We start from the raw sequence: 56988 nt of genomic DNA on the forward strand, positions 1-56988 counted from the left end.
AAGCGAGGCCAAGAAGCACAGCTCAGCCGAGGCGGAGCATGGGGGGGTGGAGGAGTTCGGCGGGGCCGCGGCGGTAGAGCATGGCCGGTCGGCCGCCGTCGCGGGTGGTCGTGCGCCCGGTCGGCAGCAGGAAGCCGTCGGCCTTGGTGACCTTGCGGTGGAAGTTGCGCGGGTCGAGCGGGCGGCCCCAGACGATTTCGTACACCCGCCGCAGGTCGGCCACGGTGAACTCCGCCGGGCAGAACGCCGCCCCCAGCGAGGTGTACTCCAGTTTGGCGCCCGCGCGCTCGATGCCGTCCAGCATGATGCGCCGGTGGTCGAAGGCCATCTCGGAGAGCGCGGACACCGGCTGCCAGCTCATGTGGGCCTCGGTGGGGGCCGGGAGGTCGGGGGCGAGCCCGAGGTAGGCGACGCTGAGCACGCGCTGGCGCGGGTCACGGTCGGGGTAGCCGTAGGTGCGGAGCTGCTCCAGATGCACCGGCGCCCCGGGGAGCCCCGCGCGTTCGGCGAGCACGCGCGCCGCGGCGGCCGGCAGGTCCTCCTCTAGTTGGATGAACCCTCCGGAGAGCGCCCACCGGCCTTGGTAGGGCGGCCGGTCGCGCCGCCAGACGAGCGCGCTGAGCTGCTGGCAGCGGACGGTGAGCACGACGAGATCCACGCTGACGGGGATGCGCGGGACCATGGGAGGCACGTTACACCGGTCCCCGGGCCGCAAGGACCGTCATGACGACCGGTGGAGGTAGACCGGGGCGTTGCCGCGCCGCCCGTCGGCCGAGGTGACGTCCACGCGCACCCAGGCGTCGCCGGGGATGCTCGACCAGTCGACGGGCACCCAGATCTTGCGCACCGCTCCGGGCAGGCCGGGGATGGGCTCCGGGTCGGCCCAGCCGGCGGCGGCGGAGTCGACGACGCGTGGTTCCTTGCCGCCGAACCAGCTCAGGGTGACCTCGCCCCCGGTGAGGTTGTAGCCGCGAACCTCCAGCCCTTCCTGGATGCCGCGGCTCGCGGTGACGGCCTGGATGGGGATGGGCCGGTCCCAGTCACCGGCGACCTGCTCGGCGAGGGTCGGCGTGCCGCAGGTGAAGAAGCTGCTCCACTTGTAGGAGATGATCTTCGAGACGTACGGGCCGACGAAGGTGACGGCGCTGTCCAGGCGCTTCTTGTCGGTGACGCCGCGCTTGCCGCCCGCCTCGCAGGCGCCGTCGCCGGACGGCTCGAACGCCTCGACGTTGGCCCACAACTGCACATCGACGTCCTCGGTGCGCAGCTCGGCCAGCGCCTCTGCCATGGCCCGGTAGTAGTCGCGGGTGGCGCCGTAGTACGCGTCGCGGTAGGTGGTGTCTCCCACGATGGGCTGGAGACGCTTGTCCACCGGCTGCCCGCTCAAATTGGGCCAGAACAGGCCCACCTTGCCGGTGCCGCGGCTGTCCTGCGGGGCGACGATGCCGACGCCGGTGCGCGCGAGCTCCATGAACCCGGCTTTGACCTGGGCGGGGGTGGAGGTGAACTTCCTGGCCCTGCGCGCGTCGAGGTACGGGCTCACCATGATCGGCTTGTCGGGGAGCTCCTGCTGGACGATCTCGTGCTGCTCGGCGTAGACCTGCAAAGTGGTGACCGCCGAAGGGTCCGGCCAGTCTCTGATCTGCAGTTCGAACGGCTGGTAGACGCCGCCGAGCGCGGCGCGGTCCTTGAACCGGTCGCCGTAGTCCTGCAGGACGCGCCTGGTCAGCGTGGTGAGGGTGCCGATGTGCCGGGGGTCGGCCCGGGTCGGGTCCTCCCGCAGGCGGGGCGCGAGGGGCAGCGCGGGGAAGACCTTCATCGCGAAGCGGTCGGCGAGGTCGAGGATCTCGGTCAGGCTGTCCTTGACGGCGCCGTCCACGAGGATCAGGTGGTAGCCGAGGCCCTTCGAGGTGAAGTCGCAGGTCGGATTGTCCGACCCGTCGTCCGGGGCGATCATCCGGTAGAACACCTCGCCGCCGACCGTGATGGTGTGCTCCATCTGCGGGCAGCGGAACAGGTCGGGCCCGAACGCCTCGTCGGTCCGGTAGACGTAGGTCCAGGTGATGCGGTTGCCGGGGTTGGCGGCCTTCAGCGCCGACTCGGCCGCCTGCACGCAGGTCAGGCCGTTCTCCTGGCACTTCTCGTACCGCGGGTCGGGCTTGTCCCCCTGGGCGGACAGCACGCGCCCCTCCTGGTCCACGGAGCGCGGCTGCAGGCCGAACCCGAGCCGCACGACGGTGTCCCCGCCCACGCGGTGGATGGCCTGGAGCTGGCTGCGCCAGGTGCAGTGGTCGGAGGTCGGCACGAGCCAGTACCCGGTCACCGCGTACGGGGTGGGGCTGGTGGTGTCGAACGTTCCGCAGGGGTCGCTGAACACGCTGGTGGACGGCGTGGGACTCGCCGGGGTGGCCGAACGCGCGGACGGGGACGCCGCGGCCGAGGATCCGCTGGGGGAGTCCCGTGGGGAGACGATGACGATCGCCGCGACAGCGGCCAGGAGGGCCGCACCCAGCAGCAGTGTGAGCCCGCGCACCTTCAGGAGATTACCGTCCTTGAGTTGTGGCCCTGATAAAGATCCACCGTCACCGGGTCACGGCCCTGACGCGCCCTTTCGCAGGGTGCGCGCCGTGCCGGAACCGGCGGATCCGCATCGGGGTCTACTTCTTCACGCCCGCCCAGGCTTCGAGCTGGGTGACGAATCTGCGGGCGGAGTTCGGCCAGTGGTGGTGGGCCCTGGCCGCCGCGTACCCGCGCGCCCCGGCCGCCTTGCGCGCCTGCGGATCGTCGCGCAGGTCGAGCACCGCCCGCATCACGGCCTTCGGGTCGCGCCAGGGCACGACCACGCCGCTCTGGTAGCGCTCGACCAGCTCCACCGCCCGGGGAGAGGGGGTGGTGATCACCGGTATGCCGTGCGCCATGTACTCCACGATCTTGGTGGGCATGGAGTGCCGGTAGTTCGGCTCGTCGTGCAGCAGCGACAGCCCGGCGAGGGCTCCGTCCAGCCGCTTCAGCGCCTCGTCGTTGGGCATGAAGTCCCGCCACTCCAGCACCCCGTCGGCGACGGCCTGGTTGAGCATCGGCCTGCTCTGCGGGTCGGCGTAGCCGATCAGCTCGACCGCGACGCGGTGCGGCTGCAGCAGCCTGCCGACCTCCACCGCCTCGCGCACGCCGCGGGCCTCCGACAGCCACCCGAGGTACACCACCCGGTCGTCGGACGGCTCGCTGACGTGGTCGGGCACCCAGGTCTCGTTCGGCACGACCAGGTGCTCCCGGCGGAACCGGCCGGCGTAGGCGGTCTCGGCCAGCAGCAGGTGCAGGTGGCGTTCGGCCGTGCCCTCCAGCAGCCGCGCGAGGAACCGCGTCGGGGGCCGCAGGAACGAGGGCAGCCACGGCTTCAGCGACAGGGTGGCGGGGGTGTCCTCGTGGACGTCCCACACCACGGGCGGCCGCCGCCGCACCCCGGCCACCGCGAGCAGCAGCTCGGGGTCGTGGATCAGTGCCAGGTCGACCTGGTCGCGCAGGCTCTTGAACAGCCGGCGCGCCGCGCGCACGGCGGTCAGCCGCTTGCGCTCGGCCGCCCTGGGCAGGTCGACGCCGGTCACCCACGACCGGGGCACGACACCGCGTGCGGTGTACGGCGCGGCGTACGTGACGGCATGACCGGCGTCCACGAGCGCGCGGATCTGCCGGTGCAGGATCCGGGCGTCCTCAGGGTGGTGGACCACCGTCATGACAAGCACGTGCACGCGCCGACCCTCCGCCCCTCAGAGCCGCTCGACGCGATCGCCCTCGGTGAGGACGCCCCGGGTGTCGAGAATCAACTGGGCCCGCTCCTGCACCATGTCCAGATCGAACGCCGCGTGCTGTTGCAGCAGCACGGTCACGTCCGCCCGCCGCACGGCCTCTTCCAGGTCGTCCTCGCGCGGCACCTCGACCCCGTCCACCGCCCACCGCTTGACGTGCGGGTCGGCGAACACCAGCTCGGCGCCGAGGTCGAGGAACACGCGGGCGACCGGCACCGCCGGTGTCTCGCGCTCGTCGGCGATGTCCGGCTTGTAGGTGACGCCCATCAGCAGCACGCGCGAGCCGTTCACCGGCTTCCTGGCGCGGTTGAGCAGCCGCTGCACGCGGGCGACGACGTACGCCGGCATCCGCTCGTTGATCTCCTGCGCCAGTTCCACGAAGCGGAACGGGTAGCCGAGCTTGCGCACCGAGTAGGACAGGTAGGAGGGGTCGACCGGGATGCAGTGCCCGCCGACGCCGGGGCCGGGCAGGAACTTCTGGAACCCGAACGGCTTGGTCGCCGCCGCCTCGATCGACTCCCACAGGTTCACGCCGAGCTCTTCGCAGAAGATCGCCATCTCGTTGACCAGCGCGATGTTGACGTGCCTGTAGGTGTTCTCCAGCAGCTTGGCCATCTCGGCCTCGCGGGTGCCGCTGACCGTCACGACCTGCTCGACCAGGCGGCCGTAGAACGCCGCCGCGCGGTCGCGGCACGCCTCGGTGTACCCGCCGACGACCTTCGGGGTGTTGCGCAGGCCGAACTTCGGGTTGCCCGGGTCGATGCGCTCGGGCGAGAAGGCCAGGTGGAAGTCGGTGCCCGCGGTCAGCCCGGAGGCCTCTTCCAGGATCGGGCGGACGACCTCATCGGTGGTGCCGGGGTAGGTCGTCGACTCCAGGACGACGAGCGTGCCCGCCCGCAGGTGACGGCCCACGGTCTCGACGGCGCCGCGCACGGCGGACAGGTCGGGGCGGTGGTCCTCGTCGAGCGGGGTCGGCACGCAGATGACGATCGTGTCGCTGACGCCCAGCACCGACTCGTCCAGCGTGGCGAGGAAGCCCGTCCGGAGCATGGCGTCGAGGTCGGCGTCACTCAGGTCGTCGATGTACGAGCGGCCGGCGGTGAGGGCGTCGACCTTCCGCGGGTCGATGTCGAAACCGGCCACCCGGAGGCCGACACCGGTGGCCTCCTTGGCCAGGGGCATGCCGACGTACCCGAGACCGATGACCGCCAGGTCGTAGGCGCTCACGCGGCGACCCGAGGGAGTCCGAAACAACACTGCATGGTGGGAAAGGCTATCTCAAGTCCGCACTGATCACGTCTAATGCCGTTGAACGGGTAACCAAGTGACGGTTTCACAGCGTTCATAGAGTATCCATCATCCGGCAAGCTGCTGGTAGATCGTCTTGTAGTTCTCCGCGATGCGGCTCCAGGTGCGCTTCGCGGCGACCTCGGCCCGGCCGGCCTCACCCATCTCGGCGCGGCGCGCGGGGTCCTCGCGGAGCGCCGCGAGCGCCTTGGCGAGCGCCGCCGGGTCGCCGGGGGGCACCAGCATCCCGGCGCCGTCCGAACCGACCAGCTCCGACAGTGCGGGCAGGTCGCTCAGCACGACCGGCTTGCCGAGCGCCATCGCCTCGACCGGCTTGAGCGGGGTCACCAGGCGGCACACCCGCAGGTCCTCACGCGGGCAGGCGAAGATGTCGATGGCCGACTGGGCGCTCAGCGCCTCCTCGGGGCCGACCCGTCCCGGCATGACCGCCAGGTCGCCGAGGCCGAGCTTCTCGGCCTGGGCCAGCAGCACGGGGCGCTCGGCGCCGTCGCCGACGATGAGCACCCGCACCGGAGTGCCGCCGTCGCGCAGCAGCGCGGCGGCCGACAGCAGCGTCGCGAAGCCCTCGTAGCCCACGATGCTCGACACCGAGCCCACCACGATCTCGCCCGGCTCGATGCCGTACGCCGCGCGGAACGCCGCGCCGTCGTAGTCGGCGGTCAGCAGGGAGTCGTCCACGGCGTTCGGCGCCAGGAAGATCTTCTCCCGGGGCACGCCGCGCTCGACGATCTCGGCGGCCATCGTCTCGGCCAGCGTCACCACGGCGTTCGCCGAACGCATGATGTGCGCCTCGCGCTCGCGCTGCAGCAGGTGGCGCTCGCTGCCCACCCGGGCGGGGTCGCGGGAGGCCCAGGTCTCCTCCAGGAAGCCGCGCACCTCGTACACCAGCGGCGTGCCGGTGCGCTCACGCACGGCGAGGGCCACCGAGCCGTTGCGGTGGTCGGTGGCGGCGTGCAGGACCTGCGGGCGCAGCGTCCTGACCAGCTCGGTCACCTCGCTCGCGCCGCGGATCATGCGGCCCCGGCTCTCGAACGGCACCTCGCCGCTCGGCAGCAGCCGGTGGTAGGGGACGGCGTCGATCTCCTCGTACGGCTCGGCGTCGGCGTGCCCCTGCAGCATCGGCCAGCCCCAGCTCGTCACCACGTGCGGGTCGAGCCCGGCGGCGCGCTGGGCGGTCACGATGCGGTGGGTGCGCACGGTGTAGCCGGCCTGGGTGTACGGCAGGGCGTTGGTCACGCAGTGCAGCACGCGGCCCTCGACGCGCTCACCGACGATCACCTTGGACTTCGGCGGGATCGGAGACGGCCCGATCGCGGCCTTCTCCCCCTCGTAGTAGGCGATCCGGCGGCGGATGAACGGCCAGCGCGCGTGCGGGCCCAGCACCTCGATGGCCTTGGTCATGCGCCCGCGCTCGAACTCGACCTTGGCCGCCTCCAGCGGGCCGTCGGCCATCCGCCGGGCGATCTTGCGCGCCGTGACCTTGACGACGCGGGCCACCGGCCAGGCGACCCTGCCGACGGCCGGACGCAGACCTGCCGGCATGGCCTCCGCGGCCGCCTGCGCCACCCGCATCGGGTCGGACTTGACCCTGGTGACGAAGACCCTGGAGACGATGACCGGATGCTGGACGAAGCCCTTGAGGAAGCCGCGCAAGCCGGCGCGAGCCGACTTGGGGGAGACCTTCTCGGGCCCTCTGGCCTCGGAAACCACGCGGTGACCGTACCATAGGCAAGGCTTGCCCCAACTGGGCATCATGTGACCGACTCCCGGGCTGAAAGGCAAGGTCAATGAGGGACAATCCCCTCGTCCTGCACGTGCTGGGCGCCCGTCCCAATTTCGTCAAAGCGGCCCCGGTGGTGCGCGCTCTGGAAGAGCTCGGGGTCCGGCAGGGCATCGTCCACACCGGCCAGCACTACGACGCCCTCATGTCGGACGTCTTCTTCGCCGACCTCGGCCTGCCCGAGCCGATCGCCAACCTCGGCGTGGGCTCCGGCAGCCACGCCCGCCAGACGGCCGCGCTGCTGACCGGCCTGGAGGACGTCGTCCTGGAGCACCGGCCCGACCTCGTGGTGGTCTACGGCGACGTCAACTCCACGCTCGCGGCGATCCTGGTCTGTGCCAAGCTGCACGTGCCGACCGCGCACGTCGAGGCGGGCCTGCGGTCCTTCGACCGCGAGATGCCCGAGGAGGTCAACCGGGTCGTCACCGACTCCCTCGCCGACATCCTGCTGGTCACCAGCCCCGACGGGCTGTCCCACCTGGCGAACGAGGGCGTCGCGGCGAGCAGGGCGCACCTGGTCGGCAACCCGATGATCGACAGCCTGTTCTCCGCGCTGCCCAAGCTCGACCCGGCGCCGCTGAAGGCCCGCCTCGGCCTGCCGGAGCGCTACGCCGTGGCGACCCTGCACCGCCCGGCCAACGTCGACGACCCGGAGTCGGCCCGCGAGCTGGTCGAGGCCGTGCTGGCGGTGGGCGAGCAGGTGCCCGTCGTCGTGCCGCTGCACCCGCGTGGACGGCAGCGGCTGGCCGAGGCGGGCCTGGTCACCGGGGACGGGCTGACCATCATCGACCCGCTGGGCTACGTCGACTTCCTGTCCCTGGTGCGCGGCGCCGCGCTGGTCGTCACCGACTCCGGCGGCGTGCAGGAGGAGACGACCATGCTGGGCGTGCCCTGCCTGACCGTCCGGCCCAACACCGAGCGGCCCGTCACGATCACGCACGGCACCAACCGCCTGGTCACCCCGGCGACGCTGCCCGCGGCGGCGTCCAAGGCGCTGGCCGACGGCGCGGCCACGCCGAGCGGCGAGCTGCCGCCGCTGTGGGACGGCAAGGCGGGCCCGCGCATCGCCCGGGTGATCGAGGCGTGGCTGCGCGGCGACAACCTCTCGCCGGCCGCGCAGGGAACGCCGCCGGCCACGCACAGCTGACCTGGACATTTGGGGGAATTGCCGGACTTCACTGGTCCGACGCCGTACGATCGGACATTCCCCGGCCACGCTCACGCGGCGGTGGCGCGCGCGTGGCCCGTGGCAGATCCGGACAACGAGGGAGCAAGTCCGACCATGGCCGATGACCAGAAGAACCCGGACGAGCCGCGTTTCCAGCGTCTCGGCGCCGCGAACTGGCTGCCCGAGGAGCGCAAGGTCGTCGAGCGCTACGAAGACCGCATCCGTGACCTGGAACGGCGGCTGGCCACGGCCGAGGCCAAGGCGGAGTACGCCCAGTGGCAGCTCTCGGCGACCAAGGCACAGCGGCCGTACCGCGTGAGCACCGCGCTGGCCGGCGTCAAGCGCCCGGCCAGGCTGGTGCGGCTGCCGCGCGACCTGTCCCAGGCCATGAAGCCGAAGAAGGCCCCGAAGCCGCCCGCGACGGTCACCGCCAGCGCCGCCGCCATCGACGCCGTGCTCGCGCACGCGCCCGAGGTGAAGATCCCCAACCTGGCCTGGCCGGACGGGCCGGTCAACCGCCCGGACCTCAAGGTCGCGGTCATCCTGGACGACTTCTCCCGCATGGCGTTCAAGTACGAGTGGGATCAGATCGAGTTCGGGCTCAAGGACTGGCAGGAGATCTTCGCCGAGAAGCGTCCCGACCTGCTGTTCTGCGAGTCGGCCTGGCACGGCAACCAGGGACGCTGGCGCTACCAGATGACCGGCACCAACGCCCCCAAGCAGGAGTTGCGCGACCTGGTCGCCTGGTGCCGCGAGCAGGGCATCCCCACGGTCTTCTGGAACAAGGAGGACCCGCCGAACTTCGACTTCTTCATCGACACCGCGAAGCTGTTCGACTACGTGTACACCTGCGACGGCGACATGGTGCCGAAATATCAGGAGATCCTGGGACATGACCGGGTGGGCGTGCTGCAGTTCGCCGCCCAGCCCCGGGTGCACAACCCGATCCAGACCAAGCAGGGCCGGCCGTACGACGTCGTCTTCGCCGGCATGTACTTCCGCGACAAGCACCCCGAGCGGCGCGAGCAGATGGAGACCGTGATCGCCCCCACCCGGGAGCTCGGCCTGCACATCTTCGCCCGCAACGAGAAGGCCGGCGACAAGTACGCCTGGCCCGAGGAGTACCGCCCGCACATCGTCGGCGAGCTGCCCTACGAGCAGATGCTCGCCGCGTACAAGATGTACAAGGTCTTCCTCAACGTGAACTCGGTGATCGACTCGCCCACCATGTGCGCGCGCCGCGTCTTCGAGCTGTCGGCGTGCTCCACCACCGTGCTGTCGGGCTGGTCACGGGCCATCCAGGACACCTTCGGGTCGCTCATCCCGATCGCCCACACCCAGGAAGAGGCCTACAACCAGGCGCTCTACCTGATCAACAGCCCCGAGCTGCGCGCCCGCCAGGCCCACCTGGCCATGCGCGAGGTCTTCGACAAGCACCTGTTCAGCCACCGCGTCGACCAGATCCTCACCGGCCTCGGCCGCCCGGTCGTCCAGCGCACCAAGAACGTCTCGATCGTCCTGCCCACCAACCGGGCCGGCCAGCTCGAACACGCCATCGCCCAGGTCGCCCGGCAGCGCCACCGCGACCTGGAGCTGATCCTCGTCCTGCACGGCCTGGACATCGACACCGAGGTCGTCCGGGACAAGGCCCTCGCCGCCGGCATCCCCGCCGTCAAGGTGCTCACCGCCGACCCCTCGCTCACCCTCGGCGAGGTGCTCAACCTCGGCATCGCCCAGGCCGACGGCGAGTACATCGCCAAGATGGACGACGACAACCTCTACGGACACCACTACCTGTCCGACCTGCTGCGCGCCTTCGACTACGCCGACGCCGAGATGGTCGGCAAGGGCGCCCACTACACCTACTTCCCCGCCACCAACACCACGGTCATGCGCCTGCCCGGCCTGGAACACCGGTACGCCCACCTCGTGCAGGGCGCCACGATCCTCGCCACGGCCGACCTGCTGCGCACGTACGCCTTCGAGGCGGTCAACGCCGGCGAGGACACCCGCCTGGTCCGCCGCTGCAAGGAGGACGGCGTCCGCATCTACTCGGCCGACCGCTTCAATTTCGTCTACATGCGCGGCGCCGACGCCTCGGCCCACACCTGGAAGGCCCAGGACTACAAACTCACCCGCAACGCCCAATTCTGCTTCGTCGGCCACCCCGAAGCCCACGTCATGATCTGACCGGTACCCGGTCTCGCCCTTCCGGCTCTCTGATCCACACCCACCTCTGCCGTCCTCGCCTCTTGTCTCACCGAGATGACGGTGGAAGATTTGCCGTGTACGCAATCGGCAGTTTCCGATCGGAATGGTGCGGATCATGCGGGTGATCGGGGCGGGGTTCGGGCGGACGGGGACGCTGACGCTGAAGACGGCGCTGGAGCGGCTGGGGCTCGGCCCCTGCCACCACATGACCGAGGTGCTCGGCGACCATCGGCAGATCAGGCGCTGGCTGGCCGTGGCCGAGAGCGGGCCGGCCGGGGTCGACTGGGACGACGTCCTCGCGGGCTACCGATCGTGCGTGGACTGGCCGGCCGCCGCGTACTGGCGGGAGCTGGCCACGTACTACCCCGAGGCCAAGGTCGTCCTGACCGTGCGCGACCCGCAGCGGTGGCTCGACAGCATGAACGCCACCATCCTGACGCAGCGGCGGCGGGGCGACACGTGGCAGGGGAAGATGCTGGTGGGGCTGTCATCCCTGCTGGGCACCGATTTCGCCGCCTACACGCGCATGGTCAACAAGATCGTCGACGATCGCGAGTTCGATGGCCGGATGAGCGACCCCGACCACCTCGTCCAGAGGTTCCAGGCGCACATTGAAGAGGTCAAGGCGACGATCCCGCCCGAGCGCCTGCTCGTCTTCGAGGCGCGCGAGGGGTGGGAGCCGCTGTGCGCGTTCCTCGGGGTGCCGGTGCCCGACGAGCCCTTCCCCCGGGTCAACGACGCCGCCGACTTCCACGCGCACGTCCGCTCCCGCGTCGGCCCCCTCCTCCTCCGCCGCGGCTGACCGTTCGAGAAGCCGTTCCCCTGGCCATGCCCCCGGCCGGGGTGCGGCCCCGAGCATGCCATGTGCGATCACCATTGTGATCTCAGCGCCGTGACGGGCCCCGCCGACTCCCGCGTGCCCGCGTAGTCGGCTGAAGCAGGTCATGAACTCCGGTCATTCAGCAGGCCGGCTAAGTACCACTGGAGATAGTATCGCTGGCGATAGTATCTCCAGGGGGACCATGTGACCGAGTTCGTGGGCCGGGATGAGGAGATCGCGGCACTTCGGCGGATGCTCAATCGGGTGACCGGAGCCATCGGGCAGGCTCGGCCTGGGCAGTGCGTGCTCATGCGCGGGCGCAGACGCATCGGCAAGTCCGCCCTCGCGGAGGAGTTCGTGCGCCGCAGCGGCCTGCCATCCCTGTACTTCACCGCCGCCCGGGCGAGCGCCGAACAGGAGTTGGAGCAGCTACTCTCCGACGTCGCGGCCTCCGACCTGGTCGACCGCGAGTTGTTCACCCAGACCGCTCCCGCCAACTGGAGCGGCGCACTCCAGCGACTGGCGGACGCCGTGCCCGACGATGCACCGTCGGTACTGGTGATCGACGAAGTGCCATATCTGATGGAACGGGTCGACGCCTTCGAAGGGCTGCTCCAGCGGGCCTGGGATCGGTTCCTGAGCCGCAAACCCGTCCTGTTGCTCCTCATCGGCTCGGATCTGTCGATGATGGAGGCGCTCAACAGCTACGAGAGGCCGTTCCATCAACGAGGCACCGAGATGGTGGTCAAGCCGCTCAATCCAGCCGATATCCAGCAGATGCTCGACCTGGACGCCAAGGCCGCCTTCGATGCGGCTCTCGTCACGGGTGGGCTTCCGCTGGTATGCGCGGAATGGCCGCGAGGAGCGTCGTTGTGGGAGTACCTCCACGACGCGCTGCTCAACCCCGTGTCGGCGCTGCTCGTCTCGGGGGAACGGACGCTGGCCGCCGAGTTCCCGGTACAGGCCATGCCCCGCGAGGTACTGGAGGCCATCGGCAGCGGCGAGCGGACGTTCGTCAACATCGCTCGGGCGGCGGGCGGCATCTCGCACACGACCCTCACCCGGGCCACGGACACCCTCACGACCAAGGGCATCGTCACCTCGGAACTTCCACTGAGCACCCGCCCTTCCAAAGAACGCCGGTACCGGATCGGCGACCCCTACCTCCGGTTCTGGCTGTACTTCCTGCGCCCGCACATGGCGGAGATCGAGCGGCGCCGTGGTGATCTCACGCTACGGCGGATCGCCGCGGACTGGAGCAGCTGGCGCGGCAGGGCGATCGAACCCCTGGTACGCGAGGCCCTGGCCCGGCTGCTCCCCGATGGCGAGCTTCCGGCAGCGGAGGCGATCGGGGCCTACTGGACGCGGAGCACCGACGTCGAGCTGGACATCGTCGGCGCGGATCGCGCCCCGATCGCCAAGGAGCTGCGCTTCGCCGGATCGATCAAATGGCTGGAGAGCGCGTTCGACGACCATGACCTGCGGAAACTGATCCTGCACCGGGCGGCGCTCACCGATGCGCCGCTCCCCTTGGTCGCCGTGTCACGCAGCGGCGCCTCCTGTGGCGGTCTCGCCGCGTGCTACGGCCCCGAGGAACTCATCGCCGCGTGGCGGCGAAACGGCTGACCGGCGCCGGCTCTCCGAGCAGCACGGACGCCGCCCGGCGTACGTCTTCTGGGCCTTCGCCGGCCGAGGCGGGAGCCGAGGGACGGCCGGGATGTCCGCCGGTGGCCCCGCCGAGGGATCGGTGAGCTTATGCGATGGGTCTACCGGCCACCGACCGTACAAATCTCCCTTAAGGGGAATAGAACCGGCGATGCACTCACTTTGTTACTTCCGTGATGGCACGTGCGCCATCGGCCCGCGCACGTCACCTCGATGCAGTTCCGAGCACAAGGAGGACGCGCCGGCGTGACGACGGTTACCACTTCAACGGGCATCGGTCTCAGGTCGGAGCGCGGTCGGGTACTGGCGGCCATCATGCTCTGTACGAGTCTGGTGGCACTCGACAGCACGATCATCGCCACGGCCGTCCCCTCGGTCGTCAGCGACCTCGGCGGCTTCGCCCAGTTCCCCTGGCTGTTCTCCATCTACCTGCTCACCCAGGCGGTCACCGTCCCGCTGTACGGCAAGTTCGCCGACATCTTCGGCCGCAAACCGGTCATGTTCTTCGGGATCGCCGTCTTCCTCCTCGGCTCGGTGCTGTGCGGCGTGGCCTGGAACATGCCGGCCCTCATCGCCTTCCGCGCCCTGCAGGGCATCGGGGCCGGTGCCGTCCAGCCGATGAGCATCACCATGGTCGGCGACCTGTACTCCGTCGAGGAGCGGGCGCGGGTGCAGGGGTATGTGGCCAGCGTGTGGGGCGTGTCGGCCGTGATCGGCCCGACGCTCGGCGGCCTGTTCTCCGAGTACCTCTCCTGGCGCTGGATCTTCTTCATCAACCTGCCCCTCGGCGCGGTCGCCGCCTGGATGCTGGCCCGCCGCTTCAAGGAGAAGATCACCCGGAGCAGCCACACGATCGACTACCTGGGGGCGGCCCTGCTCACCGTGGGGTCCTCGCTGATCATCCTCGGGCTGCTCGAAGGCGGCGTGGCCTGGGCATGGGCGTCCGCGCCGAGCCTGCTGATCTTCGGTGCCGGCCTGCTGCTGATCGTCGTGTTCGTCCTGGTGGAACGCCGGGCCTCCGAGCCGATCCTGCCGCTGTGGGTGTTCCGCCGCCGGGTCCTGGTCGGCGGCAACCTCGTCGGGCTGAGCGTCGGCGCCCTCATGATCGGCCTGACGTCGTACGTGCCGACCTTCACCGAGGGCGTGCTCGGCACCGGTGCCCTGGTGGCGGGCTTCGCCCTGGCCGCGCTCACCATCGGCTGGCCGCTCGCGGCGACACTGTCCGGCCGCATCTACATGCGCATCGGCTTCCGCGACACCGCGCTCATCGGCGCCGGAGTCGTCCTCGCCGGCGCGGTGATGTGCGCGCTCCTCGGCCGGAACGCGCAGGTCTGGCAGGTCGCGGCGGCGTGCTTCGTCGTCGGCGCCGGGCTCGGCCTGTCCTCCAGCCCCACGATGGTCGCCATCCAGTCGGTCGTCGGCTGGGACCGGCGCGGCGTGGTGACCGCGACCAACATGTTCAGCCGCTCGATCGGCAGCGCCGTCGGCGCGGCCCTGCTCGGTGCGATCTCCAACGCCACCCTGGCCGATCGCTTCACCCACCCGCCGGCGGCCCTGGCCGGCAAGCTGCCGAGCAGCCTGGACGCCACCAGCCTCGTCCTCGGCGCACAGGGCCCTGGCGCCCAGAGCGCGACGGCGACCTTCGTCCGCGGCGCCCTGTACGACGCCAGCCACAACGTCTTCCTGACCGTGCTGGCGATCGCCGTGCTCAGCATCGGCGCCTTCCTGCTCATGCCACGGCGCACCGAGCAGCTCACCTTCGACTGACCGCACTCCGCGCGGGGGCCCGATTCCCGCCGAACGCATGGGCGTCACACCGCTGAAACCGGGTCGAGGGCGGTTTCCCCTCTGTCGTCCGCATGGCCGCCGTGCCGCTGGGAACGGTCACTGTGACAGGCGGGCCGGGTCCCCGGCCGTCCGCCCGTGCGGCGGCCGGTACGCTCGCCGGCTCGCGAGGGAGGGAACACCCCTGCGGGATGGAACAGCCACCATCCCGAGATGGGAGGGACACCACCATGACGATCTCTCTCAACCACACGATCGTCCCCGCGCGCGACAAGCGGGCCTCGGCCGGCTTTCTCGCGGAGATCCTCGGCCTGCCCGTGGGCGAACCGGTGGGCCCGTTCATCCCGGTGCGCATCGGAGAGCTGACCACGCTCGACTTCGCCGACGTGGACTTCGCGACCAGGGGCGTCGGCGACATCGCCCCGCACCACTACGCGTTCGCCGTGAGCGAGGACGAGTTCGACCGGATCTTCGAGCGCATCGTTAAGGCCGGCCTCGACTACTACGCCGAGCCGCACGAGCCCAAGCGCCACGGCGAGATCAACACCTGGCGCGGCGGCCGCGCCGTCTACTTCGACGACCCCGACGGCCACATCATGGAAGTCCTAACCACCCCGGCCGAGTGACCTGCGAGGGGCGGCGACGCGAACGGGAGAACCCCGGCCGCGGACGCGATGGGGGCGCCGCGTGAGGTGGGGTGGCCGAATAGCAGGTATTCGGGCTGGGAGCACGTCAGGATGTAGCCGTGGCACCGACTCAGCGAGCGATCCGGTTTGAAGAAGCCGTTCTCGACAAGCTTGGACGATTTGTAATGGACCATCCCGGCCTGTCGGTGCCCGCCGCGGTGAATATTCTTCTCGCCGAGGCGCTGCGGATGGAAGAGCATCCGGGAATCGCCTTTCGCACCGGCCCTTCGGGACGACGGGCGGTGACGATCAACGGCCCGGATGTATGGGAGATCATCCGGGCGGTCCGGGTCACCCGGGAGGCGGAGAAGAGCGCCTCGCCTAAGGAGATCGCCGAGATGGTGACCGAGTTCTCGGGCGTCACCCCGCAGCAGATCACGGCTGCGATCCGGTACCAGGCGGCGTACCCGGAGGAGATCGACGGGCTGATCGAGGCCGCCGAGGAGGCGGACAGGGCGGTGGTCGCCGCCGGCGGCCCATCGACTGGAGCCGGGGAGGTCGACCGGCCGTGATGAGAAAGGGCCGAGGGACCTTGGGCGGCGGCCCCTCGGCAAGGCCGGGTCGCGGGAGGTCGGTCCGCTGAGTGTGCTGCAGCGGAGGGGGTCGGTCAGGCGGCCGCCGGGGTCTGGACGATCTGCTCCTTGAGCGGGGCCAGGGCGGCGGCGATGGTGCCGATGGTCTCCTCCGGGACGCCGCAGGCCGCGAGGGCGCCGGCCAGGTGGCCGACCACGGTGTCGAAGGCCTCGCCGGTGATGGCCAGGCCGGCGTGCGCCTGGTCCATGGTCTTGCCGCGGTACTCCTGGGGGCCGCCGAGCGCGGCGGCGACGAAGCTGCGCTGGTGCGCCTTGAGCTTGCCCATGTCGACGTTCTCGAAATAGCTCGCCAAAGTGGGGTCGGCGATGACGCGGGTGTAGAACTCGTCGACGACCGCCGCGACCGCTTCCGCGCCCCCGACCTGATCGTAGATCGACGCCATGTGGTCTCCTCCTCAACGTGGTACCGCCGCCGTTTGAGATGAGGATGACCATTGGCCGTTGCACCCCGGAAACAAAGGGGGCCGATTTCTGTAGCCGGTGTATCACCGAGTAGACATGCCGGTAACCCATGGCCGGCGTTATGGGACGATTAACCTCCTCTTTTCGGCAGATGTTGGGATGCCTTAATCAAGCGGAAAGCGGCGTGCCGTCCGCGGATAATGGAGATCACACCGGAAGGCGGGCGACTCCGCCGATGATGGTCGGTTTGCTCAGGTCGATCTCGGCGTCCAGTTCGCTTTCCGGCCGCCAGGCGGACACCGGCACCAGACCGGGTGGGAGCAGTTCCATCCCGTCGAAGTAGCGGGCGATCTCCGCGTGGTCGCGCGGCTTGACCGAACCGGTCGCCGTCTTGGTGTACACGGCGCGGACCTGCTGGTCCGTCCGGCTGCCGATCTCACCGGTGTAGCCGTGGGTGACGACCAGATGGCTTCCCGGGACCATGACCTCGCGGAAGCGCGCGACGATCGAGGCCGCGGTCTCGTCGTCCGGGACGAAGTGCAGGATCGACACCATCAGGACGGCCACCGGCTGGGAGAAGTCGAGATGGCGCACGACGGCCGGGTCTTCGAGGATGTCGTCCGGGTCGTACATGTCACCCTGCACGACGATCGTGCGCCGGCTGTCGGCGAGCAGGGCGCGCGCGTGGGTGAGCACGATGGGGTCGTTGTCGACGTAGGCCACCTTGGCGTCCGGGATGACCTCGCGGGCGACCTGGTGGACGTTCTGCTGGGTCGGCAGCCCGGCGCCGATGTCGAGGAACTGCCGGATCCCCGACTCCGCCATCAGCCGCACCGCCCGGCCGAGGAACTCGCGGTTGGCCCGGGCGAGTTGCCGGATGTTCGGCACCAGCGAAATCATCTTCTCGGCCGCTTCGCGATCGGACGCGAAATTGTCCTTGCCCCCAAGGTAGTAATCGTACATACGCGCCACACTCGGGACAAAAGGATCGATCTCTCCCGTTAAACGCTCGTTACTCGTCATGCCCTCGCCTTTCGTCTGGGGCGATCTTACGATGGGCCCCTTCGGCGGACCCCCTGCCCTACATCACCGGTTTTCGTCTCGCGGAATCGGAGAGTCGCGCGCGGGCGTGGCGGGCCCGTGCGGCAGGCTGGTGCCATGGAGCTGTTCCCGCAGGTCCCGCTGGGCGAATGGCAGGACACCAAGGAGACCCTGCACAGGTTCGCCCAGGTGGTGGGCAAGATCAGGCTGGCCTCCGGCGTACGCCGCAACCACTGGTGGAACGCCCCGTTCCATCTGACCGGGCGCGGCCTGACCACGCGCCCCATGGGGCTGGCCGACGGAAATCCGGTCTTCACCATCGACTTCGACCTCCTCGCCCACCGCCTGGAGATCACCAGGCTCGACGGCAAGCAGATCTCGTTCCGCCTGCCCGGGCACTCCGTGGCGTCCTTCTACCAGGAGACCATGCGCGCGCTGAGCGAGCTGGACATCCGGCTGCGCATCGACGTCCCCCACCCGTACGACCTGCCCGACTCGGGCCGGCCGTTCGCCGAGGACACCGAGCACGCGGCGTACGACCCGGCGATGGTCATCCGCTACTGGCAGGTGCTCAGCCAGGTCAACCTGCTGCTGGAGGAGTTCGCCGCCGGCTTCTCCGGCAAGATCAGCCCGGTGCACCACTTCTGGCACACCTTCGACATCGCCTGCACGAGGTTCTCCGGACGGCAGGTCGAGCAGTCGCCGGACGCCGACCCGGTGACCCGCGAGGCGTACTCGCAGGAGGTGATCAGCGCGGGCTTCTGGTTCGGCGACGAGACCTTCCCCGAACCGGCCTTCTACTCCTACACCGCGCCCGAACCCCCGGGCCTGGAGAACGAGCCCCTGCTCCCGCACACCGCGCAGTGGATCGAACAGCGGGGAGCCCACCTGGCCGTACTGCGGTACGGCGACGCCCGCGCGCAGACCGATCCGCGCACCAGCGTGCTGTCCTTCTACGAGAGCGCCTACCGTGCCGGAGCGCGCCGCGCGGGCTGGGACATCAGCGGCCTCGCCTGCCCCGGCGGCATAACCGACCCCTTCCTGCGCGCCAGGCTGAGCCCTTGAGTCTCAGCCACGCCTCCGGTCGTGACTGCGGAATGAAAGTAGGCGCTCCAATTTCGGCATGCGGAAAGAATGTCGCCACTGCCCCCCCTGAGAGGTGCGAGGATCGCAGGAGCGCAGCTCAGAGCGCCTCGGACCCGTGGTTCGACTCACGGCGAGTGCTGCCCGGCATGCGGAAGATCCATATGTCCACGAGATGCGGACGGCCCCGAGCTGCTGGCCCAGAGTGACATCGAAGGAAAGAAGCGTTACGCGACGGATGGAAGCCGGGCTTTCTGCGCTCAGGAGCATGCCGAAGGCAGGTGGCATGGGTATCCGGTCGACTGGCATGAGGTGCCGCCACGCCTGGTCGCCAAGTGGGTGGCCGACGAAAAAGTCGACCGAAGGACGATCCAACGAGCGAGAAGGCGTCGTAACCGATGACCATCACCTGGGAAAGATTCGCAGGTAGCACCGACGGCTTCGCCGTTCGCCTGGCTTTCATAACCGACCCCGACGACGGAGCGGCGGCAAGCGCAGAAGAGTCTGCCTCGTGGGGCGCTCTGCAGATCTGGGTCAATGGACAGAACCTTTCCGCGCACATGAGCCAGGGAGAACAACTACAGAGTACACATTGGTACCTGCTTTCTGTCCTGGAGTGGCTGGCCGATCAGTGGAATCCTCTGTTCCACGAGGAGAAATTGCCGAACCGAAATGTCAACGAACCGGCGGCAACAGCCTTGATAATCACCCGCAACGCTCCTGTTCTCGCCGATGAGACAGATATCCTCGCCTGGGAAGAAGAGTGGCACGAGTGGCACGGACGGCACGCCTTGCGGGCTGCACGCGATGGCGGGCTTTTCCCCAACATAGCAATACGCCGTTTTCGCGACTTCATCGAGATCAGCTGGGATGACGAGCCGTCGGCCGGTTCGCCTCACGGATTTCAGCACGGAGCGAGTCGCGGGGTCGCCTATCTTCATCCCGAGCAGGTGGCAGAACCGCTGTACGAGATCCTGCGATCCGCCGCCGGCCACCTTCTCGGCGGGCACCCGGGAAGCACCAGGCTCCAGCGGCTCCGGACACGAGTCGACTCGTTGCGCCTGCGAACGCAACACACTGCCAGGCTCGACTGGCTTGCCGGTCTGCGGATTCAGCCCTCTGTCGGAGTACGGCTCTCACTCGACCTACTGGAAGACGACGGGCACAGCCGGTGGGACGAGATCGTCGCCTCGCTTGAGGCCACTGGCGACCCGGAAGCCGTCCACGAGGTCCTTGCCACCGAAGAGTCGACCCTGGTGATCTCCGATCCGTGCCATGCAGCTCTCCTGTTCAGTTCTCTCGCGCCCACGATAACCAGCGAGGACGTCCGGACATTGGCGTCTGTGCTGGTCAAGCAGTATTCCACGGACGTCGCAGCCATGAGTCTGGAGAAATTGAGCCGTCACACTTTTCCGGACCCTCACCTTCCCGACTGGGAACAAGGATATGAACTCGCAGAACGTGTCCACGAGGAGATCGGCATCGACCTGTCCGGCGGCTGGGTGGACATCGAAAGGCTGCTCAGGCGACTTGGCGTGGCCATAATCTCCCGGAAGTTGCAAGACCAGAACATACGGGCCTGCTCGATCGTCGGCCCTCGCCATCAGCCGACCGTGGTGCACAACGAATCTTCTCTCGCATTTTCCAATTACCGCGCGAAACGATTCAATCTGGCACATGAACTGTGCCATCTACTGTTCGACAGATCACGTGGACGGAAACTGGCCATTGCGAGTGGCCCCTGGGCGCCGAGAAGCATCGAGCGTCGTGCGAACGCTTTCGCCGCCATGTTTCTGATGCCATCAGCGCTTGTGCAACAGGCGATAGCAGATCAGCCCGATCCCGTCGACAGGCCGGAGGCCATTGCGGCGGTCGCAGCCCAGTTGCAGGTCAGTCGCCATGCCGCCATCGAGCATCTGTACAACTTGACCCTCATGAGCGACGCGACTCGCGACGAACTCCTGGCACAAGCCCAGAGCTCTGACAACGCTCGCTGAACGCTTACCGCATCGAAATACTGCCGCGCCGGCACACAGAGACGAGAGGTGGGTGGGGACGGCACTGCCTGCCGTCCCCACCCACCGTGGCGGCGGTCGGTCAGGCGCCGGTGTTCTGGGCGTTGCGCTCGGCGGTCTGGCGGATCTGCTCGATCTGGGCGTCGGAGACCTTGAGGGCGCCGAATTGCTTGACCGCCTGGTAGTAGGTCCAGGCGAGGCTGTTGCAGGTGCTCTTGGACACGCCCGAATACCCGGCGCAGACCTGCTGCATGTCGAAGTAGAACGCGTCGTCCACCCGTGACTTGTTCGTGGAGAAGAGGTTCACCGCCTTGTAGTTGCGGTACCCGAAGTCATGCCGGCGGCACGGCATTCTGAAGTCGTAGCCGAGCGGCTGGTCCGGGCTGCTGGAGCACAGATCGGTCGACCAGTCGAAGGCGTAGTCCGCCCAGGCGCCCTGGTTCTGCCAGGCCGAACGCCAGCTCGACGCGCTGCCTGAGGTGGGCTGGGTGAAACTCGAAAGTGCGGCGAGTTTTTGCTCCAGGGTCACCGCGTATGCGGGCAGCGTTAATCCGAGTATTGTGGCGAGGGAGAGAACGGCGGCCACGAGGGCTCTTCTGACCATAGGGGGCTCCACCTTAGTCCGGGGTATGGCCGTTTCGGGGCGGTTGTCCGCCACTGCACAACAATGCGGGGAAACGTCGCCGGCCGCCGGGACAGATCTTCATCAAGATGCGCATCCGATTCAGCGGACAATCGCCCTTTACAAGTTGACCTGGTCCGGTAAGCTTGAGCTTCTATTTTCGCTTCCCCTGCGGCCTCTCCCTCGCGGTGATCTCCTGCTGTGGCAGGCTGGCCGGGTGGAGGAGAGCTGGGATGTGATCGTGGTGGGGGCCGGGCCCGCGGGAGCGGCGGCGGCGATCCGGGCGAAGCAACTGCGTCCACGGGCGCGGGTGCTGCTCACCGACAAGGCGGACTTCCCCCGCGACAAGGCGTGCGGGGACGGCATCGCGGCGCACGGCCGGGACGAGCTGGCCCTCCTCGGCGTCCCCGGCCTGATCGACGACCACCGGCCGGTGCGCAGGCTCGCGGTGGTCTCCCCTGGCGGCGCCCGGGTGGCCGCGACCGTCGCCCGGCCCAACCACGTCGTTCCGCGCATGGTCTTCGACGCACGCCTCGTGGCGGCCGCCCGCGCCCAGGGGGTCGAGGTACGCCGCCACCGCGTCCGGGAGCTCGCGGCGCAGAGTGGCCGCGTCCTGCTGGACGGCAGGCTCGACGCGGGGACGGTCGTCGCCGCCGACGGGGCGAACTCCGTGGTGCGACGGCTGATCGGGGTGCCGCCCACCCCGGCCCGGCACACCGCGATCGCCGTACGCGGCTACGCCGACGTGCCCGCCGATGACGACACGCAGTTCATCGCCATGCAGCGGGACGGCTGGCCCGCGTACGCCTGGTCGTTCCCCGTGGGGGACGGCACCGCGAACGTCGGCTTCGGGATGATGCTGCCCCGGCTGCACGCGACGGGCCGCCCCGGCCGCGAGGTGCTGCACGGACGGCTCGCCGAGTTGCTGCCGCATCTGCCCGCCCGGAACCTGCGCGCCCACCATCTGCCGCTGTCCCCCGGCCGTCCACGACCTGGAGCCGGACGGGTGCTGCTCGCCGGGGACGCCGCCGGCCTGGTCAATCCGCTGACCGGAGAGGGCATCTACTACGCGCTGCTCTCGGGGCGGCTGGCCGGCGAGGCCGCCGTGGAGGCGGCCGCGAATCCGCTGGCGGCCTATCGGCGCAAGCTGGCCCAAGCCCTGGGACGGCATCTGCGCACCACCGATCTGCTCTCCCGCGCGGCGCAGTCGCCCGGGTTCATCGACGCCGCGATCGCCACCGCCGCCCGCCGCAAAGAGGTCTTCGACCTGCTCGTGGAGGTGGGACTCGGCGCGGGCACCGTGCCCGCCCCGCTCGCCCTGGCGGTCGCCCGTCGCTGGCTGTGGAACGGCCTGCGGCGGCGGTGACGGTCAGGGCACCTCGGCGAGGGTGAGCATGGACAGGGCCGACGGGCGCAGGGTGTCGGCGCGGTCCCACAAGGACGGGTCCACCGAGTCCCGCTGGCCGGCGTGCTCGACCACGGCCAGGCCGTGCTCCCCGAGCAGTGCGGCCATGTCGCCGGGGCCGAAGACCGACAGCCAGGGTTCGCCGCCCTCGGCGGCCACCGGCATGACCGCCGCCACGTACGCCTGGCCCGCCTCGTCGCGCAGTTCGGCCGGCAGCATGTGGTCCACGACGATGCGCGAGCCGGGTGCGAAGCCGCCGACCACGGCGAGGGTCTGGGCGACGGCCGGCCGGGTGAGGTACATCGTGACGCCGAGCCAGCTCACGAACGCGGGCCGCGCCGGGTCGAAGCCGGCCCGCACCAGGTGGCCGAGCAGCCCCCTGGCCGTGTCGTCCGGGAGCGGGCGGGCCCGGTCCTCCCCGGTCGTGCCCTCCGCACGCCCCGGGACGAGATCGCCGGTCCCGGTCGCCGCCGCGGCGGGGTTCTCGGACTCGAAGTCCACGGGGACGAAGGTCACGGTGTCCGGGACGGCGACGCCCGCGCGGGCGAGGGCCTGCCGTTTCCACTCCTGGGTGGCCGGATGGTCGACCTCGAACACCCGCAGGCCGCCGTCCCGGCCGGCGCGGTAGGCGTAGGAGTCGAGGCCGGCGCCGAGGATGACGTACTGGCCGGCGCCCTGCCGTGCGGCGTCGGCGAGGCGGTCCTCGGTGTAGCGGGCCCGGGTGACGGCCGCGGCGCGGACTCCGGACAGGACGAGATGCGCGCCGTGCAGGCGGTGGTAGTCGACGAGCTCGTCGGCATGCTCGCCGAGCAGCGCGTACGCGAGGGTGTCCGCGAAGATCACCGGGGGCCGGTCGACGATCAGATGCGCCGCGCGGGCGGCGGCCGCCATGAGGGCGGTACGGCTGGGTTCTCCGTTTTCTTTCACGACCGGAGAGAATACCTATGGTTTTCGGCATCATACCATGAAATGCCAATTAAAGCCATATAATGCGCATTCCAATCGGGCCACGATTCACATCCCACCGCAGGCCGGAGGGCCTGCCCGCAAGAGCGGCGAAACGCGCGTCCGAAACGTCGCGCCCCTTCGGCCTTTCCGGCGAATTCCCGGCGGCATGTGAAATGCCGCGCCCCAATACCGCCGCGGTCATGAGGCGGCGGCGGAGAGGCGTTCGCGCTGGGGAACGACGGTGTAGCGCGGGTCCTCGGCAGAGGCGACGCCGGCCGCGAAGACGCCGAGACGCAGACAGGCCGAGGCCGCGAGGAGCGCCGCGCCCGAGAGCGCGGCGATGGCACGAGGGCGGGGGGCACGGGCGGCGGCCAGAGCGCCGGCGGCGCCGAGCACGCCCAGGGTCTCCGCGGCGCGCAGCAGGCTGCCGGCCCGTCCGCGCTCGTAGGTCTCGGCGACCATGCCCATGCGGCGGCGCATCAACCGCCCGGCCGCCAGCTCCAGGACGGTGCCGAGGACGGCCGCGTGCCGCGCCGGAGCGTTCTCCGCCGCCGGAGCGGCCAGCAGGGCGGCGCCGGCCGCGCTGGCCATGGCCGACCCGGCGAACATGAACGGCATCTCCCGGTGGCCCCCGTGCCAGGCCGGCACCGCGGTGTCGCCGATGAGCACCGCCGTGTACGTGGCGACCGCCGGCCCGAGCAGCGCCGCGCCGTAGCAGGCGGCCCGCCCAGCGGCCGGGAACCTGCCGGTGAGGTCGGTCACCGCGCCGGCCCCGGCCAGCGGCCCGTACGCGGCCAGCAGCCAGGAGCCCATGTTCATCGGCGAGGTGGGCTTGAAGGTGCGCAGCATGTTGACGAAGCGCTCGGGGCGGCCGAGGTCGGCGATCAGCGCGGCGGCCGACAGCGAGATGCCGGTGAGCGCGGCCACCTTGCCGGCGCGCGCGAGCCGGGGACGGCCGGTCAGCTCGGCCCCGGCGGCGAGCACCGACGATGCGCCCGCCAGCCCGCCCAGGTACAGGTAGCCGCCGACGTACCGCTCGTGCCAGACCGGCGGCTTGACGACGTGCCGGTCGTAGTACGAGGCGAACCGCCGCCCGTCCTGCCCAGTGGTCCCGGCCGCCCGGTCGCCGGCGCTTTCGCGTGTGGTCATTTCCGTTCCCTCTGACTCGTCACCCGGCCCGCCGCGAACCGGCGAACGCGACGGCGATGCCGCAGACCAGCGTCACCGCGGCCACCGCGGCGTGCGCCCACATCGCGGGCAGGTCACGGGTCGCGTCCCGGGGCGCCGGCGGCAGGCCGTACACCTCGGGCTCGTCCAGCAGCAGGAAGAACGCGCCGTTGCCCCGCACGCCGTCGGCGGGGTCGTTCCCGTACAGGCGGGCGTCCGGGACGCCGTCGCCGTGCAGGTCGGCCAGCCGGGCCTCGGCCCGTTCCAGCAGCTCGTCCAGCGGTCCGTACTGGATGGACTCGGTGGGGCACGCCTTGGCGCAGGCCGGGATCAGCCCGTCCCCGATGCGGTCGTAGCACAGGGTGCACTTGAACACCCGGCCGTCGTCCTCGCGCTTGTCGATCACCCCGTACGGGCAGGCCGACACGCAGTAGCCGCAGCCGTTGCACACATCGTCCTGGACCACCACGGTGCCGAACTCGGTGCGGAACAGCGACCCGGTGGGGCAGACGTTCAGGCAGGCGGCGTCGGTGCAGTGTTTGCACACGTCCGAGGCCATCAGCCAGCGCAGGTCCTGCTGATCGCCCGCGGGACCGCCCGGCGCCCGGACGGGTTTGCGCTGCTCGATGAAGGCGACGTGCCGCCAGGTGGAGGCGGACAGCTGGGTGGTGTTGTCGAACGACATGCCGGTGAGCTCGAACGGCCCGTCGGCCGGCAGCCGGTTCCACTCCTTGCAGGCCACCTCGCACGCCTTGCACCCGATGCACACCGAGGTGTCGGTGAAGAACCCCATGCGGGGTGGATGCCGCGGATAGCCGGCCTCTTCCTGGACCTGCGGCGCGCGCGGCGCCATTTCGCCCGTCGTCATCCGGGGCCTCCCCGCCGTTTCGTGGTCGTCATCCCCGGCCGCCCCGGCGCGTGCGCGGGCCCTGGCGCTCCGGCTGCTCCTGCTCGTCCGGCGGGTCGATGCCGGCCCGGCGGCGGAAGGTCTCCACCAGGAGCGGCAGCCCCCGGCCGCGCGGCCGGCGCCCCGGCTGGATGTCGGCGGTGAGCACCTTGGTCTCCTGGATGTCGGCGTTCGGGTCGAGCACGATGGAGGTCAGCTCGTTCGCCGGGTCTCCGGTGGCCAGGCCGTTCGGACCCCAGTGGTAGGGCAGGCCGATCTGGTGGACGACCCGGCCGTCCAGGTGCAGCGAGGGCATCCGGTCGGTGACGATCACCCGGGCCTCGACCGCGCCACGCGCGCTGATCACCGTGGCCCAGCCGCCGTGCTCCAGCAGGCGTTCCTCGGCGAGCTCCGGGGACACCTCGCAGAACATCTGCGGCTGCAACTCCGCCAGGTGCGGCACCCAGCGGCTCATCCCGCCCGCCGTGAAGTGCTCGGTGAGCCGGTAGGTGGTGACCACGTACGGATACACCTCGCTGCCGGGCGGGTGGTAGCGGTTGCCCGGCCGGTCGTAGGTCAGCCGCGCCGGGTTGCGGCGCCGCGACGGGTGCAGCGGGTTCTCCAGGGGCGTGTCCTGCGGCTCGTAGTGCGTCGGCAGCGGGCCGTCCATCAGGCCGGCCGGCGCGAACAGCCACGCCTTGCCGTCGCCCTGCATGATGAACGGGTCGACGCCGGACAGCGCGTCCGTGCCGAGCGCGTCGTCGGCCGGCCGGTGGTGCGGCGGGAGGTCCTCGATGAAGTCGGGCACGTCATGCCCGGTCCACCGGCCGAGCGAGGCGTCCCACCAGACGCACTCCTTGCGGCTGCTCCACGGGTTGCCGTCCGGGTCGGCCGAGGCCCGGTTGTACAGGATGCGCCGGTTGAGCGGCCACGCCCATCCCCACTCGCGGGAGGTCCAGCTCTGCTCGGTGTGCGGCCTGCGGCGCGCCGCCTGGTTGACCCCGTCGGCGTAGACGCCGCAGTAGATCCAGCAGCCGCACCGGGTGGAGCCGTCGCTACGGAGCTGCGTGTACGACGACAGCGGCCGGCCGTCCGGGCCGTACCCGTTGATCTCCTGCAGCACCGCGGCGGCGCTCGGCTCGGCCAGCGGCCCCTCCACCGGATAGTCCCAGGCCAGATCGAGGATGGCCCGGTCGTACGGCTCCCGGGAGCCGGCCAGCCGCTCCCTGACCAGCCGGCCGAGGTGGTAGGCGAACCACAGGTCGCTGCGCCGGTCGCCCTCCGGTTCGACGGCCGCGTCGTGCCACTGGAGCAGCCGGTTGGTGTTGGTGAACGTGCCGTTCTTCTCGGTGTGCGCCGCAGCGGGGAAGAAGAACACCTCGGTGGCGATCTGGTCGGTGCGCAGCTCGCCGCTCTCCACCTCCCGGCCGTCCTTCCACCAGGTCGCCGACTCGATCAGCGCGAAGTCGCGGACCACGAGCCAGTCGAGGTTGGCCATGCCGAGCCGCTGCAGACGGGCGTTGGCCGACCCGACCGCGGGGTTCTGCCCGAACAGGAAGTAGCCCTTGCAGACGCCGTCGAGCTGGGCCATCGTCGTGTCGTACGCGCTGTGCGAGCCGGTCAGCCGGGGCAGATGCCCGAAGCAGAAGTCGTTCTCCGGCGTCGCCGCGTCCCCGTAGTAGGCCTTGAGCAGGCTCACCACGTAGTTCCGGGCGTCGGCCCAGAACCCCTTCCGGGTGCTGATCACGTCGATGAACGCGTCGAGGTTCTCGTCGCTGTGCGCGTACGGCATCGGGATGTAGCCGGGCAGCAGGTTGTACAGGGTCGGGATGTCGCTGGAGCCCTGGATGCTGGCGTGGCCGCGCAGCGCCATGATGCCGCCGCCCGGCCGGCCGATGTTGCCGAGCAGCAGTTGCAGGATGCTCGCGGCCCGGATGTACTGCGTGCCCACCGAGTGCTGGGTCCAGCCGACCGCGTACGCGAACGCGCTGGTGCGCTCCCGCCCGGAGTTGGCGATCAGCGCGTCGCACACCCGGCGGAACGACTCGGGCGGCACCCCGCAGGTCCGGTGCACGAACTCCGGGGTGTACCGGGCGAAGTGCCGCTTGAGGATCTGGTAGACGCAGCGCGGGTCGGTCAGGGTCTCGTCCCGCCGCGCGTACGGGCTGACCGGCGCGCCGCCCGAGCCGTGCGCCTCGCTGCGGCCGGGCGTGTGGTAGGCGTCCAGCCGCAGCCGCCGCCCGGAGACCGCCTGCACCGGTGGCCCCTCGTACTGCCAGGAGGAGACGTCGTAGGTGCGGGTCTCGGGGTTCCAGCCGGAGAAGACCCCGTCCAGGTCCTCGGTGTCGGCGTAGTCGCCGCTGATGATGCTCGCGGCGTTGGTGTAGTTCAGGACGTACTCGCGGAAGTCCTTGCCCTCGGTGAGCACGTGGTTGATGATCCCGCCGAGGAACGCGATGTCCGAGCCGGGGCGGATCGGTACGTACAGGTCGGCCAGCGCGCTCGTCCGGCTGAACCGCGGATCGACGTGGATGATCGTGGCGCCGCGCAGCTTGGCCTCCATCACCCACTGGAAGCCCACCGGGTGCGCCTCGGCGAAGTTGGAGCCCTCGATGACGATGCAGTCGGCGAACTGCAGGTCCTGCAGGAAGGTGGTGGAGCCGCCGCGGCCGAAGGACGTGCCGAGGCCGGTGACCGTGGAGCTGTGACAGACCCGCGCCTGGTTCTCGATCTGGATCACGCCGAGCCCGGTCATCAGCTTCTTGATGAGGTAGTTCTCCTCGTTGTCCAAGGTGGCACCGCCGAGGGCGGCGATGCCGAGCGTCCTGGCGACCCGCTTGCCGTCGCACTCCTCCTCCCAGGTGTCCCGCCGGGTGCGCACGACCCGGTCGGCGACCATGTCCATCGCCGTGGGAAGGTCGATCTGCTCCCACTCGGTGCCATACGGCCTGCGGTACAGCACCGCGCTCTCGCGACCCGGACCCGTGGTGAGCTGCAGGGACGCCGACCCCTTCGGGCAGAGCCTGCCCCGGCTGACCGGCGAGTCGGGGTCGCCCTCGATCTGCACGACCCTGCCGCCGGAGACATAGAGGTTCTGCGCGCAGCCCACGGCGCAGTACGGGCAGACGGACTTGACCACGCGGTCGGCGGTGGCGACCCGCGAGCGCAGCTCGGCGGTCTTGCGCGACTTGGCGGCGGCGCCGAGGCCGCGACGGTCGGGACCGGTGAGCTGCCGCAGCACCGGCCATCCGCCCAGAAACCCGCTCATCCCCATCAAGCCCCCCGCCAGGCTCGCCGGCCGCCGCCGGGGGGACGTGCGCTTCCTGCGGGTATCTGCCCCTCTCGCCCCCGCTTAACCGCCCGAAACCGCTGTGACCAGCGGGTATACACCCTCGAGACCCGCCGCCGCGCCTGCGGCCGGCGGCGCCCCTCGGAGGAGGCGGCGGCCCCGGCGGGCGGCACCCTCTCGTCAGGCTCCACCGCCTGCCTCCACCCGCGTATCGAGGCACGAAGAGGGCGGCTCGGCACCCTCAGGTCCCGGCCGGGCCGGTTTCGTACGGGTCGCGGCCGGCGGCGATCGCGGTCAGCATCGTGGCGAAGTACCGCTGGGTGGCGGCGTGCAGGCCGTGGCCGAAGCTCACCCGGGCGACGCCCAGCGCCGCCAGTTCGGCGAGCGGCGGGACACCCGGCCGGTACAGCACGTTCACCGGGCCGCCGATCTCGGCGGCCAGCGTCCTGATCGCCTCGGGCTCGGCCACCCAGATCGGGTACACGCAGTCGGCCCCCGCCCGCAGGTAGCGGCGCCCGCGCTCCACCGCGTCCGCGAGCCGCCGTTCCGGTGTCTCCGCCCCGTGCAGGTACGTGTCGACCCGCGCGTTGATCACCAGGTCGGCGCCGGCCGCCGCCGCGGCGGCGCGTACGTCCGCCAGGAACCCGGCCTGCTCGTCGGGGTCCACCATGGCTCCTGTGCGCGGGTCGGAGTCCTCCAGGTTCAGCCCCGCCGCCCCGGTCGAGACCAGGCGTTCGACCAGTTCGGCCGGCGCGAGCCCGTACCCCCGCTCCAGGTCGGCGGTGACCGGGACCGGCACCGCGCGGACGATGCGGGCGACCGCGTCGAGCATCGCGCCGGCCGGCGTCGCCTCGCCGTCCTCGTACCCGAGCACCGGGGCGACCGCCGCGCTGCCCGTGGCCACGGCCGGGAAACCGGCCGCCACCACGGAACGGGCGGAGGCGGCGTCCCACACGTTGGGCAGCACCAGCGGCCGGCCGGGCACGTGCAGCGCCCGCAGTACCGCGACCTTCCCGGCCCGCGCGTCACCGGCGGCCTGGGCGTCCAGGGAGTTCCCCGCCTGACCGGGACGTGATCGCGTCGACATACCGTCAGCTCGCGGAGGGGTGGTAGCCGCCGGGCTCCAGCCGGGAGGTGACGCCGATGCGGTTCCACGAGTTGATCACAATGATGGCCCAGACCAGCTTGGCCAGTTCCTCGTCGGAGAAGTGCCGCGCGGCCCTCTCGTAGACCTCGTCGCCGACCCCGCTCTGCGGCAGCAGGGTGACGGCCTCGGTCAGCTCCAGCGCGGCGCGCTCGCGGCCGGTGAAGAACGGCGTCTCGCGCCAGACGGGCAGGGCGTAGATGCGCTGCTCCCGCTCGCCCCCGGCGCGGGCGTCGATCGTGTGGATGTCGACGCAGTAAGCGCACCCGTTGATCTGCGAGGCGCGGATGCGGACCAGTTCGAGCAGCGGCGCCGGAAGGCCGCTGGCGGCGACCAGGCCGTCCAGCTCGATCAGCGCCTTGTAGATCTCCGGGGTCTGCTTCTTCAAGTTCACGCGGGACTGCGCCCGTTCCGTGGTGTTCGTCGTCATACATGCGAATCTAGGCGTCGAGTGGCTCGACGATAAGATCCAGTCTTGTGCCGAAACATTGGGCCACTTTCGGGATCGACCTGCACGTCGAGATCGACGCGGGCGCGGGCCGGCGCACCGGGCTGGAGCACGCGCTGCGCGCCGCGATCCGCGACGGCCGGCTCGCGCCGGGCGCCCGGCTGCCGTCCAGCCGCGCGCTCTCCGCCGAGATCGGGCTCTCCCGCGGCACGGTGAGCGCCGCCTACGACCAGCTCATCGCCGAGGGATACCTGACCGCACGCAGAGGCTCGGGCACCTCCGTCGCCGACCTCACCCCGCACCGCCCGGACACCCGCCGCACCCTCGCGCCACCCCACCCGGACACGCCTGCCACCGGCCACGACCTCGCGCCACGCCACTTAGACACACCAGCCGCCGGCCACGCGTCACGCCACCCGGACACACGAGCCGCCGGCCACGCGGGCACGCATGCCGCCGGCCACGACCTCGCGCCGCTCCGCCCGTACACCTTGACCACCGCCCGGGACGTGCCGCCGCACCGCCCGGCCACGCCCACCAGCGGCACGAACGTCCCGCCGCCCAGGTACGACATGCGCCCCGGTGTGCCGGACGTGACGATGTTCCCCGCCGCCGCGTGGCTGCGCTCCACCCGGCGCGTGCTCACCACCGCCCCGGCCGCCGTGCACGGCTACGGCCCGCCGGGCGGCACCGCCGAACTGCGGGAGGCACTGGCCGGATACCTCGGACGCACCCGCGGCGTACTGGCCGACCCCGGGCAGATCGTCGTCACCACCGGGTACGTGCAGGCCCTCGGCCTGCTGGCCGGGCTGGTCGGCGCGGGCGACCGGCCGGTGGTCGCGATGGAGGACCCCGGGCTGGCCTTCCACCGCGAGATCGTGCGGCGTGCCGGGGCCCGGGTGGCGCCGCTCCCGGTGGACGCGCGCGGGGCGCGTACCGACCTGCTCGGCACGGCCGCCTACGAGGGGACGGGCGCGGTGGTGGTCACTCCGGCCCACCAGTTCCCGACCGGCGCCACCCTGCACCCCGAACGCCGCCACGCCCTGGCCGACTGGGCGCGCGGCAGCGGCGCGCTGATCATCGAGGACGACTACGACGGCGAGTTCCGCTACGACCGCCAGCCGGTGGGCGCGCTGCAGGGCATGGCCGCCGGCCACGTGGCGTACGTCGGCACCGCGTCCAAGACCCTCGGCCCCGGGCTGCGCCTGGCCTGGATCGTGCTGCCGCCGCACCTGGTCGGCCCGGTCGTCGAGGCCAAGATGTACGCCGACCTGCACACCGAGACCCTGGCCCAGCTCGTGCTGGCCGACATGATCGCCTCCCACGCGTACGACCGGCACGTGCGCGCCTGCCGCCTGCACTACCGCCGGCGCCGCGACCTGCTCATCGCCCGGCTGACCGGTCCCGGCCGCGCGGGTGATCCGGCAGGCGGGCTCAGTGTCCGGGGTGTCGCCGCCGGGCTGCACGCACTGATCGGCCTGCCGGAGATCGGGCCGGACGAAGCGACGGTGCTGCGCCGGGCCCAGGCCCACGGCCTCGCGCTGGACCCCCTCGGCGACTACTGGCACCACCCCGGCGCCGACCAGCCGCAGGGCGTCATCGTCGGTTACGGCACCCCCTCCGACCACACCTATCCCGCCGCCCTCGACACCCTCGCCACCGCCCTCCGCCTGCCCCATCTCTAGCGCCACCTGGGCGACGTCGGCGATACCGAACCTGCGGCACGCCACCGGCAGATCTCTTCCCCGGGCAGAGGGCTCATCCTGCGGCGGCCCGCACCGACCCGGCCACGTTCCGCCGCCACACCGCCTCGACCATCGGGTGGGCGAGGATCGGCTCGATCATGGCGCCTCCGGAGGACGGAGCGCGCGGTTCAGGAGGGCGGCGACCTGCCGCAGTTCGCTGTCGGTCAGCGTCGCGAGCGGACTCTTCTCCAGCGCCGCCCGGACCACTTCGTCGCGGACCTGGCGGCCCTTGGCGGTCAGCACGAGGACGCGGGAGCGGCGGTCCGACGGGTCCACGGCGCGCTCGACCAGGCCGCGGTCGACGAGCTGGTCGGCCATGAAGGTCAAGTTCGGGGCGTTGCAGTGCAGGCGTCCGGTCATCACCTTCATCGAGGGCGGCGGCTCGTCCGGGTCGATCGCCCACAGCGCCTGGAACGTCGCTTCGGTCAGACCGTGCCTGGCCAGCGCGGGACCGGCCAGGACGACGGTCCGCATCCAGACTTCGTAGGTCGCGGTGACCGCCGCAGTCAGCTCGGATGTGCTCATGCCGCCATCCTATTGATGGTTCGAGACTCGAAGTATCCTGCTAGCCTAGATGCTTCGAGACTCGAAGTATTGGAGGCTGCCATGAGAGACGGCTATCAAGGTGTCACGGCGCTCGTCACCGGGGCATCGAAGGGGATCGGGCGGGCGTACGCCCTGGAACTGGCTCGCCGGGGAGCGCGGGTGATCCTGCTGGCCCGCTCGGAAGGCGACCTGCGGCGACTGGCCGAGCAGATCCGGGGTCAGTACGGCGGGCCGGACCCCGAGGTGATCACCGCCGATCTCGCCGTCCCCGACGGCCCCGGGCGGGTCGTCCGGGAACTGCGCGAGCGGGGTCTGCGCATCGACCTGCTGGTCAACAACGCCGGGGCGGGCAGCGCGGGCCCGTTCCTCGGCCGTCCGCTGGAGCCGCAGCTGCGCTCTGTCGGGCTCAACGTCAGCGGTCTGATCGCACTGACCCACGCGATCGGGAACGACATGGCCGAGCGCGGCTCCGGCGGCATCATCAACGTGTCCTCCACGGCGGCGTTCCAGCCGTTGCCCTACCAGGCCACCTATGGCGCGACCAAGGCGTTCGTGCTCTCCTTCACCGAGGCGCTGGCCGAGGAACTGCGCGGCACCGGCGTACGGGTGATGGCCGCACACCCCGGCGCGGTGGCGACCGGCTTCTTCGACGGGACCTCGGCCACCATCGACCCGGCCACCGCCGACACCCCCGCCACCATCGCGACCCAGACCCTCGACGACTTCGCGCGGCGCCGCGGCGCGTCCTACCCCGGCCGGAGGGTGAACCGGGTCATGACCTGGCTCGCACGCCTGCTGCCCCGCGTCACCGTCGTGCGCGTGGCCGGCGCTTTCACCCGCCGGCTACGGCTGCACGAGGTCGTCGATGTCGCTCAGCCGAACGCCACCCCGGGAGGAAGCGCCCCGGCCCACCCATGAACGACGCCACACCCGCACGTAGCGCATTCCCGCCGCCGTTCCACCGCGCAGCCGGTCCATCGCGCCTTGCACGGTCTCGACGGCCAGTCGGGGGGACCGCCCACCGTGCACGGCTTGCCACGGCACTGGATGCCTCGATGGCCCTGTGGAAGGGGGACAATGTCCCAGACCATCCCCACCGGCGACCTTGCCCCCACGTCCAACAACCGCAATCGTCATCTTCTCGATGTGGCGGACGCCCATCGCCGGTCACGCGAGTACGGCGAGGCGTTCGACATCCTGCGCCGGATCAGGCAGGACTCCCCCGAGTGGATCGTCAACCAGCACTACGCGAAAGAAATCCTCAAAGGCATCTTCGTCGGCAGGCGCACACTTACCAGCGATATGCGAGATCTCGCCGATTTTGTCCGGCTGGATCACTGATTAGCGACGCGCGCTGTGTCACTTGACCATTCTTGCATTAGAGAGTGATACAAAGTCGATCTAGTCTCGTCGTTCTACCTCGCCATACGGTTTCCACATGCGAATGCCGGAAGCGATGGACCAGCACCACCGAGGGGATGAACGTCCGAACTTCGGTACAGATGGCGAACCCAGAGGAACGCTGTTGGGCGTCATCGAGATGATCGGCTCCCCCGAGTCCGTGGCACAAGCCCGTGAGTTCACCAAGCGCAAGCTCGGAGCCGATCACCTCGCCCTGGCCGATGTCACGCTTTTGGTTCACGCAGTTTCGCGATGAAATCGACCGCCGCAACGAGAAATTCGATCATACACTCAGAGGGCGTTCATCCGGGTTTGGCAATCAATGCCCGATTCAACCAGTACAAAATCTTGAATAAACCCTTCAGGTCGATCACTGAATCACTACACTCGCATGTCGAAGGCCGGGTTAGGAAGGCGCCGACTACGTCTAGCGTCACAGACCGGTCATCAAGCACCCGAGAAAGGGATGCGATGGGAAGTTGGGCAACACAGCCGTGGGGTTTGAGCAGGAGCACCGAACGCCTTCCGGCCGCGCCAGCGCCTTACGAGACCTTCTCGTTCGATCCTGCGACCCAGCTCACCCGCTTCTATGACGCGCGGGGTGTGATCGTGGACATGGGCAAGGAGGGCAGCAGCAGGACCTTCGTCACCGTCACCGTGTCAAGAGGCGGCGGCGGGGACGGGTCGAGCGGAGCGTCACAGGTAGCAGACGACTCCAACAACGACACCGCGTCGGACTAGAGTGATGCGGCCTGCGCAGGACTGCGTGATGGTGATCACCTCGGCGGAGGATGTCACCGCCAACCTGGTCATCGAAGCGCTGAACGAACGCCGGGTCCTGGTTGCCCGTGTTGATCCCGCCGATATCGGTTCTGACCTGCTATTCAACGCTCACATGGGCGGGCGTGAGAAACAGTGGTCTGGACGATTGCGCACTCCAAGTCGCGACATCGCCCTGGAGCAGATACGCGCGGTCTACTATCGCCGCCCGTCTCCATGGCGGTTCAAGGACCTGGAGCCACACGCACGTGACTTCGCCATCGCCGAAGCTCGCCACGGTCTGAGCGGTCTGCTCGCCAACCTCCCGAACTGCCGCTACGTCAATCATCCCGTCAGCATCACCAGAAGTGACTTCAAGCCGGCACAGTTGCAGGTGGCCGCAGGAGTCGGGTTCAAGGTACCTGTGACGCTGGTGTCGAACGATCTGGAGGCGATCAGGAAGTTCGTCGTCGAACATGAGCCTGCCGTCTACAAGTCGTTCCGCGGTGCCCCGGCCACCTCGGAGGGGCACGTCGCAGCGATATGGACGCAGCGTGCCGCTCCAGAAGACCTCGATGAATCGGTGTCGATGACCGCCCACCTGTTTCAACAGGAGGTGGACAAGGTCGCCGACGCCCGGGTGACCGTGATCGGCAGTCAGGTGTTCGCCAGCAGGATCACCACGCCTGATGGCGCGCTCGACTGGCGTGCGGGCGACTGGGACAAGCTGATTCACGAACCCATCGACGTCCCTGAGACGGTCAAAGACCCGCTTCACGCATATCTCGACCACTTCGGGCTTGTGTTCGGCTGCTTCGACTTCGTTCTCGAAGCCGGTGACGAGCGAAATTCGGCGGCGTGGACTTTCATCGAATGCAATCCCAACGGACAGTGGGGCTGGCTGCCCGGCTCCGAGGCGATGGCGGGTGCTTTCGCTGAGGCGATACTGCGGGGTTGGTGGCCGTGAGCGGTGCGGAGAGACTCCGTTGCGGGCTGGCGGACGGCATCGGCTCTTCCGGCTGGCGGAAGGCGCTGGAGGCGACGCCGCGGGAGTTGTTCCTCGGCGACGCCGTCTACCGGGCCGACGAGACTCGCGGTGATCTGTGGACGCCTGTTCGTCGCGCCGAGGTCGGCGCAGACGAGTGGCTCGCCCTGGCCTACACCGATCAGACCTGGGTGACACAGGTCGAGGGGGTTCTCGCGGAGGAGGCGACCGGTGTCGTGACGGGATCGCCGGGCTCCTCCTCCACGGCTCCCGGTCTGGTGGTGCTGATGTTGGAGGCCGCCCAGATCACCGAGGGGGATACCGTACTGGAGATCGGCACCGGCACCGGGTACTCGACCTCGTTGATGTGTCACCGGCTTGGTCAGGAAGCCGTCACGTCGATCGAGCACGACCGGCGGATCGCCGCTCGTGCCAGAAAGGCGATCACCAAGGCCGGGCACACGCCGACGCTGGCGGTAGGCGATGGCCTGCACGGCTACGCCGAGAACGCGGAGTACGACCGGCTCATCGCGACCTGTTCCGTGCGGGTCGTCCCTCCGGCATGGATGTGGCAGGTACGTGCCGGTGGGACCATTACCGCACCGATGTGGGGCTGGATGGGCGGGGTCGCCTTCGCGCATCTGACGATGGCCGACGACGGCACCGCCAGCGGGCGTTTTCTGGAGAACGACCTCTACTTCATGACCGCTCGGTCGCACCTGGCACCGCCGCGTCCACCCATTGAGACGGGAACCGGAGCCGCCAGAGAGAGCAGAATCGACCCGGCGATTCTCGATGAGGAGGTCGCCGTGTTCGTGGCCCAGCTGGCCGTGCCTGCCGCGCAACTGGCGTCCAGTGCAGACCTGACGATCCTGCTGGACGTCGGCACAGGGTCACGGGCCGACGTCCGGCCGAACGCCGATGGCGGGTGGACTGTACATCAGCATGGACCGGTCAGGCTGTGGGATCAGGTCGAGGAAGCCATTCTGACGTGGCAGGGGGCCGGGTGTCCGCACCAGTCCGGATTCGGCCTGACCATCACCAGGGAGCGTCAGTACGTGTGGCTGGGCGAACCCGATGGCCCAAGCTGGGACCTGCCGGCCTAGTCAGGCTCCCGTCCGCCTCGACGGGTGTTCCGATCCCTTCGGCGTCGTGTCGGTTCGGTCACCCGTCTGCGTCCCGGGCCGTTCGTGGGAGTCAGGGAGAGAAGGGGGTTACCGAGGTTACGGCGGCCACGGGGAGGGGGCCGTAGATGTGCGGGAACTCCTCGCCCGCGTCGGGGGCGAGTTCGTAACGGACCTCGCAGCCGAGCCGGTCCTCGTCGATGGTGAGGACGACCAGTGGCTCGGTCACGTCGGCGTAGAAGCGTCCGGCGACGCCGCGAAGCTGCGTCGGGTCGGCACAGGCGTGGATGAACCCCTCCTCTTCCAGGCTGCGGCCGAGGGTGGACACGCGGTATTCGCCGGCCCGTATGGCGGCGTCCCAGTCGCCGGCGAGCGCGAGATGCAGGATCGTCACCGGCCTCAGCCTAGATCACCCGCCTTGGCGGCCGGTCGGCGGACGGCACGGCCTGGATGATGGATTGATCAGGCCGGATCGTCGTCCCTCGCGCCGCTGGACAGTGAACCAGTCAGGCCGGATCGTCGTCGCTCGCGCCGCTGGACGGTGACCCAGTCAGGTCGGATCGTCGTCGCTCGCGCCGCTGGATGGTGGACTGGTCAGGCAGGATCGTCGTCCCTCGCGTCGGTGTCCGAGCTGGGAGACGGGTCAGGCCGGGCGCGTGGGGGCCCGGCCTGACGGTGTCGTGTTGGTCGCTCTACTGAGCGCTGTCGTCCTGGTGCTCAGATCGTTCTGGCCTCGGTTCCTTGCGGATCCTGCAGGCCTTTGGATCGTCCAGGTTCACAAGGGCCGTCCGGGATCAGCTGTCGAGCTTCTTGTCCAGGGGGATGGTGCCGTTCGCGACGGGCTCAGGGGCGGTGTGGCCGTTCAGGCCGGCCGGGGTGCCGCCGGACAGCAGGGAGCGAGCGAGGCCCAGCCCCGTTCCGCCGAGGGTCAGCGCCTTGGCCAGCAGTTCCTCGACGCCCTGGGCGCCGTTCAGGACGACCATGTGGTCGACGTTGCCGAACGCCTTGGACCCGGCCTCGACGATCGCCGGCCAGTTCTCGGCGAGCTGCTGGGCGATGACCGCTTCCTGGTTCTCCGACAGCGCCTGGGAGCGGGCGCGGATGGCCTCGGCCTCCGCGAGACCCTTGGCGCGGGCCGCTTCGGCCTCGGCCAGACCGCGTGCCTTGGCGGCCTCCGCCTCGGCGATGCCCTTGGCCTTGGCGGCGGCGGCGTCGCCCTCACCGGTGGCCCGGGACGCGGCGCCCGCGGCCTCGGCGCGGAGCCGCACCGACTCGGCCTCCGCCGCGGCGGCCTGCTTCACCTGGGACGCCTGGGCGACGGCGCGCAGCTCGGTCTCCCTGGCCTCGGCCTCGGCCTGGGCGATGCGCGCGTCGCGCTCGGCCTGGGACAGGGTGACGGTCTCGTACGCCTTGGCGTCGGCGGGCTTGCGGACCTGGGACTGGAGCCGCTGCTCGGCGAGGTTGGCCTCCAGCTCTGCGGCGCGGGTCTCCTGGACGACGACCTCCTGGCGGGCCGTGGCCTCCGACAGCGGTCCGGCCTGCCGCGCCTTGGCGGACGCCTGGTCGACCTCGGCCTGGTAGCCGGCCTGCTGGATCTGGGACTCGCGGATGGCGGCGGCCTTCTTGGCGGCGGCGACCTGCTCGGCCTCGGTGGCCTCCTGGTCGCGCTGGGCCTCGGCGATGCGGGCGGAGGCGGCGATCCGAGCGGCGTGCGGCTTGCCGAGGTTGAGGATGTACCCGGTCTCGTCGTCGATCTCCTGGATCTGCAGCGAGTCGACCACCAGGCCGAGCTTGCTCATCTCGTCGGCGGCGCTGCTGCGGGTCTCGCCGGTGAGCCGCTCGCGGTTGAGGATGAGGTCCTCGACGGTGAGGTTGCCGATGATGGAGCGCAGGTGGCCGGTGAACAGCTCGTGGATGGCGCCGCTCATGCTGTCCTGCTGGTCGAGGAACCGCCGCGCGGCGTTGGCGATGGAGACGAAGTCGTCGCCGACCTTGTAGATGATGACGCCGCGCACCTGGACCGGGATGCCCTGCTGGGTCACGCAGTTGACCTGGAGGTTCGTGGCGCGGCTGTCCAGCCGGAGCCTGCGGGCGGTCTGGAAGCCGGGGATGACGGCGGTGCCCTTACCCGTCACGATTTTGAAGCCCAGGCTGTCGGCCAGTTCGTTCCTCGTGTGGGCGCCGAGGCCGGAGATGATGAGCGCCTCGTTCGGCTCGGCGACCCGCCAGACGGCTTTGAACAGCAGGATGAGGACGACGAGCAGGACGACGATGCCGCCGGCCCAGAAGGCCAGCTCCGTACTGGTCATTGATGACCTCCGAGATCAGGGGGGTGGGAGCGTCAGACGATCGCGCGTGCCACGTAGACCGTGCGTGGCGGCGAGTACTCGACGACGACGATGATCGTTCCCACCGGGATCTCCTCGTCAGGCATGGTGGGATGGGCATAGAAGGCCTCGACGCCCCCGCGTATCGGGATCATCACTTCACCCACAAGGCCCGGCCCGATCTTGCCGGTGACCCTGCCCTGTCTGCCCACCACGCGTGCTGCACACCCCGTCGTCATAAACCGACCGCGAACGCGAACGTTACCCCGTTTGCCCCGTCGTTTCATCGCCTGGTGAAAGGCTCCCCGTGCCTTTCGCGGCGAATCACGTCATTCGCGCTGATCGTCTGTCCCGGCCAACGAACCAGGTGACGGCGAGGTTCCCCGCATCGGCCCTGATCGCCCGCAAAGTAGGACGCGCTGCCGTAGAGGCGGCGCAATGAACCAGAAAAGACATGGCTCATCCCCCGTGACATGCCGCTTTCCCGTGCCAGGTCGCATTCAGGATCGGCGGAATGACGGCTCGATTCCCACTCGGCGGACGCCCCCGGCAGACGGAACGGTCCCCCGGCGCAGGACGCTCCTCCCACGCGTCGGCCGGGGGGCCGGAGGAAGACCCGCCGCGACAAGGAGAGTGCGACAGGTCGCCCGGGATCAGTCGCAGGCGATTCCTCGACGGGGTGACGGCGGCGGTGGCGTACGCGGCGCTGGCCTCGCCCGCAGTCCCCTTCCTCGCCGCCGTGCCCTCCGGCCCTCCCAGCGCGAGCGTCCGTTCCCTCCTAAGAGAACGGCGGGCCCGGCACTCCGCGTCCGTACCGGGACTGCGCGGGGACACACCGGACGCGCTCGGCGTGGCGCAGGCGCTGCGGGACGGCAGGTTCTGGCGGCACGCGGACCCGCCACGCCCGGCGGGCGAGACCTATGACCTGGTCGTGGTCGGCGCCGGCATCAGCGGCGTCACGGCGGCCTACCTCTATACCCGGCGCCATCCGCAGGCTCGGGTGCTCATCCTGGACGGGAACGACGACATCGGCGGCCACGCGCGAAGCGCCGAGTTCCGTCCCGCCGGGCGCCGCGGCCCGCTGGTCGCCTCGGCCGGACCGTACGCCCTGCACGCCCCCGCCGCCTGGCCGGCCGAGGCCCGCGACCTGCTGGCCGATCTCGGAGCCCGGCCCGAGCGGTTACGCGCGTACGCCGATCCCGGCCTCTACCCGGGCCTCGGCATGCGCGAAGGGGTCTTCTGCGACCGGGAGACCTATGGGCCGGGCGCGGACCGGCTGGTGCGGCTGCCTCCCGGCGGGGACGCCGCCGGCTGGGTGGCCGAGCTGCCGATCGCGGAGCGGGCCAGGCACGATCTGGCGATGCTGTACGACGACCCGCCGGACTGGTTCCCGGGGCTGCCGGACGAGGAGAAGAAGCGGCGGCTGGCCGGGCTGACCTACGAGGACTTCCTGCGGGAGGTGTGCCGGGTTCATCCGGACGCGGTCGCGTTCTGCCGGACGATGCCCGCCGCCGCCTTCGGGCACGGCGCGGGCGCGCTCACCGCCCTCGACGCCTGGAACCTGGCCGGCGGCCACTCCTATCCCGGTTTCGCCGGGCTCGGGCTCGGCCGTTCCCGTCCCCACCCAGGCAACTCCGCGCGGGTCGCGGTGCGGTGGGCGGGCGGCGATGAGGTGTACTGCCTGCCGGAGGGGCCGCAGGCGCTGGTCCGGATGATGCTCGGCCGCATGGTCCCCGGGTTCGCCGCGACGACCGCGCCGGACCGGATCACCACCGCGTCCTTCGACCACGGCGCGCTGGACCGTCCCGGCAGCGCCGTGCGGGTGCGGCTGTCCAGCCCGGTGGTGCTGGTGGACGACGACGGCGCGGCGGGCTCCGCGACGGTCGGGTACTTCGACGGCCACCGGGTCATCACCGTGCGGGCCGGGGCGGTGATCATGGCGTGCCGGGCGGCGGCCGTCCCCGATCTGGTGCGCGACCTGCCGTCCGATCAGCGCGAGGCCCTGCGGCGGACGGTGCGGATGCCGGTGGTGTGCGCGACGGCGCAACTGCGGAACTGGCACGCCTTCCTGGCGGCGAGGGTGCACCGGGTCCGCTTCACCGGCGCCTACTGGACCGAGGCCGCGCTGGCCCCGCCGGTCGGCTCAGGCGGGTACGACTGCCCGCGCCGGCCCGGCGAGCCGATCGCCGTCCACCTCACCCACGCTCCGGCCCCGTCCGGCCTGCCGCCCGCGGACGCGGCGGAGGCCGGCCGCCGGGCGCTGGCGGGCACGCCGTACGCGGCGATGGAGTTCGCCGTCCGGGAACAGCTCGCCCGGCTGCTCGGCCCCTTCGGCTTCGACGCGGCCCGCGACGTCGAAGGGCTGACGGTGCATCGGTGGGAGCACGGGTTCGCGCGCGAGGAAGGGCCACGGTCGGACACGGCGCGCCTAGCCGAGACCGCAGCCCGGCGGTTCGGCCGGGTCGCGATCGCCGGCGTGGACGTGGCGCCGGGCGGCGACGTCCGCGCGGCGATCACCGCCGCCTGCCGCGCGGTACGGGACCTGTCGTGAACGAGCGTCTCTCGCGGAGTGCTGCGCGCGAGGTGAACAGCGCACTGCGCGCGGGTGTGAGCGAAGGTCAGCGGGCCGGGCGGGGGCGGCGGATGGCGGTGAAGGCCCAGGAGAGGTCGGGTTCCACCGCCCACCGGAACGCCCTGCGGACCGGCGGCGTGCACAGCACCGTGGCCACCACGACGCCGAAAGCCGAAACCAGCGCGACCCCCCAGGGCGTGTGCAGCCCGCCGTAGAATCGCTCCACGACCTTCACCACGAAGCCGTGCAGCAGGTAGGCGTACATGGTGGCCGCGCCGAGGCCGGAGAACCAGGTGCGGCGCGAGGGTGTGACGGCGAGGAACGCGGCCACCAGCACCGCCCCGGCCGTCAGCATCGCAAGCCGGATCGCGCTGCCCGTGATGTCGCCCACGCCGATCTTGACATTGCTGTTGCGCCAGCGGATCCACTCGGTGGCGATGTCGGTGTGGAAGGCGAACGCGGCGGCGAGCCCGGCGGCCAGGACCACGACCCCGGCCACCCGCACCCAGGGACGCTTGAGGAAGGCCAGGTGCTCGGGACGGAGCATCAGCCCGAGCACGTAGAACGGCAGCAGGCCGAGTGTGCGGTTCATGGACAGCTCGTCGGGCAGCTTGCTCGTCCCCGCCAGCAGCGACAGCACCACGGCGATCACGAGCGGCCAGCGCAGCTGCTGCCACACCGGCGTCGACAGCCGCCACAGGAACAGCGACATGAGGAACCAGGTGAGGTAGTACGGATCGAGCAGGCTGATCTCCAGCTTGCCGTACATGATCAGGCGGGGCAGTGCGTACGCCACCTCGAAGATGATGTACGGCACGGCGAGGCCGCTGATGAGCTTGCGCGCCTTGCCCGGGGAGAAGGTCCAGTTGCGCGACAGGTGGCCGCTGAGCGTGATGAACAGCGGCATGTGGAAGGTGTAGAAGAAGAAGTAGAGCGCGTGCGCGGCCGGGACGTCGCGCAGGTCCTCGATGAGGTGGCCGGTCACCACCAGCACGATCGCCAGATATTTGGCGTTGTCCAGGTAGGGGTCCCGCTCCTTGGGCGCCTTGCCCGCGCGGGCGGCGCCGGTGGCGGGAGCGGGCGGCACTGTGGCGGCGCCCGCTACCTGTGCGGCTGGGACGGCGGGGGTGGCGGCGGTCACAGCCCCGCAACTGTAATGACGCGGCCTGGGAACCGGCTGAACGGCGGATGGCACTTCGGCGAACAACTTCCGACGCCGGCGGTATGGCCTGGGCGGCGCTCGCCCGGCGGCCGGCCGGGAGAGGTCATGGCCGCGCAGGGCGGGCCGGGCGTGCCCGGTCCCGCCGGGCGGTCGCCGGTCAGTTCCGGTCGGCGGCGGGCGGTCCGGTGACGGCGAGACCGGCGTTCCAGAGCGCGGACGCGAGGCCGGGATCGGTCATCTGTCTGCTCGTGCCGGCCAGGGCGCTCTTGGCGAAGAACCGGCCGGAATGGTTCACGCCATCGGCGGTGGTGGCCAGGTGGACGAGCGTCGTGGCGGCCCGCTCCGGCGGCTGGGCGACGCCCGGCACGAGCATCAGCGCCTTCATGTAGCGGCTGTCCGGCGCGAACCCCGTCCTGACGATGCCGGGGTGGAAACAGGTGGCGTTGACGCCGCGCCGGGCCAGCTCCACGGTGAACAGCATGTTGGCCTGCTTGGTGTCGGCGTACTGCGGCCAGGCCATCCAGCGCCGGTGCGCCCGGTCGAGGTCGTCGGGGTCGAGGCGGCCGCTCCGGGCGGCCATCGAGGAGGTGGTGATGACCCGCCCACCAGAGGCGACGATGCGGTCGAGCAGCAGGTGCGTCAGCAGGAAGGGCGACCAGTGGTTGACCTGGGCCATCAGCTCGTGCCCGTCGGCGGTGAGCCGCCGCTTGGTCGACATCACTCCGGCGTTGTTGGCCAGCACGTCGATGCGTTCGTAACGTTCCAGCAGGTGGGCGGCCAGCCGGGTGACCTCCGCGAAGGAGCTGAAGTCGGCCGTGGCGAGGTCGGGGCGGCGGCCGGTGGCTCCGGCGATGCGGTCGGCGACGGCGGCCAGCTTGGCCTGAGAACGCGCCACGATGACAACGTCGTGACCCGCTTTGACCAGGGCTTGTGCGGCTGCTGCGCCAATGCCCGCACTTGCCCCAGTGACCACAGTTATCATCTAGTCCTCCAGTACGCCGAAACTCTATCGGTGCTAGCCTGCTATGCGTTCTTCCGGAGGTGCATTTCCCCCCAAATGCGACAGATCCTCCGAGCGATGCAGGAGTGACGATGAGTTCCGGAAAGCGGTCCATCCGCGTCAAAATTTTCGCGCTGTTGCTCCTGCCGCTGCTCTCGCTCAGCGCTTTGTGGGGGTTTGTCCTAAATCTCACGGTTGGTGATGGGATCGCCCTGATGCGGGCGAACACGATCTATCAGAGTATCGGCGTCACTTCAACCGATCTTGGACTGCAGCTGCAGAGCGAGCGGGGACTCTCCGCCGCCGCGCTGAGCGTGAACGACCGTGACCAGGCGAAACTGGCCGCCCAGCGCCACGCCACCGACGTCTCCCTCGACAGGTTCCGCGCCGCCGCGAGCACCGACAGCACGCAGAGCGCGCTGAGCGACGCGAGCAAGAACGCGGTCAGCTCCCTACTCGACGACCTGAAGGGGTTGCCCGGCATCCGGGCCGACGTCGACACGCGGCAGTCCAACCGCCTCGACGCCATCCAGGCCTACAACCGGATCCTGGACGGGCTGTTCACCGTCTACGCCCGCATGATCTCCGTACCCGACCTGTCGATCTTCGAGCAGGCCGCGGCGATGACGGCCATGGGCAACCAGCGTGAGATCATCGCGCGGGAGAACGCCCTGATCAGCGGCGCGCTCCACTCCGGGAGCCTGTCCCACCCGGAGTTCTCCGCCTTCGCCGAATGGGCGGCCAACCGGCGCTTCCAGCTCACCAAGAGCATGGCCGCCCTCGACCCCGAGCTGCGCAGGCCGTACGAGGAGGTCATCGCCTCCTCCACCTACCGGCGCTTCACGGCGATGGAGCAGGACCTCACCGGGAAGATCCACACCGGCGGCCCGCTCCCGGACTCGCTGAGCAGGTGGCAGCAGATCACCGACAACCTCTCCCTGACGCTCGACCAGGTGGGCGCCAAGGCGTCCGGCGCCCTCGCCGAGCGCACCAAGGGCGTCGCGACCGGCATCCTGCTGCGCATCGCCGCCGCCGGCGGTCTCGGCCTGGTCGCCGTCGTCGCCTCGATCGTCATCTCGGTGCGTTTCGGCCGCCGCCTGGTCCGTGAGCTGGCCGAGCTGCGCAACTCCGCCAACGAGCTGGCGGACGTGCGGCTGCCGCGCGTCGTGCAGCGGCTGCGCAAGGGAGAGGACGTCGACGTCGACTCCGAGGCGCCGCCGATCGGTGGCGGCGACTCCGCCGAGGTGCATGACGTCGCGCGCGCGTTCGGCTCGGTGCAGCGCACCGCCGTGGAGGCCGCCGTCCAGCAGGCGGCGCTGCGCCGGGGGGTCAGCCAGGTCTTCCTCAACCTCGCCCGCCGCAACCAGGGCCTGCTGCACCGCCAGCTCAAGATGCTCGACACGATGCAGCGGCGCACGAACGAGCCGGACGCGCTGCAGGACCTGTTCCACATCGACCACCTCACCACCCGCATGCGCCGGCACGCGGAGAGCCTGATCATCCTCTCCGGGGCCGCTCCCGGCCGCGCCTGGCGCAAGCCGGTCCCCGTGGTCGACGTCGTACGCGCCGCCCTGTCCGAGGTGGAGGACTACACGCGGGTCAGCCTGTACCCGCTGCCAGGCGCGCACATCACCGGAGCGGTCGTCACCGACATCATCCACCTGCTCGCCGAGCTGATCGAGAACGCGACGATCTTCTCGCCGCCGCAGACGACCGTCCAGGTGCGCGGCGACCTGGTGGGCAACGGCTTCGCCGTCGAGATCGAGGACCGCGGCCTCGGCCTCAGCCCCGAGGAGTACCAGGCCGTCAACGAGCGGCTCGCCCACCCGCCCGAGTTCGACCTGGCGGACAGCGACCGGCTCGGCCTGTTCGTCGTCGGCCGGCTCGCGCAGCGCAACGACGTGAGCGTCGTGCTGCGCGCGTCCCCCTACGGCGGGACGACGGCCATCGTGCTCATCCCGAAACACCTGCTCGCCGACCCGGACGCGGCGGTCCCCGCCGACACCGGCGGCCGGCACGCGCAGCGGCCCGCCGCCACGGCGTACAACGCCCCGGCCACGGCGCACCCGGGCGGCGCCGCCGGTCCTTCGACCGACACCTCGTCCTTCTTCACGCCCGCGCGCCACCCGCGCCACCCCGGCGACCCGGCGCCGACGCCGCCGGCGCTCACCGTGATCCCCGGCATCACCGACACCGGTCCGATCGACCTGCCCGGCGACCCGGGGGCCCACGGCACCGCGGGCGGTGCCTCCCCTGGAGGCGCCTCGGCCCCCACGGGCGCACCCGGCGGCACGAACGGCTCGTCGCCGCGCACGGGCCCGTCCGGCGGTCCACCGTCCAAGCGCACCGGCATCCCGGACGGCACCCATCGGGGTCTGCCCCGCCGGGTCCGGCAGGCGAACATGGCCCCGCAGCTCCGCGAGACCACCGGTCCGCTGGCCGCCCCGACTCCCCCCTCGGCCCCGGCCGAGGCGGCGCCAGGGCCCGCGCAGCGCTCCCCCGACGAGGCCCGCGCGATGTTCTCGGCCTTCCAGCAGGGCGGCCGGCGCGGCCGGATGGAGGCCGAGCACGACCTGCCGCCCGCTCCCCCGGGCGGCCCGGAAGGCCGGCGCCCACCGGAGGCCACCCCGAACAGCGACGATGCCGGGAACGTCCCACCCGAGCGGGTGTCGCAGGACGGACAGCGCGCCGCCGGCCGGCCGGACGAAGATGACCAAAGGCGCGAGCTACGCGACCATAGTGACGGTTACGTACAGCAGACGACTGGCGAGAAGGGTGACGAATGACCGGCAGTGTCTCGTCGAACGGCGAACTGAACTGGCTTCTCGACGATCTCATCAGCAGGGTCGCGGCCGTGCGGCAGGCGGTCATCCTCTCCACCGACGGCCTCGTGGTCGGCTCCTCCAAGGGGTTCAGCCGGGAGGACGCCGAGCACCTGTCGGCCGTGGCCTCCGGCTTCCAGAGCCTCGCCCGCGGAGCGGGGCGGCACTTCGGCGGCGGTGAGGTGCGGCAGACCATCGTAGAGATGGAGTCGGCCTTCCTCTTCGTGACCGCGGCCGGCACCGGCACCTGCCTCGCGGTGCTGAGCGACTCCGACGCCGACGTGGGGCACATCGCCTACGAGATGGCGATGCTGGTCAAGCGGGTAGGCCAGCACATCTCGACCAACCCGCGGCGGACATTGTCATGAGGGCGCGCGGAGAACAGTGGCTCGATGAGGAGGCCGGGCCGATCGTGCGGCCCTACGCCCTCATCCGGGGGCGCACCCGCTCGTCCGGCGACAACCTTGATCTGATCGCTATGGTCACGGCGACCGGGTCTCCCTACACTGGCGAGGCCGGGCTCGTCCCCGAGGAGCACCGCATCCTCGAGCTGGCCGACCGGCCGATGTCGGTCGCGGACATCGCCTCCGAGATCGACCTGCCGCTCGGCGTGGTCCGGGTTCTCCTCGGCGATCTCCAAGACAAGGGCATGATCAGCGTTCGGGCTCCCGCACACGAGGCGGGGCCGCGCCCGAACGAGCGCATTCTCAAGGAAGTGATCAATGGCCTACGAGCCCTCTGAGGAGCCCGTCGCCCTCAAGATCCTGGTGGCGGGTGGCTTCGGCGTGGGGAAGACCACGCTGGTCGGGGCGATCAGCGAGATCCGCCCCCTGCGCACGGAAGAGGTCCTGTCCGACCGCGGCATCGGCGTCGACGACATCGACGGCGTGGAGGGCAAGACCACCACCACCGTCGCCATGGACTTCGGCCGGATCACCATCCGCGAGGGCCTGGTGGTCTACCTCTTCGGCACGCCCGGCCAGGAGCGCTTCTGGTTCATGTGGGACGAGCTGTCCTACGGCGCGCTGGGCGCCGTCGTGCTCGCCGACACCCGGCGCCTCACCGACTGCTTCCCCTCCATCGACTACTTCGAGCAGCGCGGCACGCCGTTCATCGTCGCGGTCAACTGCTTCGACGGGGCCGAGGAGCACGAGCCGGAGGACGTCCGCATCGCGCTCGACCTGGACCCCGGCGTCCCGGTGATCCTCTGCGACGTCCGGCGCCGCGCCTCGGCGAAGGTCGTGCTGGTCACCCTGGTCGAGCACGCCCTGCGCACCCTCACCCCCGCCGCAGGCTAGCCACCCGCCGCCCGGCGACGCGAGATCGGGACTCCTCCGGGAGTCCCGCCGGGGGTCTCGCCGCCGAAGCGTCATCCGCGGCTCCGGTTCGCCGGCCGAGCCGCCACTTCTCAGGCCCGCAGGTGTGCGTACGGCGCGCGACCGTGCACCGTGCCCGTTGATCGGGCCTTGCGCCTCCGGTACGGCTAGAGGGCCTGGAGGCCCTTGATGACCTCCTGGAGGATGGCGACCTTGGGGTTCTGCGCGGCGGGGTCCGGGGGGTGGACGCGGGCGAGGCCGCGGATCACCAGGTCGTGCAGGAGCAGGCGGATCACGCCGAGGGGCAGGTCGAGATCGGCGGCGACCTCGACCAGCGGGCGCGGGGTATGGCCGAGGGCCAGCAGGTGGTGGTGCTCGGGGCCCAGCTCGCCGGGGTCGTGCACGGGCACGCCGGTCGCCTCGAGGTGGGCCAGCATGTCGTACACCGTGGCCGGCGGCGGGGTCCTGCCCTTGGCGAGTGCGTAGGGCCGCACCACCGGCCCATCGTCGATCACCTCGGGCTCGTCCATCACACAGCGCCTCTCGGCTGCGTGGCGAGGTGGCGGCCGACGCCCGCGACCAGGCGGGCCATCTCGTAGGCGACGACTCCCGCGTCCGCCTGCATCGTGCTCAGGACGGCCAGGCAGCTCCCGTTGCCGGCCGAGGTCACGAACAGCAGCGCCGACTCCATCTCCACGATGGTCTGCCGCACGGCGCCGCCGTCGAAGCGCATGCCGACACCTTTGGCCAGGCTCTGGAACCCGGCCGCGACCGCGGACAGGTGTTCGGCGTCCTCGCGTTCCAGGCTGCTCGACGCGGCCACCCGCAGGCCGTCGTTGGACAGGATGATCGCATGCCGCACGTCGGTCACGCGGGCCACGAAGTCGTCGAGGAGCCAGTGCAGCTCGGCCGATCCTGCCGACATCGTCACACCTCCTCACCATCTCGTTCGTTGTCGGCCAGACCGCGCCGCCAGCCCGACCGCAGGGTGTTGAGCAGCGCTCTGGACTGCTCGGGGGACCGCTCGCCGGCAGTGGCGGCCGGGCCGGAAGCCGGGGCCGCGTCGGGGGCCGGGATTCCCCCAGCCATCCCGGCGGATTGGGCGGACGTCTGTTCCTCGCCGCCCTTGCCATTGGCGGGGGTGTCGGGCCGCGCGCCGTGCCCCGGTTCCCGCTGCCCATCGGCCGGCCGGAGCTGCGGCGCCAGGCTCGCCTGCCGCACCCGCCGGGGCAGCGCGCCCTTCCCGGGACCGGACGGGGCGGGCGACGTGCCACCGGAGGCCGGTCTGGGCGGGTGGGCGGACGGAACCGCGGGGGGCGGGGCCCCGGGAGGCAGGGCGGTAGCTGGCGGGGCCGCGGGGGACGCCGCGGCCGGGCCGGTGCCCTGGCGGGCGGCGGGGCCGCGGGAAGAGTCGGCAGGGGTGGCGGACGGCCCGGCCGGGTCGCCGGCGGAACGCGCCGGCCGGTCATGGGGGCGCGGCACGGCGTGCTCGGCACCGGCCGGATCGGCGGGCGCTTCGACCGGATCCGCCACGGAGTCGCTCGGATCACCGAAGGGCCCGGCCGGGCCGGTGAAGGAGCCGTTTGGGCCGGTAGCGGGACCGGCCGGGCGGGTGAAGGAGCCGGTGGAGTCGCTCACGGAGCCGGCAGGAGGCGCGGTGGGGCCGGTCGCGGGGCCCGCGTGGGGCGCGAACGCGGCGGGCGGCGGGCTCGCGGGGGGCTCGTCGAAGAAGTTCCTGGACCGGCCGGTCGGCAGGATCACCGTACGCGCGGGCGGCGGGGTCGGGCGGGCCGGATTGGCGACCGGGCGCTCGGGCATGGCGACCAGCCGGTCCGGGAGCAGCACGATCGCGGTGGTCCCCCCGTACGGCGAGGCGCGCAACTCGACGCGGATGTCGTGCCGGGCGGCGAGCCGGCCGATGACGTACAGGCCGAGGCGCTTGGTGTCGGCGGGGTCGAACTCCGGGGGCCGCGACAGCTTGGTGTTCAGCGCGTCGCGTTCCTCTGTGGACAGGCCGAGCCCGCGATCCTCGATCTCGACGGCGAAGCCGTGCGCGACGAATTCGCCGTGCACCGAGACCTCGGTGGCCGGCGGAGAGAAGGCGGTGGCGTTCTCGATCAGCTCGGCGCACAGGTGGATGACGTCGGCGACCGCGTTGCCGACGATCAGCGCCTCGGGCATGGGGTGGACGCGGACCCGTGTGTAGTCCTCGACCTCGCCGACGGCCGCCCGCAGCGCGTCCATCACCGGCACCTCCTTGCGGAAGGTGCGCCCGGGCGCGGCGCCGGACAGGATGACCAGGCCCTCGGCGTTGCGCCGCATGCGGGTCGTCAGGTGGTCCACGCGGAACAGGTCGCGCAGCGTCTCGGGGTCGTCCACCTGCCGCTGCATGCCGTCCAGCAGTTTGAGCTGACGCTGGAGCAGCGACTGGCTGCGCCGGGCGAGGTTGCGGAACGCCTCGCCGACCGCGTCGCGCAACCGCGCCTCGTCCACGGCGGCCCGTACGGCGGTGCACTGGACGCTGCCGAACGCCGATGCGACGTCGCGCACCTCGCTGGTGGTGGCGGTGACGGCGAGCGGCGGCGCCTCGGTGCTCACATCGACGTTCTCGCCGTCGCGCAGCCGCCGCACGATGCCTGGCAGCCGGACGTCGGCCAGCTCCGCCGCGGCGGCGCGCAGGTCACCGAGTTCGCGGGTCAGCCTGCGCCCCACCCGCAGGGCGACCAGCAGCGAGGCGACGACCGCGATGAGCCCGAGCGCGCCGGCGAGCCCGGCCCGGACGAACGTGCCGACGGCCACCGGCCGGGCGCTCGCGGCCAGCGCGTCGCCGGCGCGGGTGAGCGTGGCCTGGTAGGCGTTCTCCACCCGGTCGGTGACCGAGCGCCACACCTTGTGGGAGAAGGTCCGGCCGGCGCCCACGATGATGTCGCTCTCCATCGCCGACAGGCGCCGGTAGTCCTCCGAGCGGGCCAGCGCGGCGAAGGGCGCGCGGACCTCGGGGTCCAGCTCGGCCATGCCCCGGTCGAACAGGAAGCGCCGGGTCGTGGCCAGCGCGGCGAAGGTGCGCAGCTCACCGGGGTTGAGCGGGCGGCGGGCGATCGTGGCGCCGGCGGCGAGCGCGCGCTGGCGCGACAGGTAGTCCTTGGCGTAGCCCATCGCGGTGAGGCTCTGCGACCGGTGGTAGAGCGCCAGGTCGCCGGTCACCGTCATGCTGACGACGAGTTTCTGCATCGCGTCGGGCACCTGGCCGAAGTCCCGGCTCAGCGTGACCAGGTCCATGGCACCGGTGTCCACGGCCGCGCGGGTCGCGTCCAGCCGTTCGATCGTCGCCATCAGTTCGGAGAACCTGGCGCGCATCTCCGGCGTGGAGAGCCCGGCCTGCGCCGACTCGGTCAGCGCGACACGGCGCATGTGCTGGCGGAGCAGGTCGACCTGCTGGCGCTGGCGCAGCAGCTCGGTCTGGGTGCGCTCGGACGGCGCGCCGAGGTACTCGGCGGAGAGCAGGTGCTCACGCTGCAGGGCGACGGAGAGCTGGTCGCCGGGATGGCCGATCTCCTCGTAGAGGGAGGAGACGGTGAGCAGGTTCAGCGAGTCGCGCGTGGTGACGCTGATCCCGAGGATCCACAGTGCGGTCAGCGAGAGGAGCGGGATCACGAGCAACGCGGCGATTTTGAATCGGATGGACCTGCTCGATGCCATGGCACCTCGTCGATTGGCGGGATGCCGTCAGGGACCGGCAGCCGAAGGCGAAGATCGGCGCTGACACTAGCATTGTGGCGGCTGTTTTTCTTGATGCTTCTGTGATATTTCGCGAATTACCCCGTTTCGCGGTTTATCGTCGACTTAACACCGGAGTGGTGTTTCGTGCGCCAGTTGCGGCGTTCTCCATGGTCACGGCCATGGCCATGATCGCGGTAATGGGTGTCCGGCCCGGCTGGACCTGACCGGCCCGCCGTCCCGCCTCCCCCCGTTCCGGCGCTCCTTCCGCGCTCGCCTGGACGTTCACCTGCGCGATTCCGCGGGCGCTCACCGCCGGTGCCGGTAGGAGTACCGGCGCCTGTGCCGTTCGGCCGGTCAGGAGGGAAAGCCGCATGAGTTGCCCGGCGGAAACGCCGAGTACGGCCACCTCGATACCGAGAAGGGACCATTCCACCAGGCCGATCATCACCTGGTGACCGGGAAGGGCGATGTACGTCAGCACCGCGAGCCCGCCGCCCGCGCCGAGCGCCAGCCATTCCGTCGGCCGGGCCGCCGCAGCCCAGCGCGCGTCCTCGCCGAACCGCCGGGCCAGCAGCGCCGCGGCGACGGCCATGCAGACCAGCGCGACCGCCACCAGGACATCGGCCGCCTGCGGATAGGGCACCACGGCCGCGCCGAGCAGGGCCAGGGCCCACGTGAGCATCAGCCGCTCCGGCCAGCCCGCGATCGGCGCCCGCGCCGAGCGCATGCCGGCCAGCAGCCCCAGCGAGGCCAGGCCCAGCAGCGCCGCCGACAGCTCGGTGGCGCCCCGGTCGAGCGCTGCGGCCTGACCGATGGTCATGCCGAAGGAGCCGGAGGAAGCATCGATCCGGCCGGCCGCCACGGTGAGCGCGGCGGCGATCACACCGCCTCCGGCGGCCAGGGGGTAAAGCCTTCGCAGCATGCCTTCAGACTGTCCGGAAACGCCGCTCTCGAACATCCGGTGCCACCCCTGAACGAGCCCTGATGCGATCTTCGGGGTTCTCAGGGTCGTCCAGGGACCCGCCGCCGCGGCGTGGGTCGCCACACGGCAGCGGTGACGCCGTCCGCGGCCACCCGGAACGAGAACGGCCGGCCCGGTGTCACCGGGCCGGCCGGGAGTGTCCGCCCGCCGGGGCGCGTACGCGGCGCGCGGGCATCCGCGTGTCCCGCACGCCCGGCGTACGTTTCGCACGCCGGGCGCGGGACCTGCCGGCCCGGCCCTGCTCGCCGGGGCCGGGTCAGACGGTGGCCGCGGCCTCCGCGTAGCGGGCCCGCACGTCCGGGGCCGGGTCGGCCTCGTAACGCCGCGGCTCGCCCGCCTGCCAGCTCGGCGGCTCGGCGGTTCCGCCGAGCAGCCAGGCCGCCTGGCGCGCCGCCCCGTCGGCGACGTACTCGCCCGGCTCGGGCACCAGCACCGGACGCCCGAACACGGTGGGCGCGATCGCGCGTACGGCCTGCGAGCGCGCGCCGCCGCCGATCAGCAGGATGCGCTCGGGCTCGACGCCGAGCGCGTCCAGCCCGTCGGCGAGGCCGCAGAGCATGCCCTCGACGGCGGCCCGCGCGAAGTGCGCCGGGGTGGAGTTGGCCAGCCGCAGCCCGTGGACCGAACCGGTGGCGTCCGGCTTGTTCGGGGTGCGCTCGCCCTCCAGGTACGGCACCAGCACGAGCCCGTCCGCGCCGGGCGGGGCCTGCAGGGCGAGCTCGCCCAGCTCGTCCAGGCCGACGCCGAGCATGCGGGCCGCCGCGTCCAGCACCCGGGCGGCGTTCAGCGTGCACACCAGGGGCAGGAAGCGTCCGGTCGCGTCGGCGAAACCGGCCACGGCCCCGGACGGGTCGTGGCTGGCCTCGCCCGCGCAGGCGAAGACCGTGCCGGACGTGCCGATCGACACCACCACGTCGCCGGGCCGCAGCCCGACCCCGAGCGCGGCGGCCATGTTGTCGCCGGTTCCCGGGGCGAGCAGCACGTCGCCCGCGCGTCCCGCCTCGGCCGTGGGCCCCAGCACGCGCGGCACCACCGGAGTGTGCCCCATCGCCAGCTTCAGCAGGTCGGGACGGTAGGAGCCGGTGCCGGGCGACCAGTAGCCGGTGCCGGAGGCGTCACCGCGGTCGGTGGTGATCGCGTTGATGCCCGGGGCGCCGGCCAGCCGCCAGGTGAGCCAGTCGTGCGGCAGGCACACCGCCGCCGTACGGGCGGCGTTGTCCGGCTCGTGCTCGGCCAGCCACCGCAGCTTGGTCACGGTGAACGAGGCGACCGGGACGCTGCCGACGGCCTCGGCCCACGCACGCGGCCCGCCCAGCTCGGTCACGAGCTCCTCGGCGGCGCGGGCGGAGCGGGTGTCGTTCCACAGCAACGCGTCCCGGACGACCCCGCCCTGCTCGTCCAGGCAGACCATGCCGTGCTGCTGCGCGCCGACGGCGAGCGCCGCCACGTCGGACAGGCCGCCCGCCTGCTCGACCGCCCGCTGCAGGGCGTCCCACCAGTGACCCGGATCGATCTCGGTACCGTCCGGATGCGAGGCCCGGCCCTCACGGACCAGGGCCCCGCTCTCCGCGTCGCGGATGACGACCTTGCAGCTCTGCGTCGAAGAGTCGACTCCCGCGACGAGGGTCATCCCCGTACTCCCAGAAGGTGCTCGATGGAGAGCTGGTTGAGGCGGGTGAAGTGGAAGCCGCGCTCGGCCGCCTCGTCGATGTCGAAGTCGTCCTTGGCCAGGTCCTCGTAGGTCTCACCGGGGGCCAGGGTCGGCTGGGCCAGCTCGGTGACCCGGGAGGCGGCCAGGGCCTCCTGCACCTCGGGGTCGGCGCGGAAGGCCTTGGACTTCTCCTTCAGGATCAGGTAGGTGCGCATGTTGGCGGCGGCCGACGCCCAGACGTCCTCGGCGTCCTCGGTGCGCAGCGGCTTGTAGTCGAAGTGGCGCGGGCCCTCGTAGCCGCCGTTCTCCAGCAGGTCCACCAGGAAGAACGCGCTCTTCAGGTCACCGTGGCCGAAGATCAGGTCCTGGTCGTAGCGCGGGCCGTGCTGGCCGTTCAGGTCGATGTGGAAGAGCTTGCCGTGCCAGAGCGCCTGGGCGATGCCGTGCACGAAGTTCAGCCCGGCCATCTGCTCGTGGCCCACCTCGGGGTTGAGGCCGACCATCTCCGGGTGCTCCAGCTCGCCGATCAGCGCGAGCGCGTGACCGATGGTCGGCAGCAGGATGTCGCCGCGCGGCTCGTTCGGCTTGGGCTCCAGCGCGAACCGGATGTCGTACCCCTTGTCCAGGACGTAGCCGCACAGGATGTCCATGGACTCCTTGTAGCGGGCGAGCGCGGCCTGGACGTCCTTGGCGGCGTCGGACTCGGCGCCCTCGCGGCCGCCCCAGCAGACGTAGGTCTGCGCGCCCAGCTCGGCGGCGAGGTCGACGTTGCGCATGACCTTGCGCAGCGCGTACCGGCGGACGTCGCGGTCGTTGCTGGTGAAGCCGCCGTCCTTGAAGACGGGGTGGGTGAACAGGTTGGTGGTGGCCATGGGAACCTTGAGGCCGGTCTCGCTGAGCGCCTTCTTGAAGTTCTGAACGGCCTTGTCGCGGTCCGGTTCGGTGGCGAGGAGGTCGTCGTCGTGGAAGGTCACGCCGTAGGCGCCGAGCTCGGCGAGACGGTGGACGCTCGTCACCGGGTCGAGCGGCGCGCGGCTGGCGTCACCGAACGGGTCACGGGCCTGCCATCCGACCGTCCACAGGCCGAACGTGAACTTGTCTTCCTTCTTCGGTGTGTACGCGTCCACGAAGTCTCTCCCGATTTAGTCTATGTTGTGGACTAAATACTCTGCCGGTAGGCGGTCCAGGTCAAGAGGGAGCGCGGCCCCATTTCACCGGACGGTGCCGCACACTGTGATCGGATCATCGGAGCACGATCGGAGAAACCGCCGATGACACACGCCGTACGGCACGACGCGATGCGGGCGGGGAACCTCGCCGTGGTCCTCGGCGCACTCGACCGCCGGGGCCCGCTGACCCGCGCGGCGCTCGCCGAGGCCACGGGCCTGTCCAAGACCACGGTGTCCAAGCTGGTCGGCGACCTCATCGAAGCCGGCATGGCCGTCGAACGCGGCACGGTCGGGGACGGCGAGCGCGGCCGTCCCGGCATGGCCGTCGGGCTGAGCGGGCACCGGGTGGCCGCCCTGGGCCTGGAGATCAACGTCGACTACCTGGCCGGCTGCGTCGTGGACCTCAGCCGGACCGTGCGCCTGCTGCGCACCCAGGCCACCGGCAACCGGTCCGGCGCCCCGGCCGAGGTGATCGGACGGCTGCGCACACTGGCCGAGACCCTGCTCGCCGAGGCCGCCGGCCTCGGACTGTCGGTCGCCGGTTGCATCGTCGCCCTGCCCGGCCCGGTCGACCAGGCGACCGGCAACATCCACCGCGCGCCCAACCTCGGCTGGCGGGACGTCGAGGTGCCCGGCCTGCTGGAACTGCCGCTGCCCGTGCTCGCGGACAACGAGGCCAACCTCGCCGCCCTGGGCGAGCTGTGGTTCGGCAGCGGCGCGGCGCTCGGCGACTTCCTGCACGTCTCGGGCGAGATCGGCATCGGCGCGGGCCTGGTCGTGGAAGGGGCGCTGTTCCGGGGCGCCCACGGGTACGCGGGCGAACTGGGCCACGTCGTCGTGTCCCCGGACGGGCCACAGTGCCGGTGCGGCGCCACCGGCTGCCTCGAACGGTACGCCGGGCAGGACGCGCTGCTCACGCCGGAGGAGAACATGACCGGGCTGGTGGCGCGGCTGCACGCGGGGGACGCGACGGCGCTGGCCGCGTGCGAGAAGGCCGGGACGGCGCTCGGCGTCGCGCTCAGCAGCGCGGTCAACCTGTTCGACCCGGACACCATCGTGCTCGGCGGCATCTTCGCGCCGCTGTTCCCGTGGGTGTCCGGCCCGGCGGAGGCCACGCTGCACCGGCGGCTCGGCCAGATGCGGGCCCGGGTCCCCGCCGTGGTGGTGTCGCAGGTAGGCGCAGACGGCGCCTCGCTGGGCGCCGCGGGCCAGGTGATCCAGCGCATCATCGCCGACCCCGGAGCCTTCCTCCTCGCCCCGCAACGCTGACACTCCCTCTTCGTACCACCGGCGCAGGGGATTGATCCCTCACCAGTTCTTTGCGGTGAGGATTATTGAGCTGTCAAATAACCTGCTGTATGATCGGTTGAGAGTTCGACCCCTAGGAGTCGTCATGCCGGTCCACCGTCTCAACCACGCCGTCCTCTACGTCCGCGAC

50 protein-coding genes (1 of these 50 running past the window's edge) are annotated in these 56988 nt (G+C 70.9%); 24 read left to right on the forward strand and 26 right to left on the reverse strand.

Translation table 11 applies throughout. From position 1 onward, the window contains the following. Positions 1-22 precede the first annotated feature (22 nt). The 5 genes from IEY93_RS07565 to IEY93_RS07585 all read right to left on the reverse strand — a co-directional run bounded on the left by IEY93_RS07565 (position 23) and on the right by IEY93_RS07585 (position 6821). Positions 23-682 carry an NUDIX hydrolase gene (locus tag IEY93_RS07565; RefSeq protein ID WP_189162259.1) on the reverse strand — a complete coding sequence of 220 codons (660 nt, stop codon included), beginning with the start codon at positions 680-682 and terminating at the stop codon, positions 23-25. Positions 683-721: 39 nt separating this feature from the next. Next, positions 722-2533: a DUF4434 domain-containing protein gene (locus tag IEY93_RS07570; RefSeq protein ID WP_189162260.1), complete on the reverse strand. Its 1812-nt coding sequence runs from the start codon at positions 2531-2533 to the stop codon at positions 722-724. 124 nt (positions 2534-2657) lie between these two features. Then, on the reverse strand, positions 2658-3746 hold the full coding sequence (locus tag IEY93_RS07575; RefSeq protein WP_189162261.1) for a glycosyltransferase: 1089 nt from the start codon (positions 3744-3746) through the stop codon (positions 2658-2660). 18 nt (positions 3747-3764) lie between these two features. Beyond that, positions 3765-5030, reverse strand: coding sequence for a nucleotide sugar dehydrogenase (locus IEY93_RS07580; protein ID WP_189162262.1), 1266 nt, complete (start codon positions 5028-5030; stop codon positions 3765-3767). Between the two features lie 129 nt (positions 5031-5159). Then, a complete protein-coding gene (locus IEY93_RS07585) occupies positions 5160-6821 on the reverse strand; it encodes a glycosyltransferase (protein ID WP_229690948.1) in 1662 nt (553 codons plus the stop codon). 77 nt (positions 6822-6898) lie between these two features. Between IEY93_RS07585 and wecB the strand changes: the two genes are divergently transcribed. The 7 genes from wecB to IEY93_RS07620 all read left to right on the forward strand — a co-directional run bounded on the left by wecB (position 6899) and on the right by IEY93_RS07620 (position 15738). Continuing rightward, positions 6899-8038, forward strand: coding sequence for a non-hydrolyzing UDP-N-acetylglucosamine 2-epimerase (gene wecB / locus IEY93_RS07590; RefSeq protein ID WP_189162263.1), 1140 nt, complete (start codon positions 6899-6901; stop codon positions 8036-8038). A 135-nt stretch (positions 8039-8173) separates the two neighbouring features. Then, a complete protein-coding gene (locus IEY93_RS07595) occupies positions 8174-10249 on the forward strand; it encodes a glycosyltransferase family protein (RefSeq protein ID WP_189162264.1) in 2076 nt (691 codons plus the stop codon). A gap of 136 nt (positions 10250-10385) precedes the next feature. Continuing rightward, complete coding sequence (locus IEY93_RS07600; RefSeq protein ID WP_189162265.1) at positions 10386-11072, forward strand: sulfotransferase family protein; 687 nt, start codon at positions 10386-10388, stop codon at positions 11070-11072. A 222-nt stretch (positions 11073-11294) separates the two neighbouring features. Then, the gene (locus IEY93_RS07605) at positions 11295-12716 is read left to right on the forward strand and encodes an ATP-binding protein (protein ID WP_189162266.1); all 1422 of its coding nucleotides are present in this window, start codon (positions 11295-11297) and stop codon (positions 12714-12716) included. 354 nt (positions 12717-13070) lie between these two features. After that, on the forward strand, positions 13071-14522 hold the full coding sequence (locus tag IEY93_RS07610) for an MDR family MFS transporter (RefSeq protein WP_229690949.1): 1452 nt from the start codon (positions 13071-13073) through the stop codon (positions 14520-14522). Between the two features lie 248 nt (positions 14523-14770). Further along, a complete protein-coding gene (locus IEY93_RS07615) occupies positions 14771-15166 on the forward strand; it encodes a VOC family protein (protein WP_189162267.1) in 396 nt (131 codons plus the stop codon). A gap of 119 nt (positions 15167-15285) precedes the next feature. After that, entirely contained in the window at positions 15286-15738 is a 453-nt protein-coding gene (locus IEY93_RS07620) for a hypothetical protein (protein ID WP_189162268.1), read from the forward strand. A 95-nt stretch (positions 15739-15833) separates the two neighbouring features. Here IEY93_RS07620 and IEY93_RS07625 read toward each other — a convergent pair whose 3' ends face one another. Beyond that, on the reverse strand, positions 15834-16202 hold the full coding sequence (locus IEY93_RS07625; RefSeq protein ID WP_189162269.1) for a group I truncated hemoglobin: 369 nt from the start codon (positions 16200-16202) through the stop codon (positions 15834-15836). 226 nt (positions 16203-16428) lie between these two features. Beyond that, entirely contained in the window at positions 16429-17244 is an 816-nt protein-coding gene (locus IEY93_RS07630; protein ID WP_189162270.1) for an SAM-dependent methyltransferase, read from the reverse strand. Positions 17245-17379: 135 nt separating this feature from the next. Here IEY93_RS07630 and IEY93_RS07635 point away from each other — a divergent pair, with 135 nt between their 5' ends. Together IEY93_RS07635 and IEY93_RS07640 are read left to right on the forward strand one after the other, a co-directional pair. Next, positions 17380-18327 carry a DUF5996 family protein gene (locus IEY93_RS07635; RefSeq protein WP_189162271.1) on the forward strand — a complete coding sequence of 316 codons (948 nt, stop codon included), beginning with the start codon at positions 17380-17382 and terminating at the stop codon, positions 18325-18327. Between the two features lie 416 nt (positions 18328-18743). Continuing rightward, positions 18744-20342 (forward strand): ImmA/IrrE family metallo-endopeptidase, encoded by a 1599-nt coding sequence (locus IEY93_RS07640; RefSeq protein WP_189162272.1) that lies wholly within the window; start codon positions 18744-18746, stop codon positions 20340-20342. Between the two features lie 100 nt (positions 20343-20442). Here IEY93_RS07640 and IEY93_RS07645 read toward each other — a convergent pair whose 3' ends face one another. Then, a complete protein-coding gene (locus tag IEY93_RS07645; protein ID WP_229690951.1) occupies positions 20443-20889 on the reverse strand; it encodes a phospholipase in 447 nt (148 codons plus the stop codon). 310 nt (positions 20890-21199) lie between these two features. On the opposite strand from IEY93_RS07645, the gene IEY93_RS07650 reads away from it, so the two are divergent. Continuing rightward, positions 21200-22348, forward strand: a complete 1149-nt coding sequence (locus IEY93_RS07650; RefSeq protein WP_229690952.1) for an NAD(P)/FAD-dependent oxidoreductase — start codon at positions 21200-21202, stop codon at positions 22346-22348. 3 nt (positions 22349-22351) lie between these two features. Here the strand turns inward: IEY93_RS07650 and IEY93_RS07655 are convergent, their stop codons facing one another. The 6 genes from IEY93_RS07655 to IEY93_RS07680 form a co-directional block, all read right to left on the reverse strand. After that, positions 22352-23314 carry a class I SAM-dependent methyltransferase gene (locus tag IEY93_RS07655; protein WP_229690953.1) on the reverse strand — a complete coding sequence of 321 codons (963 nt, stop codon included), beginning with the start codon at positions 23312-23314 and terminating at the stop codon, positions 22352-22354. Between the two features lie 219 nt (positions 23315-23533). Then, complete coding sequence (gene nrfD, locus IEY93_RS07660; RefSeq protein WP_189162274.1) at positions 23534-24484, reverse strand: NrfD/PsrC family molybdoenzyme membrane anchor subunit; 951 nt, start codon at positions 24482-24484, stop codon at positions 23534-23536. Between the two features lie 19 nt (positions 24485-24503). Then, positions 24504-25355 (reverse strand): 4Fe-4S dicluster domain-containing protein, encoded by an 852-nt coding sequence (locus tag IEY93_RS07665; protein WP_203968418.1) that lies wholly within the window; start codon positions 25353-25355, stop codon positions 24504-24506. Between the two features lie 43 nt (positions 25356-25398). Next, the gene (gene fdh / locus IEY93_RS07670; protein WP_189162276.1) at positions 25399-28662 is read right to left on the reverse strand and encodes a formate dehydrogenase; all 3264 of its coding nucleotides are present in this window, start codon (positions 28660-28662) and stop codon (positions 25399-25401) included. Between the two features lie 256 nt (positions 28663-28918). Beyond that, positions 28919-29764 (reverse strand): isocitrate lyase/PEP mutase family protein, encoded by an 846-nt coding sequence (locus IEY93_RS07675; protein WP_189162277.1) that lies wholly within the window; start codon positions 29762-29764, stop codon positions 28919-28921. Between the two features lie 4 nt (positions 29765-29768). Beyond that, a complete protein-coding gene (locus IEY93_RS07680; protein WP_189162278.1) occupies positions 29769-30251 on the reverse strand; it encodes a carboxymuconolactone decarboxylase family protein in 483 nt (160 codons plus the stop codon). Positions 30252-30298: 47 nt separating this feature from the next. On the opposite strand from IEY93_RS07680, the gene IEY93_RS07685 reads away from it, so the two are divergent. After that, positions 30299-31954 (forward strand): aminotransferase-like domain-containing protein, encoded by a 1656-nt coding sequence (locus IEY93_RS07685; RefSeq protein ID WP_189162279.1) that lies wholly within the window; start codon positions 30299-30301, stop codon positions 31952-31954. A 156-nt stretch (positions 31955-32110) separates the two neighbouring features. On the opposite strand, the gene IEY93_RS07690 is transcribed toward IEY93_RS07685, so the two are convergent. Next, a complete protein-coding gene (locus IEY93_RS07690) occupies positions 32111-32539 on the reverse strand; it encodes a MarR family winged helix-turn-helix transcriptional regulator (RefSeq protein WP_189162280.1) in 429 nt (142 codons plus the stop codon). 81 nt (positions 32540-32620) lie between these two features. Between IEY93_RS07690 and IEY93_RS07695 the strand changes: the two genes are divergently transcribed. From IEY93_RS07695 to tgmC, 6 genes are all read left to right on the forward strand, one after another. Next, on the forward strand, positions 32621-33478 hold the full coding sequence (locus tag IEY93_RS07695; RefSeq protein ID WP_189162281.1) for an SDR family NAD(P)-dependent oxidoreductase: 858 nt from the start codon (positions 32621-32623) through the stop codon (positions 33476-33478). Between the two features lie 159 nt (positions 33479-33637). Then, complete coding sequence (locus IEY93_RS07700) at positions 33638-33901, forward strand: hypothetical protein (protein WP_189162282.1); 264 nt, start codon at positions 33638-33640, stop codon at positions 33899-33901. 97 nt (positions 33902-33998) lie between these two features. After that, positions 33999-34217, forward strand: coding sequence for a hypothetical protein (locus IEY93_RS07705; RefSeq protein WP_189162283.1), 219 nt, complete (start codon positions 33999-34001; stop codon positions 34215-34217). Between the two features lie 215 nt (positions 34218-34432). After that, positions 34433-34702 carry a putative ATP-grasp-modified RiPP gene (tgmA, locus tag IEY93_RS07710; protein ID WP_189162284.1) on the forward strand — a complete coding sequence of 90 codons (270 nt, stop codon included), beginning with the start codon at positions 34433-34435 and terminating at the stop codon, positions 34700-34702. A 28-nt stretch (positions 34703-34730) separates the two neighbouring features. Further along, positions 34731-35687, forward strand: coding sequence for an ATP-grasp ribosomal peptide maturase (gene tgmB / locus IEY93_RS07715; RefSeq protein ID WP_229690954.1), 957 nt, complete (start codon positions 34731-34733; stop codon positions 35685-35687). Further along, entirely contained in the window at positions 35684-36811 is a 1128-nt protein-coding gene (tgmC, locus tag IEY93_RS07720) for an ATP-grasp peptide maturase system methyltransferase (RefSeq protein ID WP_229690955.1), read from the forward strand. The genes tgmB and tgmC overlap by 4 nt, the downstream gene beginning before the upstream one ends. 91 nt (positions 36812-36902) lie before the next feature. Here the strand turns inward: tgmC and IEY93_RS07725 are convergent, their stop codons facing one another. The 3 genes from IEY93_RS07725 to IEY93_RS39970 all read right to left on the reverse strand — a co-directional run bounded on the left by IEY93_RS07725 (position 36903) and on the right by IEY93_RS39970 (position 39443). Beyond that, positions 36903-37223 (reverse strand): DUF952 domain-containing protein, encoded by a 321-nt coding sequence (locus tag IEY93_RS07725; RefSeq protein ID WP_189162287.1) that lies wholly within the window; start codon positions 37221-37223, stop codon positions 36903-36905. Between the two features lie 400 nt (positions 37224-37623). Beyond that, positions 37624-39138, reverse strand: coding sequence for an SPFH domain-containing protein (locus IEY93_RS07730; protein WP_189162288.1), 1515 nt, complete (start codon positions 39136-39138; stop codon positions 37624-37626). A gap of 32 nt (positions 39139-39170) precedes the next feature. Continuing rightward, entirely contained in the window at positions 39171-39443 is a 273-nt protein-coding gene (locus IEY93_RS39970) for an NfeD C-terminal domain-containing protein (protein WP_504739357.1), read from the reverse strand. Between the two features lie 392 nt (positions 39444-39835). On the opposite strand from IEY93_RS39970, the gene IEY93_RS07740 reads away from it, so the two are divergent. Further along, complete coding sequence (locus IEY93_RS07740; RefSeq protein ID WP_189162290.1) at positions 39836-41707, forward strand: NAD(P)/FAD-dependent oxidoreductase; 1872 nt, start codon at positions 39836-39838, stop codon at positions 41705-41707. Positions 41708-41774: 67 nt separating this feature from the next. Here IEY93_RS07740 and IEY93_RS07745 read toward each other — a convergent pair whose 3' ends face one another. Both IEY93_RS07745 and IEY93_RS07750 read right to left on the reverse strand, forming a co-directional pair. Then, on the reverse strand, positions 41775-42869 hold the full coding sequence (locus tag IEY93_RS07745) for an acyltransferase family protein (protein ID WP_229690957.1): 1095 nt from the start codon (positions 42867-42869) through the stop codon (positions 41775-41777). A 178-nt stretch (positions 42870-43047) separates the two neighbouring features. After that, on the reverse strand, positions 43048-43872 hold the full coding sequence (locus IEY93_RS07750) for an SDR family NAD(P)-dependent oxidoreductase (RefSeq protein WP_189162291.1): 825 nt from the start codon (positions 43870-43872) through the stop codon (positions 43048-43050). A gap of 110 nt (positions 43873-43982) precedes the next feature. Here IEY93_RS07750 and IEY93_RS07755 point away from each other — a divergent pair, with 110 nt between their 5' ends. Genes IEY93_RS07755 through IEY93_RS07770 form a run of 4 tightly spaced genes read left to right on the forward strand, consistent with a single transcriptional unit; the run spans position 43983 to position 48010 of the window. After that, complete coding sequence (locus IEY93_RS07755; RefSeq protein WP_189162292.1) at positions 43983-46676, forward strand: ATP-binding protein; 2694 nt, start codon at positions 43983-43985, stop codon at positions 46674-46676. Further along, complete coding sequence (locus IEY93_RS07760) at positions 46673-47080, forward strand: roadblock/LC7 domain-containing protein (protein WP_189162293.1); 408 nt, start codon at positions 46673-46675, stop codon at positions 47078-47080. Before IEY93_RS07755 ends, IEY93_RS07760 begins: the two co-directional genes overlap by 4 nt. Next, positions 47077-47454 (forward strand): DUF742 domain-containing protein, encoded by a 378-nt coding sequence (locus IEY93_RS07765; protein WP_189162294.1) that lies wholly within the window; start codon positions 47077-47079, stop codon positions 47452-47454. Before IEY93_RS07760 ends, IEY93_RS07765 begins: the two co-directional genes overlap by 4 nt. Beyond that, the gene (locus tag IEY93_RS07770; RefSeq protein WP_189162295.1) at positions 47435-48010 is read left to right on the forward strand and encodes a GTP-binding protein; all 576 of its coding nucleotides are present in this window, start codon (positions 47435-47437) and stop codon (positions 48008-48010) included. Before IEY93_RS07765 ends, IEY93_RS07770 begins: the two co-directional genes overlap by 20 nt. 185 nt (positions 48011-48195) lie before the next feature. Here IEY93_RS07770 and IEY93_RS07775 read toward each other — a convergent pair whose 3' ends face one another. From IEY93_RS07775 to xylA, 6 genes are all read right to left on the reverse strand, one after another. After that, entirely contained in the window at positions 48196-48558 is a 363-nt protein-coding gene (locus IEY93_RS07775) for a DUF742 domain-containing protein (protein ID WP_189162296.1), read from the reverse strand. Next, complete coding sequence (locus tag IEY93_RS07780) at positions 48558-48953, reverse strand: roadblock/LC7 domain-containing protein (protein WP_189162297.1); 396 nt, start codon at positions 48951-48953, stop codon at positions 48558-48560. Before IEY93_RS07780 ends, IEY93_RS07775 begins: the two co-directional genes overlap by 1 nt. A 2-nt stretch (positions 48954-48955) precedes the next feature. Beyond that, positions 48956-51682 carry a sensor histidine kinase gene (locus tag IEY93_RS07785; protein ID WP_229690979.1) on the reverse strand — a complete coding sequence of 909 codons (2727 nt, stop codon included), beginning with the start codon at positions 51680-51682 and terminating at the stop codon, positions 48956-48958. Between the two features lie 178 nt (positions 51683-51860). Next, the gene (locus IEY93_RS07790; RefSeq protein WP_189162299.1) at positions 51861-52706 is read right to left on the reverse strand and encodes a hypothetical protein; all 846 of its coding nucleotides are present in this window, start codon (positions 52704-52706) and stop codon (positions 51861-51863) included. 280 nt (positions 52707-52986) lie between these two features. Then, positions 52987-54360, reverse strand: coding sequence for a xylulokinase (gene xylB / locus IEY93_RS07795; RefSeq protein WP_189162300.1), 1374 nt, complete (start codon positions 54358-54360; stop codon positions 52987-52989). Further along, positions 54357-55508: a xylose isomerase gene (xylA, locus tag IEY93_RS07800; RefSeq protein WP_189162301.1), complete on the reverse strand. Its 1152-nt coding sequence runs from the start codon at positions 55506-55508 to the stop codon at positions 54357-54359. Before xylA ends, xylB begins: the two co-directional genes overlap by 4 nt. Positions 55509-55652: 144 nt before the next feature. On the opposite strand from xylA, the gene IEY93_RS07805 reads away from it, so the two are divergent. Both IEY93_RS07805 and IEY93_RS07810 read left to right on the forward strand, forming a co-directional pair. After that, positions 55653-56819 carry an ROK family transcriptional regulator gene (locus IEY93_RS07805; protein WP_189162302.1) on the forward strand — a complete coding sequence of 389 codons (1167 nt, stop codon included), beginning with the start codon at positions 55653-55655 and terminating at the stop codon, positions 56817-56819. A gap of 124 nt (positions 56820-56943) precedes the next feature. Beyond that, positions 56944-56988: the start of a VOC family protein gene (locus IEY93_RS07810; RefSeq protein WP_189162303.1), read on the forward strand. It continues 471 nt past the right edge of the window; 45 of the gene's 516 nt are visible here — the first part of the coding sequence; it begins with the start codon at positions 56944-56946; its stop codon lies beyond the right edge, outside the window.

It is taken from the genome of Sphaerisporangium melleum, from assembly GCF_014646695.1.
GTDB lineage: Bacteria > Actinomycetota > Actinomycetes > Streptosporangiales > Streptosporangiaceae > Sphaerisporangium > Sphaerisporangium melleum.

What these genes read in the sequence shown, in the direction of transcription:
- IEY93_RS07625 (WP_189162269.1), bottom strand. Translation starts at nt 16,202, where the DNA reads ATGGCGTCGATCTACGATCAGGTCGGGGGCGCGGAAGCGGTCGCGGCG.
- IEY93_RS07615 (WP_189162267.1), top strand. Translation starts at nt 14,771, where the DNA reads ATGACGATCTCTCTCAACCACACGATCGTCCCCGCGCGCGACAAGCGG.
- IEY93_RS07770 (WP_189162295.1), top strand. Translation starts at nt 47,435, where the DNA reads ATGGCCTACGAGCCCTCTGAGGAGCCCGTCGCCCTCAAGATCCTGGTG.
- IEY93_RS07805 (WP_189162302.1), top strand. Translation starts at nt 55,653, where the DNA reads ATGACACACGCCGTACGGCACGACGCGATGCGGGCGGGGAACCTCGCC.
- fdh (WP_189162276.1), bottom strand. Translation starts at nt 28,662, where the DNA reads ATGGGGATGAGCGGGTTTCTGGGCGGATGGCCGGTGCTGCGGCAGCTC.
- wecB (WP_189162263.1), top strand. Translation starts at nt 6,899, where the DNA reads ATGAGGGACAATCCCCTCGTCCTGCACGTGCTGGGCGCCCGTCCCAAT.
- IEY93_RS07600 (WP_189162265.1), top strand. Translation starts at nt 10,386, where the DNA reads ATGCGGGTGATCGGGGCGGGGTTCGGGCGGACGGGGACGCTGACGCTG.
- IEY93_RS07790 (WP_189162299.1), bottom strand. Translation starts at nt 52,706, where the DNA reads ATGTTCGAGAGCGGCGTTTCCGGACAGTCTGAAGGCATGCTGCGAAGG.
- IEY93_RS07565 (WP_189162259.1), bottom strand. Translation starts at nt 682, where the DNA reads ATGGTCCCGCGCATCCCCGTCAGCGTGGATCTCGTCGTGCTCACCGTC.
- IEY93_RS07610 (WP_229690949.1), top strand. Translation starts at nt 13,071, where the DNA reads ATGCTCTGTACGAGTCTGGTGGCACTCGACAGCACGATCATCGCCACG.
- IEY93_RS07700 (WP_189162282.1), top strand. Translation starts at nt 33,638, where the DNA reads ATGTCCCAGACCATCCCCACCGGCGACCTTGCCCCCACGTCCAACAAC.
- IEY93_RS07780 (WP_189162297.1), bottom strand. Translation starts at nt 48,953, where the DNA reads ATGTCGGCAGGATCGGCCGAGCTGCACTGGCTCCTCGACGACTTCGTG.
- IEY93_RS07680 (WP_189162278.1), bottom strand. Translation starts at nt 30,251, where the DNA reads ATGACGACGAACACCACGGAACGGGCGCAGTCCCGCGTGAACTTGAAG.
- tgmB (WP_229690954.1), top strand. Translation starts at nt 34,731, where the DNA reads ATGGTGATCACCTCGGCGGAGGATGTCACCGCCAACCTGGTCATCGAA.
- IEY93_RS07690 (WP_189162280.1), bottom strand. Translation starts at nt 32,539, where the DNA reads ATGAGCACATCCGAGCTGACTGCGGCGGTCACCGCGACCTACGAAGTC.
- IEY93_RS07695 (WP_189162281.1), top strand. Translation starts at nt 32,621, where the DNA reads ATGAGAGACGGCTATCAAGGTGTCACGGCGCTCGTCACCGGGGCATCG.
- IEY93_RS07630 (WP_189162270.1), bottom strand. Translation starts at nt 17,244, where the DNA reads ATGACGAGTAACGAGCGTTTAACGGGAGAGATCGATCCTTTTGTCCCG.
- IEY93_RS07765 (WP_189162294.1), top strand. Translation starts at nt 47,077, where the DNA reads ATGAGGGCGCGCGGAGAACAGTGGCTCGATGAGGAGGCCGGGCCGATC.
- IEY93_RS39970 (WP_504739357.1), bottom strand. Translation starts at nt 39,443, where the DNA reads ATGAAACGACGGGGCAAACGGGGTAACGTTCGCGTTCGCGGTCGGTTT.
- IEY93_RS07675 (WP_189162277.1), bottom strand. Translation starts at nt 29,764, where the DNA reads ATGTCGACGCGATCACGTCCCGGTCAGGCGGGGAACTCCCTGGACGCC.
- tgmA (WP_189162284.1), top strand. Translation starts at nt 34,433, where the DNA reads ATGGGAAGTTGGGCAACACAGCCGTGGGGTTTGAGCAGGAGCACCGAA.
- IEY93_RS07775 (WP_189162296.1), bottom strand. Translation starts at nt 48,558, where the DNA reads ATGGACGAGCCCGAGGTGATCGACGATGGGCCGGTGGTGCGGCCCTAC.
- IEY93_RS07755 (WP_189162292.1), top strand. Translation starts at nt 43,983, where the DNA reads ATGAGTTCCGGAAAGCGGTCCATCCGCGTCAAAATTTTCGCGCTGTTG.
- IEY93_RS07750 (WP_189162291.1), bottom strand. Translation starts at nt 43,872, where the DNA reads ATGATAACTGTGGTCACTGGGGCAAGTGCGGGCATTGGCGCAGCAGCC.
- IEY93_RS07635 (WP_189162271.1), top strand. Translation starts at nt 17,380, where the DNA reads ATGGAGCTGTTCCCGCAGGTCCCGCTGGGCGAATGGCAGGACACCAAG.
- IEY93_RS07730 (WP_189162288.1), bottom strand. Translation starts at nt 39,138, where the DNA reads ATGACCAGTACGGAGCTGGCCTTCTGGGCCGGCGGCATCGTCGTCCTG.
- IEY93_RS07640 (WP_189162272.1), top strand. Translation starts at nt 18,744, where the DNA reads ATGACCATCACCTGGGAAAGATTCGCAGGTAGCACCGACGGCTTCGCC.
- IEY93_RS07705 (WP_189162283.1), top strand. Translation starts at nt 33,999, where the DNA reads ATGCGAATGCCGGAAGCGATGGACCAGCACCACCGAGGGGATGAACGT.
- nrfD (WP_189162274.1), bottom strand. Translation starts at nt 24,484, where the DNA reads ATGACCACACGCGAAAGCGCCGGCGACCGGGCGGCCGGGACCACTGGG.
- IEY93_RS07595 (WP_189162264.1), top strand. Translation starts at nt 8,174, where the DNA reads ATGGCCGATGACCAGAAGAACCCGGACGAGCCGCGTTTCCAGCGTCTC.
- IEY93_RS07760 (WP_189162293.1), top strand. Translation starts at nt 46,673, where the DNA reads ATGACCGGCAGTGTCTCGTCGAACGGCGAACTGAACTGGCTTCTCGAC.
- IEY93_RS07665 (WP_203968418.1), bottom strand. Translation starts at nt 25,355, where the DNA reads ATGGCGCCGCGCGCGCCGCAGGTCCAGGAAGAGGCCGGCTATCCGCGG.
- xylB (WP_189162300.1), bottom strand. Translation starts at nt 54,360, where the DNA reads ATGACCCTCGTCGCGGGAGTCGACTCTTCGACGCAGAGCTGCAAGGTC.